The organism is Heyndrickxia acidicola (genome assembly GCF_001636425.1).
Classification (GTDB): domain Bacteria; phylum Bacillota; class Bacilli; order Bacillales; family Bacillaceae_C; genus Bacillus_AE; species Bacillus_AE acidicola.
In genome coordinates this window covers 3,002,477-3,056,791 of record NZ_KV440953.1, presented here as the reverse complement: position 1 = coordinate 3,056,791, position 54,315 = coordinate 3,002,477, and the positions used below count along the sequence as shown (strand labels likewise).

Below are 54,315 nucleotides of genomic sequence, written 5' to 3'. Positions count from 1 at the left end.
ATCTTCCTTACCCGGGAGGTCCACATATTGACCGTTTGGCACAAGAAGGTAAGCCTGTAATTGATTTGCCGCGTGCATGGCTAGAAGAAGATTCATATGACTTCAGTTTCAGCGGGTTGAAATCAGCAGTTATAAATACGCTGCACAATGCTTCTCAAAAGGGTTTGACTATTGAACCCAAGGATCTTGCAGCGAGCTTCCAGGAAAGCGTAATAGAAGTTCTTGTAGGCAAAACCGTTAAGGCTGCCAAGGCTTATGGAGTTAAGCAGGTGCTGCTGGCCGGAGGAGTGGCTGCGAACAAAGGCTTGCGCACAGCACTGGAGGAGGCATTCAAGGGTATTCCACAGATCGAACTTGTAATACCACCGCTTTATTTGTGCACCGACAATGCAGCGATGATTGGGGCAGCGGGAAGTATTCTTTATGAAATGGGTAAGAGAAGTGAGTTAACTTTAAATGCTTATCCGGGTTTGGATATTGAAAATTTTTAATATGAAAACGGGAAAAAAGCCAAGCTCTTGAAGAAGGCTTTTTTTTTGACTCTGTTAAAGATAAGAACCGTTATTTATTGATTGGTGCAGCTGGCTTGAGGGCCCCTGCTTAGAAAAGAGGTCTAGGAGAGACCCCGCAGGAGCATGTGGACACAGTTGCTCCCCTGCCATCCGCAGAAAGCGAGTGCCTGCCGCGGTAATCAACAGACAAAATGGGCATGGTCTAAAAATAAAAAAAGGTTATCCACATTTTTTTAAAATATTCAGAGGTTTAAGTAAAAAACATTGAACGAACACCTGTTGTTGTGCACAGTCTGTGCATAAGTTGTGAATAAGTGGTTTTAAACTGTGTAAAAAGCCTCATATTCATTGAAAAAGAGTTGTGGATAATGTGTATAAGATTGTTGATATCTGTGTGAACTGTGGAAAACTTGTAAAGAAAGCGAAGATATAACGCTGCTATTGTGGATAATATTGTGGAAAATTAATTTTTCGATTAAAAAAAGAACAAGGTCTGCTTAGGATATTGGCAAACCTTGTTCCTTTCTTTCCTGTAACCTTTCAGCTGTGCTGAAAGGCGTGTGAAACAACCGTTTCACACGAATGGGCTAAAAAAAAGGTCCTCTAACAAAGCCTTGTGAATAGCCTAATTTATTTCTTCCAAAGCTGACCACTCGTCCATTAAATCCTCAATCTGTTTTTTTGCGGCTTCAATATTATTATTGATAACCAGGACCTTTTCATGGTTTTGGTAAACCTCTGAATCATATAGAAGACCTTCGTTTTCTGCTTTTATTTCTTCAAGCCTTTCAATTTCCGCTTCTATTTCCTCAAGGCGCCTCTTTCGCTGTCTTTCCAGTTTTTTTGCTTCTTTATCTAACTGATAGGATTGCTTAGCCTGGGACTGGGAAGGCTTTTGTTCTTGTGTATTGTTTTCAAGCTTCTCCAGTTCAATCATTTCAAGCTTTTTATTCACATAATAATCATAGTCGCCCAGAAACTCCTGTGTACCATCTCCTGAAAGTTCAATCACCTTGGTTGCAAGTCTATTAATAAAATACCGGTCATGAGAAACAAACAAAATAGTACCAGGGTAATCGATTAGTGCATTCTCGAGCACTTCTTTACTGTCTAAATCTAAGTGGTTAGTCGGTTCATCCAAAATAAGAAAATTTGCCTTTTGCATCATTAATTTTGATAGGGCAAGGCGTGCCTTTTCTCCACCGCTCAAGGAGGAAACAATCTTCAAAACATCATCCCCGGAAAAAAGAAAATTGCCAAGTACTGTCCTGACTTCTTTTTCATCCTTTAAAGGATAGTCATCCCATAATTCCTGAAGTACTGTTTTATTGGAGGAAAGCTTGGCCTGTTCCTGGTCGTAATACCCTATAGATACATTTGAACCATACTGGATGGATCCGTGAAGAAGTGGCAGTGATTTAATAATCGTTTTTAACAAAGTGGATTTCCCAATTCCATTTGGACCTACAAGTGCAATACTGTCCCCTTTTTTAACGGAGATATCGATTTGTGTTGAGACAGGGTTATGATCGTAGCCAACTGCCCCATCGACTATACTAAGAACATCATTCCCGCTTTGTTTTTCAATACTAAACATAAAATTCGCGGACTTCTCATCACCAAGAGGGCGATCCATCAACTGCATACGCTCCAGCTGCTTTCTCCGGCTTTGAGCTCTTTTGGTAGTGGAAGCTCTAGCAAGATTCTTTTGGATGAAATCCTGCAGCTTTGCGACTTCCTCCTGCTGCTTTTCATAAAGCTTAAAATCCCGTTCATATTGTTCCGCTTTTTGATCCAGGTATTGGCTGTAATTTCCCTTGAATTTTTGAATGGAATGCCTGGAAAGCTCATAAACTTGATTGACAACCTTGTCCAAAAAGTAGCGGTCATGTGAAACGATTAAGATGGCGCCTTGATATCCTTGCAAATATTGTTCAAGCCATGATAACGTATCAATATCCAAATGGTTGGTAGGCTCATCCAGGATTAATATATCTGGCTTCGTTAAAAGCAGTTTGGCAAGTGCAAGCCTTGTTTTCTGGCCACCGCTTAGGGTGGAAATGAATGTGCTGTAATCATATTGGTGAAAGCGGAGCCCATGTAGGACCGAACGGATATCTGCTTCATACTGATAACCACCAAGATCCTTGAACGTAACCTGCAAATGGTCATATTCTTTTAAAAGCCTTTCATAACGCTCATTATTTTCATATATATTGGGATCAGCCATTTGCTGTTCAAGAAGGCGCAGCTCTGCCTCCATTTTTCGGAGATCTTCAAAAACAGTAAGCATTTCTTCCCATATAGATAAACTGGATTCCAATCCAGTGTTTTGCGCCAGGTAGCCCATTGTTACTTCTTTCGGCTTCATTATATCGCCGCTGTCATAGGACATCTGTCCAGAGATCATTTTAAGAAGTGTTGATTTTCCTGCACCATTTCGACCTACAAGCGCAATTCTGTCTCTATGTTGAACTTCAAGTTTTATATTCGATAAAATAAGTTCAGCTCCAAAATATTTAGAGAGCTGTTGAACCTGCAATAGTATCATAATTTTCACCTCTGTCATTACTGCTAGTTTACCTTATTTAAAGGCCTATCGGCAATAAGGGCGCATCAGGCAGGAAATAGGTTTGATCCTTCTTTAGAGCGGTGACAGGCAAAATAAAAAAGTGTATGATTGAACGAAAGAGGTGGTTGGTAATGACGAATTTAACTCACTTTAATGAGCAGGGAAGAGCTAAAATGGTCGATGTAAGCCGAAAGCCTGACACAGTGCGCACGGCAATGGCAGAGTCGAGTATTGAAGTGAATCAAGAGATTTATGAGCATATCATTGAAAATAAAATAAAAAAGGGAGATGTGCTGGCTGTTGCCCAGGTAGCAGGTATAATGGCAGCAAAAAAAACATGGGAGATCATCCCGATGTGTCATCCTATCCCTTTAAATGGCATAGATATAGAGTTCACCTGGAAATCACTTGAAGATAATCGCTTTGTTTTAAAGATCATTACCAAGGTGAAAACAAAAGGGGCTACTGGTGTTGAAATGGAGGCATTAACAGCGGCTTCCACAACAGCTCTAACGGTATATGATATGTGTAAAGCTGTGGATAAGGGGATGGTTATTGGACCAACCTTTTTAGTTGAAAAAACAGGCGGTGTCTCTAGTCCTGATTATAAGAAAGCATAGAAAAGGATTAGTAAAAGAGACCCAACTGGGAGGAAAACAAATGAATGAAGAGACGATGAAAATACCTCAAGCAACAGCCAAAAGATTGCCTCTATATTATCGTTTCCTTAAGAATCTTTCAGTTTCAGGAAAGCAGAGGGTATCGTCAGCTGAATTAAGCGAAGCGGTAAAAGTGGATTCTGCAACCATACGGAGAGATTTTTCCTATTTTGGTGCTTTAGGAAAAAAAGGATACGGATATAATGTGAATTATTTACTATCGTTTTTCCGAAAAACGCTTGATCAGGATGAAACGACAAAAGTGGCACTCATTGGTGTGGGAAACTTAGGAACAGCATTTCTGAACTATAATTTTTCTAAAAACAACAATACGAAAATAGAATTGGCCTTCGATGTGGATCCTGATAAAATCGGCACCAATATTTGTGAAGTTCCTATTTTCCATATGAGTGAGCTTCAGGAACGTTTAAAGAAAGAAAAAATTTCGATTGTTATTATGACGGTACCAGCAGACTCTGCCCAAAAGGTAACGGATCAGTTAACTGAAACAGACATCAGAGGTATATTAAATTTTACTCCTGCAAGACTGAATGTACCGGGGAAGATAAGGGTCCATCATATTGACCTTTCAGTGGAACTGCAATCGTTTGTCTACTTCTTAAAGCATTATCCTAATGATTTTGAAGTAACACAGGAAAGTTGAAGATAAAATAGCCAAAATTCTCATAATTCGATATTATGGAGATGGGGGGTGGGGCAATGAGACCAGCAAATATGGTAGCATTGTATTCATTGTGATAATGCCTGTTTTTATTTATGGTGCAGGAAGGCTATTTAAGAAAGGGAGAGCTTTTGAAAAAGATTTAAGCGTATTCAAAAGTGAGCTAATGGAATCTTTAAAGGCATATCAAAAAGATCATTTCATTCAAGGCAATGTCAAGAAACGATAGGGTGAATCAGTTATGAACCAGAAAAACATGACATTCATTGAACATATGGAAGAGTTTCGTAAAAGGCTTTTCGTTATTGTTATTTTTTTCTTGATTGCTTTAGTAGGAAGCTTGTTTATCGCACAGCCTCTTATAAGAATCCTGCAGCATACCCAGGATGCAAGATCGCTTACCCTGAATGCCTTTCGGCTGACCGATCCATTTATGATATATATGGAAATGGCTTTTCTAGTCGCATTGATTATCATTATTCCCATTATTCTCTATCAGTTATGGGCGTTTGTCAGCCCTGGCCTCTTGGAAAAAGAACGAAAAGCAACGCTCGCCTATATTCCAGCTGCTATCTTTTTATTTTTAGCGGGACTGGCTTTTTCCTATTTTGTGCTGTTTCCACTTGTTTTGCGATTTATGTTGAAGCTGTCCCGCCAAATGGGCATTCATGCTGTCATTGGAATCAATGAATATTTCCAATTCCTATTCCATATTACACTGCCCTTCGGCTTTTTATTTCAAATGCCTGTGGTTATGCTGTTTTTGACAAGATTGGGAATTGTTACACCAATGCTGCTATCAAAGATTAGGAAGTATGCTTATTTTGCATTGATTGTCATTGCAGCTTTCATTACGCCGCCTGATCTATTGTCACACATGATGGTATCTGTACCATTGCTCCTCCTGTATGAACTGAGCTTATTTATTTCTAGAATTGGCTATAAAAAGGCGATGGCAGCAGAAGCAAGGTACACTTTGGAGCAAACTGAAATATAAATGATCAGGCCTGCAGAAGAAGCTCCTGCCTGTGCTTCCAGCTAAAGAAACTGCCAGAACACATATCTTATTGATAGCTTGGTGTTCTGGCAGTTTTCGTTGTTTAAATAGGATGAAAATATAAAAGTACTGAAACATTTTCTTTTTCAGCATCAGGTCGTTATTTTCGTTGATTTCTTATTAAAATATAATAAGCAATGATTTTAATACCGGCACCCAAATCCAGAGTGGCAAGAAAAATAATTAAAAAGGGAAATAGACCCCAGCCGCTTGACTGAACCTGCTGGGTGGCAAAATAGGTAAACAGTATGCCAAGCAGGCAATAAAAAACACCTGAGAATAAAGGCCTCATGAGAAAAATCCTCCAATAATACCTTGAACACTTTTAATTTGGTCATGCATCTGCCCTGTTAGAGACAACTGAATCAGGACAACAACTGTATTCATCACTACATGGGCTATGGTGGATACAATAATTCGTCCTGTCTTTCTATATAGGTAGGCAAAGGTAAAGCCCATTAATGTATAAACAATCAGATGGGTAATGTCCTGGTGAGCCAATGCAAAAAGCAATGAACTGATCGTAGCGGATATATTAAAAGAGAATTTCTTATAAAGGGATCCAAAAATGATTTTCCTAAACACAATTTCCTCTAATATAGGACCAACAATGGAACTGACAATAACGACTAATGGCAGGCTTTCAATTAATGCCAGGATCCTATCTGTATTTTCAGAAGCTGCATTTACACCAATTAAATGCTCAATAATGGCTCCTGCATATTGGGCGGCAAATGCCATGAATATCCCGCCAACCGCCCATAATAATGACTGGCCAATGGGCATAGGGCTGATTCTCTCCTCCTGATTGCGTATCGACTTTTTGTAAAGAGGAAGAATAATAATCAATGCGGCAATAAAACTAATGACAATCCAGCTGGGAAGGGCGATATGTGCCATTTGTGCTTTTGATTCATGAAAAACATAGATTCCTAAAGCGGCAACAACCGGTATTCCGATAATGCCTGAAAGCTGCATAACAATATATGTGATTAAAATATAAATGTACTCTTTTTTCACGTCATGTATCCTTTCCTGTAGCTTGTAATGTATATGGAAAAGAGTTCATTCGGATCTCATGTAAAAACCAGAACACTGTCCATTCTACTATTGTACAGCAATCTATTCAAATGAGAAGGCTGGCGCAAAACTCCGTTATATTTTATGAGAAATGTATTGCTGATATGTATAAGGATAAAAAGGATACATAAACTTTGATGGTGCCTGTGTTTTCGTAAGGTTCTTTTCGTAAACTATGTTACTATTTGACACAAAAATGATTGAAAATCCAAATTCAGTATTAATGCTTTTGAATAACCTTCGAAAAGATGCCGCGAAGATAGTCCGCATACGGAAAGTTTCTTTGTACATAAAGCACCAATCTATGCGAAAACAGTCTTTTGTAAAATTATTAAAAAATTTAGGTTTACAGACTTGCAAAATGTGAGTGAATTAATTATTATAATAATTGTGTTAGCACTCAGAGATGTCGAGTGCTAATAAAGAAAATTTACATACTATTTTTGAGGAGGTTGTTTCACTTGTTAAAACCACTAGGTGATCGCGTCGTAATTGAATTAGTAGAATCAGAAGAAAAAACTGCTAGCGGTATTGTTCTGCCTGACTCTGCAAAAGAAAAACCACAAGAAGGCAAAGTAGTGGCTGTAGGTACTGGACGTGTTTTAGATAGCGGTGAGCGTGTTGCGCTGGAGGTATCTGAAGGCGATCGAATCATCTTCTCTAAATATGCTGGTACAGAAGTGAAATACCAAGGCACAGAATACTTAATCCTTCGTGAAAGTGACATTTTAGCTGTACTAGGCTAATCTGGTTTGTTTATAAAGCATAACTAAATCATTAGAATTACGAGGAGGTAAAGTTAAAATGGCAAAAGAAATTAAATTCAGCGAAGAAGCTCGTCGTGCGATGCTTCGCGGTGTAGATAAATTGGCAGATGCAGTAAAAGTAACATTAGGACCTAAAGGACGTAACGTCGTTCTTGAGAAAAAATTCGGTTCTCCGCTTATCACAAATGATGGTGTAACGATTGCTAAAGAAATCGAATTAGAAGATGCATTTGAAAACATGGGTGCTAAATTAGTATCTGAAGTAGCAAGCAAAACAAATGATGTTGCCGGTGACGGAACAACAACTGCAACTGTTCTTGCCCAAGCAATGATTCGTGAAGGCTTGAAAAACGTAACAGCTGGCGCAAACCCTGTCGGCATCCGTAAAGGGATTGAAAAAGCTGTAACAACTGCTGTTGAAGAGCTTAAAGCAATCTCTAAGCCAATCGAAAACAAAGAATCAATTGCACAGGTTGCTGCAATCTCAGCTGCTGATGAAGAAGTTGGCCAACTGATTGCAGAAGCGATGGAACGTGTTGGCAACGACGGCGTTATTACAATTGAAGAATCAAAAGGCTTCTCTACAGAACTTGATGTAGTAGAAGGTATGCAATTTGACCGCGGCTATGCTTCTCCATACATGGTGACAGATTCTGATAAGATGGAAGCGGTTCTTGATAACCCTTATATCTTAATTACAGACAAAAAGATCTCAAGCATTCAAGAAATCCTGCCTGTACTTGAGCAAGTCGTTCAACAAGGCAAGCCATTGCTTTTGATTGCAGAAGATGTTGAAGGTGAAGCACTTGCAACTCTAGTTGTGAACAAGCTTCGCGGAACATTCAATGCTGTAGCAGTTAAAGCTCCTGGATTCGGTGACCGCCGTAAAGCTATGCTTGAAGACATCGCTGTTCTAACTGGCGGTGAAGTAATTACTGAAGAATTAGGACTTGATCTTAAATCCGCTACAATCGATTCTTTAGGCCGTGCAGCTAAAGTAGTTGTTACGAAAGAAAACACAACGATTGTTGAAGGTGCTGGAGATTCTGCAAACATTTCAGCCCGCGTAAACCAAATCCGTGTTCAATTAGAAGAAACTACTTCTGAATTTGACCGTGAAAAATTACAAGAGCGTCTTGCTAAGCTTGCAGGCGGCGTTGCAGTGATAAAAGTAGGTGCTGCAACTGAAACAGAATTAAAAGAGCGCAAGCTTCGCATTGAAGATGCTTTAAACTCAACACGTGCAGCTGTTGAAGAAGGTATCGTTTCCGGCGGAGGAACTGCTTTTGTTAACGTTTATAACAAAGTTGCTTCCATTGCTGCAGAGGGCGATGTGCAAACTGGTATTAACATCGTACTTCGTTCATTAGAAGAGCCTGTGCGCCAAATTGCACACAACGCTGGTCTTGAAGGATCTGTTATCGTAGATCGTCTTAAGAAAGAAGAAGCAGGCGTTGGTTTCAATGCAGCTAACGGCGAGTGGGTAAACATGATCGAAGCTGGTATCGTGGATCCTACTAAGGTTTCTCGTTCTGCACTTCAAAATGCAGCCTCAGTAGCAGCGATGCTATTAACAACTGAAGCAGTTGTAGCTGACAAACCTGAAGAAAACGGCGGCATGCCTGATATGAGCGGCATGGGCGGAATGGGCGGCATGGGTGGAATGATGTAATTCTTCCCTGAGGCCTACAGGTTTTAGGTGAAAATAAAAGCAGGTATGTTCGTAGAGGCCTATCATTTTTATGAATGATAGGCCTCTTTTTTGATGATAAAAGAAGAATGTATATTAGAGCTTCGTTAAAGGACGCTGTTGTTCTTTACTGTAAAATGAGATGGAAAACGAGCAGTTATCAACATAAGAAGCTTTAAAAACCATATGAAAAATCCACGGTCTTATTCGTGCTATCAGGCGGCTTCCGTATAATAAAAAAGAACATCCAGTGCTCCCCGGAGAATATGGGAACGCTGGATGTTCTTTAGGTTCTCTATTTAGTTGACAAAAACCTTCAAATGGCTTTCTTCAAATATTTACCAGAACCATTCAATTGATTCTGTATCTTAAATCGTATAATTGATTTTTTATCGGTATAACTTCTCCAGAATGAAAACAGGAAAATCGATATTAGAGCAATTTGAGGAGAAAATAAAGGTTCATCAAAAATGCCAGTTAAAATACATACCGGTAATGCAAACATAAAATACTCATCTAATGGTTTTATTTTACGGATAAATAATAATAGGTATTTGTAAAAGTTTACGATTAAAAGAAGGAAAAATGGTACACCGCCTACAATTCCATATTCCGTTATAGCCCCCAAATACATATCGTGCGAATGCGGAATATCTGAGAGTGAGTGCGGAATCTTTTTATACGTAAGCTGCAATAGCTTCGTAAATTCTTGCTGGAATCCCAGTGGAGTCGTTCCGAAAACCGGGTGAAGCTTCCATAATTTAAAGCTGAATTCCCATATTTGTTTTCTGTTATTCATTGAGTGATCCACTAATGCACTTCTCGGCATCAAGTTAAACAGCCGCTTAAATTGGAGCAGTGATACAATCGCAATCATCATAAAAGCAGTTTTATTCAGCCTTATTAAAAAGAGCATATATAGAAGGCACATGACTGCAAATCCGGAACGTGATCCTGTATCGAAAATCCCGAAAGAAAGAATAAATAAAATGGGAAGATGCCAAATAATCGATAATGATTGTTTTTTTCGTATAGCAATCAACGTTTCCGCAAGTAAAAAAGCTAAAGAAAGTAACAGCAGATACATATTGAAATTCGGATTATAAAAACAACCGGTAAGTCGTGTATTGTCTTGTGTAGCTGTATCACCAAATAAAACAGTACCAGTCAGCATCCCTGCAAAATTAGAAAAATGTATCCATTTTGTAGCCCATCCAATAAAACAGCTGTACAGCCCGCCAAAGATGATTAGCCAGCGATATTGTTTGAAAGAAACCTTAGATTCTTTTGAAAGAGTTTTTACATAGAGGCCCCAATATCCGATAATCATGATACTTACGAGTATATATGATATATTCTTCAGCACAATCGAAGCACCGATAGAAGCAATAAACATACAAAGAAAAAAGAAAAAATCAATAGTAAAAAGCTTGTACGTCTTTTCCCTGGAATTTTTATAAAAAGATTTGATCCCTATCATAAATAATAGGAAAAGCCCTACAGGAGGTAATATAAAGCACAGAACCAAACTGCTTAGCAGCAATTCTCTTTTGAAAAAATGTATAATATATTTCATTTAGATAACCCTATACTAAATCGCGTTATAGTTTTGATTGATATTATAATGCTCATTGTTCTAACTCCTTTGTTTTACTGTGATAAAATCGTATCTTAAAAAAATTAGATTTAGATAAGAATGATTAAAAACAGATTAAAAAGAATAGGAATGGTATTCATAAAACATCCATTTTGTCTCTTTCGTTTATACCCGTTTGCTTCCTTGCAGTAACCCTCTTGCTAACAAGAACCTCATTTTATTTTTTGAATTCATTGAATGTATTCCTTCTTTTTTTTCAACAAAGCCATCATTTCATTTTGCCAACTTTTTGACGTAAAGTAAATGATAAAGAACATGAAAAACCCTAAATGGGGTGTCAACCATTGAGGGTTGTGAAATTTGAGCATCTTGCAGTAACCACACATCTATTAGTTTAACAGAAAAAATTAACTTTTACTTAAAATTATACAAATACAAGAGATTACCAAATACTTTCCTTCGATCATTTCTGCCGTTTTTCAATATAGAATGTTATCTGAAAAGCCCCTTGAATAGGGATGATTTTATATAAATCGTTGATGTTCGTCATGGAACTGTAAGGTAAAATCGCTAATTTTCGAGCCTTTTTTTCACAAAAATTTTTTCAAAAAAGATATAGTGCTATAGTCTGAAAAAATGAGTAATTTTGCAAGCTTTTGAATGGTTTCTATCGAAGGCTGTCAAAATGAGAATTAATTCAATGCAAGAAAACTTGAAGTTTCACGAACAAACTTTTATTTTTATTCCATATGTAATAATTTAATTTATAGTAACCCAAATAATCAAATTTAGGAATAAATTTAATACAGGGAATAGCTTAATTCAAAGGGGACTAGGCTATTTTATTTTTTAGCTCATTCGTGTGAAAGGGCTGTTTCACACGAATGAGCTAAAAAACGAGCAGCTATCAACATTGAAATTTAACACAGCTATTTTCAAAAACAAAAAGCACCGCAAATACGGTGAGAATCAATATACATTTACTTTGCATTTTTAGTTGTAAATTCACGTTTTATAATAGGAAACCAGTTAATCACATCCGATCCTATTTTGTTCAATTTAATGATATTTGTTTAAAAAACCAATGACCGTTTGAATGACTGTTTGAACTTCACAATCCTGGCAAATGTGGTGCTTTGAAAGAGGAAGATAATGTATCTCTTTTTCCGTTGATGACGCAACAGAATAAATCAATTCAGAACTTCTGGGATCGACAGTTTCATCCTTTTCACCATGAATGATACAAATCGGAATGGAAATATGATGAAATATCCTTTTTGCTTGACGAACGATTTTGTTGAATTGGAAAACATTGTAGATAGGAGTAGAACGAATGAAGGATTGATTATTGAGAGGCGACTGTTCAGACAACGAAAATGTCTTTCTGTTTTGTTGAAAAAATCTCTCTGCCTTCAGCTTTAATAATTTTGGAGTAAGTATGTATACCGCCGGCGAAAGCAATACCAGGGTGGATACTTGTTGCCGGTTTGCAATAATAGAAGCAATCATGGCCCCCATAGAAAACCCCATCAAATGAATCTTCTTATTTTCTGCCATTGCTTTTTTGACCACAATTTCAATCATTTGTATCCATTCTAAAGCAGTGACTTTCGACATCTTTTCTTTGTTCATACTGTGTCCTGGTAACAATGGGGTAATTACTTGGTAGCCCATTTGTTCTAAAGCGTTTGCTAATGGCTTTATCTCCCATGGGTTTCCTGAGAATCCATGAATAATGATACATACTTCTTGATTCACGAAAAAGTCTCCTCTGCCGTTTACTTGAATGACTAATTTGTTAAATGATATTGGCTGTTTTCGCATAAATTTGCTGCTTTTCGTATAATGGATAAATCCGTATTTTGTCCTTATTCGTGGCATCTTTTCGTAAGCAATTCAAAAGTACGTTTACTGAACCTATTGTTTTAATCAATGTTTACGAAAAGAGCCGTGATAATCAAGCTGATCATTTAAGCTATCTTACCTAACAACACAGATACATTTATGTTGGCACTCAAGTTGTTGAGTTAGTTGCAATCCAAAAAACCTGACTATTCTAGTCTGCCGGTGGATTGGTTGTAACATACATATTGATCGGATTTTCCTCTATATTGCTGACAAGTTTATAACTCTTCCGTATATAAACAAAAATTTTGGGAATGATATAAAAGCTTTTTTAGAAGAATTTATACATGTACTAACTGTTCATTCTTGTTAAAGGAAATATTTAGATATGTAACACTAGAAGAAACAAAAAAAGGTTTTATGTTAGATCGAGGCTGATCCTATTATTCTTATTAATACCATTTTTTGAAACTCTTTTTTAGCGAGGTGACCGAATATGCCCTTCATCATGGTAAACGGCTGCAAACTTTATTTTACAGTACAAGGACAAGGGATCCCCATCCTCTTTATCCATCCCCCGGTACTTACTCATCTCAATTTTGATTACCAAATAAAAGACTTATCAAAGGTTTATCAGGTGGTTGCCTTTGATATTCGAGGCCATGGTAGAAGTTCATGCTCTGAACAGCCTTTAACGTATTCTCTAATTGCCGACGATATGAAGCAATTATTAGACCATTTAAACATAAAAAAAGCTTTTATTTGTGGATATTCTACAGGAGGAACCATCGGACTTGATTTTTTACTGTCCTATCCAGAGAGGGCTTTGGGTGGGATTGTGATCAGCGGTATGTCTGAGGTGAGCGATTGGTTTTTAAAAAATAGAATTATGATTGCCATTACACTAGCCAAATTGAAAGCTCTCCCTGCATTAGCTCTATCCACATCCTGGACGAATACGAATACCAAATCATCCTTTTGGAGAATGTTAAAAGAGGAGAATAAAGGAAGCAGTCAAAATATTGAAGAGTATTATAAGAGCAGCTTGTCTTATAATTGTACGAATCAGTTAGAAAATATAAAAAATCCTGTCTTATTAATATATGGGCAAAAAGACAAAGGTTTTTATCGTTATGCTAAATTGCTGCATGAAAAACTACCTCGGAATGAATTGAAATGGATCCAGCAAGTCAAACATCAGCTGCCAACAAAAGCTGCCTCTGAATTAAATCATCTAATGAAGCAATTCATCAATACCCATAAGGAATGTTAAGTAAGTTTAAGTTTAAAAAGGTAAAAGATAGATTGAAACCTCCATTTACTGGAGGTTTCAATCTATCTTTTATTACTTCGTTAGCGGTAAGATAAAGCCTGCTTCCCTAGCGCATTCCATGACTGTATAAAAGTTTGCCTGTTTACCTTATTATCCTTTTTTACCGCTAAAGGATCATTGAGATAAATGAATTGAGGTTCAAATCCTACCAGTACAACGGCATGCAAATCCAAAGTCGCTTTAATTTGTTCATCTCCATGTTGCCAAGATTCCACTCTATTTGGAGCTTTGTAATCTCCAGTTGTCCACACTACCACGGGCTTTCCTTTTTTTATTTGGGACAGTACATCATCGAAAGGTTTTCCGGTTAAGTTTACTGTGCGGCCTGGAAGATAGTGTTCCATCAACTCCTGTAGCGGTTGTACGTATACAGCATAGCCCTTTTTTTTGCCTGTCATATCTCCTACAAACCCATCTTTAGGATTTCCCCAATGTTTTATGTCCCCACTTTTTCCGACCACCAGAGGATCATTGTCTTTTTTTATTTTGCTAGCCAGTTCTGTTTTACTTACTTTAATACCGGCATACTGTAAAACCATCGCTAAGCTCGTTACTTCACAGCCATATTTCAACTCCGGATTTTGCGAAATTAGCGGGACGTCCAAGATTACCTTTTTTGGGGGTGATGGTTCTGAAAGCTGCAAAGTATTAAGAGGTTTTTCTTCAGATTTGGTTGTCTCAGTTTGTTCACGGGCACCGCTCGCACCTTGATTTTCAGAAGGAATTTGTTTTGCCGAGCAGCCTGCCAGAATGAACATGAGTATACCTATTGCTAAAGTTTTTTTGATATCCTTCACCTTCCTTTATGTAGTTAAGCACATATGATAATATTCCATATACGATCATGATTTATTACCAAAGTGCTTTTCGTAAATTTTGTTTCTATTTGACTAAAAAATGATTAAAACAACAGGTTCTGTATTAAAGACGCCACGGAGACGGACAAAATACGGATTTATTCATTGTACAAAAAGCAACCATCTATGCGAAAATAGCCATTACCAAAAACGTGCTTTTACGGAATGTGTCTGAGTAAATAGGATATATAACAACAAAAAGGGATTCGGTGCAGCCTTATTGGTTTTAAAAAGACGAATGACTCTAATACAAAATGGTCATTAGACAATATTGGAACTGTTTGGTAAACATTTATGCGGCTGCAATGTATGACATCCTCTTCAATCCTTTTTGAAGCACTCACTCTCCCGCTTCCGGGGATTTATCACCTCTAAATTAGAAAGTAAAGCACCAGCAGTAATGATACTGCGAAAATGGACAAATTAGGAATATGCGAATACAGACTTAGCAAAAAACACACCGCTAATTTTTTATTATTCCTCCGGTTTGGTGTAAAATGGTGGTACTTCGTATAATTTTTATGTGCAGGATGTGATTGAATGAAGAAGGCACTTATCAATATTGATTATACATACGATTTTGTAGCGGATGATGGACATTTGACATGCGGCAGGCAGGGCCAGCAGATTGAGGATGAGCTTGTGAAGCTGACAAAGGAATTTCTCGATACTTCGGATTATGTGGTTTTTGCAATTGACTGCCATGAGGAGGGAGATATGTTCCATCCGGAATCAACGTTATTCCCGCCGCACAATATAAAGGGGACGCCCGGAAGAGCTTTGTTTGGATCTCTGCAGTCCTTATATGAGCAACATAAAAATGACAAAAATGTGCACTATATGGATAAAACCCGATACAGTGCCTTTGCCGGAACTGATTTGGAAATCAGGCTGCGGGAAAGGGGAATAGAAGAGCTGCATCTTTGTGGAGTATGCACGGATATATGCGTTCTTCATACAGCTGTTGATGCTTATAACAAAGGCTTCAAGCTAGTCATTCATAAAAAGGCAGTTGCCAGCTTTAATGATACTGGCCATGATTTTGCATTAGGTCATTTTCAAAATAGTCTTGGGGCGCAGGTTCTCTAGGAAGAAAGCATAGGAGTGGAATGAGATGGTAAAAAAATACCAGGATGATAGTTTAGCTCTGCATACAGATTTATATCAAATTAATATGGCGAAAACTTATTGGGATGATGGAATTCACGAACGCAAAGCAGTATTTGAGGTGTTTTTCCGAAAGATGCCATTTGATAATGGTTTTGCAGTGTTTGCAGGGCTTGAGCATATCATTGAATATTTACAGGAGTTTCGGTTTTCGGAAACGGATATTGAATATCTCCGCGATGAGCTGCAGTATGATCCAGAATTTTTGCAATACCTGAGTGGGTTGAAATTTACTGGAACTGTCCGTTCGATGGCAGAAGGGGAAATTGTATTCGGTAATGAGCCGCTGGTACAAGTAGAGGCTCCTTTAGCGCAGGCACAGCTTGTAGAAACAGCCCTTCTCAATATTGTGAATTACCAAACACTGATAGCCACAAAGGCTGCACGAATAAAGCATGTTGTGGGCAATGATGTCGTAATGGAATTTGGTTCCCGGAGAGCACACGAGCTCGATGCAGCGATTTGGGGAACGAGAGCAGCCTTTATTGGCGGCTTTGATGCAACCAGTAATGTAAGAGCAGGAAAAAGGTTCGGCATTCCGGTTTCCGGAACCCATGCCCATGCTATGATACAGGCATATCGGGATGATTATACTGCTTTTCATAAATATGCAGAAAGCCACAAAGACTGTGTTTTCCTTGTGGATACATATGACACCCTCCGTTCAGGCGTTCCTTCTGCTATAAAAGTGGCGAAGGAGCTGGGGGATAAAATTAATTTTGTTGGTATACGACTGGACAGCGGAGATATGTCCTTTTTATCAAAGGAAGCGAGAAAGATGCTGGATGCAGCCGGTTTTGAAAGAGCAAAAATAGTAGCATCAAGTGACTTGGACGAATATACCATTCTCCACTTGAAATCACAGGGTGCGAAAATTGATACCTGGGGGATTGGTACCAAGCTGATTACTTCTTATGATCAGCCGGCATTAGGAGCCGTTTATAAAATGGTTTCGATCGAGGATGAAAACGGCACAATGCAGGATACCATTAAGATTTCCAGCAATGCTGAAAAAGTGTCAACACCGGGATTAAAAAAGGTATACAGAATTATGAACAAGAGCACAGGAAAATCTGAAGGGGATTATATAACGCTTAAAGGAGAGAATCCAGAAAGCGAGGACAAATTAAAGATGTTTCATCCTGTCCATACCTTCATTAGTAAGTATGTTACAAATTTTGAGGCCAAGAATCTCCATCATGACATTTTTGTAGAGGGGAAATATGTATATACACTTCCTGAGCTGAATGAAATTAAACAGTATGCAGAGGAAGCCCTTGGGACACTGTGGGAAGAATATAAGCGCTCATTAAATCCTGAGGAATATCCTGTCGATCTCAGCCAAAAGTGCTGGGATAATAAAATGAAAAATATTGAACAGGTTCGGGAGAAGGTAGCTCACCTTAAGGATAAGTAAATTTATGGATCTGCTTGAGACGAGGTAGTGAAAAGAATAGTTTATTATGAAGTGTAATTCTAGGAGGTCATAATATTGGACAAATTACAAAAACAAATCGTTGAAGAGATGATGGTAAAGCCTAAAATTGATCCCAAAGAAGAAATTCGCAAAAGCGTTGACTTCTTAAAGGCCTACCTAAAAAAATATCCATTCTTTAAAGGATTTGTCCTTGGCATATCCGGAGGGCAGGACTCTACGCTAACAGGGAAGCTGGCTCAAACAGCTATTAATGAACTTAGGGAGGAGACGGGAAATAAGGACTATACATTCATAGCGGTCCGTCTTCCGTACGGCGTCCAAAAAGATATGGATGATGTTAATGATGCCATAGCATTTATGCAGGCGGATAAAGCCTTAACTGTTAATATTAAAGGGGCTGTTGATGCAAGTGAGGCAGCATTGAAAGAAGCGGGTATTGTCCTGTCCGATTTTGCGAAGGGAAACGAAAAAGCAAGAGAACGGATGAAAGCCCAATACAGCATTGCCGCGATGGAAAACTGTGTTGTTCTTGGAACCGACCATTCTGCTGAAGCGGTGACAGGATTTTATACAAAATTTGGAGACGGCGGTGCAGATTTAACGCCTATCTTCCGTCTAAACAAACGCCAAGGAAAACAGCTTCTTAAGGAACTTGGCTGCCCAGAACACTTATACACAAAAAAACCGACTGCTGATCTTGAGGATGAGCGTCCGCAAATTCCGGACGAAGCAGCACTGGGTGTAACCTACGATAACATAGATGACTATCTTGAAGGCAAAGAAATTCCAGAGGAAGCTGCTAAGAAAATCGAATCATTCTATTTGAAATCTCAGCATAAACGCCATCTTCCAATCACAATATTTGATGATTTTTGGAAATAATAGTTGATAGAGACTGCTGCCATTTTGGCGCAGTCTTTTTTTGATCAAGGTTTTGCGTAAAGCAACAATCTATGAGAAAACAGCCTTGATGAAAATCGCTGTCCGCTGCACTCTTTTAAAATTACACCTATTAAAGTTCCTCCTTTTTCTTTTCCAATTTTTATAGTATGGTAAATAATATAAAAGTAGTGGGAATTATCTAACATTTTAAGCCTGAGGGGGAAACGCGGATAATGGGAAAAGAAGTACTGCACCCAAAGCTGGAGCAAATTATTAACAATATTGAAAAAGTGATGATAGGGAAGACCCATATAGCTGAGTTAAGTCTAGTAGCTTTATTAGCAGATGGACATGTGCTGCTGGAAGATGTGCCCGGTGTTGGAAAAACGATGATGGTCCGCGCTCTTTCAAAATCAGTAAGTGCTGTCTTTAAGCGTATACAGTTCACACCGGATCTTTTGCCCTCTGATGTAATCGGAGTCTCGATTTATAACCCGAAAGATTTGGAATTTCAATTCAGGCCGGGTCCCATTATGGGAAATATTATTTTGGCAGATGAGATTAATCGCACCTCTCCTAAAACGCAGTCTGCTTTGCTTGAAGGGATGGAAGAAAGTAGTGTAACAGTGGACGGAAATACCCGAAAGATGGACAAGCCATTTTTTGTAATGGCTACGCAAAATCCAATCGATTATGAAGGCACCTATCCATTGCCAGAGGCCCAGCTGGATCGCTTCCTGATCAAACTGAAAATGGGCTATCCTAATTCTCTTGATGAAATAGAAATTTTAAGCAGGGCAGAAAAGAATCCTCCTATAGAAAGCCTTCAGTCTGTTATTACCCTGGAAGAGCTTAGAGAACTGCAGAAGCAGGTTCGCGAAGTATATGTAGATCACACCATTAAACAGTATATTGTAGACCTTTCAACCCGCACCCGAATCCATCCGAATGTTTATCTTGGTGTAAGTCCCCGTGCCTCCATCGCATTAATGAAGGCATCACAGGCCTATGCCCTTTTGAAAAACAGAGATTTTGTCATTCCAGATGATGTTCAATATCTTGCATCCTATGTATTTGCTCATCGCATCATTTTAAAATCTGAAGTCAAATACAGCGGCCAAACGCCTGAGGAAATTGTTGATAGCATTCTTACCAGTACTCGTGTACCTGTCCAAAAGGCAGTGAGGTAAAAAGAATGTTCAGGAAAATGAAAGCCGGCGCCAGAATATTTTTTGTTGTTCTTATGCTGTTTTCAGTCCTATTGTTTGCGTTATTTCAAGGGGGATATGTCAGCTGGTTTCTTTTTTATTCTTTTAGCCCCATTGCTTTATATGCCTTGCTTCTTCAGTTTTCTGCTAAGAAGCATTTTCGTGTAGAAACCAAACTTGAAAGCTTGCAATATAGCGCTGGAGACCAGCTTACCATGAATGTATCTATACAAAGAAGCAACCCCTTTCCTCTTTTTTATATATCCCTCCATCATGATTCCAGTCCTGAATTGGGAATGAGAAAGGTCATTGTTTTTCCAAGGTTTAAAAGAAGAATAGAGCTGGAGCTTGTGATTCCCAACCTGCAGCGGGGAGAATACAAAATGGGAGAGATAAAATTAAAAACAGGGGATCCGCTTGGGCTATTGGAAAAAGAAGTGCATGTTTCCTGCCCGTATACCATTCTGGTGTTCCCTCCCTATACAGATGTGATATACAGAACCATTGAAAGCCGTTATGAGCAGGGCTCAACAGCATCGCAGTATAAAGTTCAAAATGATACCACAATGGTAACTGGAGTAAGGCCGTATCAGCCGGGAGACCGTTTTACCTGGATTGACTGGAAGGCTACAGCCCGCCTCAATGACCTTCAAACAAAAGAATTTGAAGTATATCAATCACATGATGTTTTAATGATTATCGACCGTACTCCATCATCTGCTTTTGAGCTTTGTGTTACGTTTGCAGCCTCCCTTATCCGAAGCATTTTGCGTCACGGCGGACAGACAGGCCTTTATTCCGTGGGACAGGATCATTCGATTTTTCCCATAAGAGGCGGAGAGCAGCAACAATATCAACTATTCCATCATTTGGCTAAGGTGAAAGCGGACAGTCCATTTCCCTTTGCTTCTATTTTGAAAGGAAACTCTCTTTTCTATCATCCTTCCGCTGCCCTGATGATGATTACCTCGAAGCTAGAGGAAGAAATGATTCAAAGTCTATATCATCTTGCCAAAAGGAAAGGAGCAGCGGTTGTGTTTGTGATTAAAAACAGGGGAGAATCAATCACAAGCGAAGAACAGGAATTGCATCAGCGGGCTTACAATGAAAAAATTTATATTAAATTTCTATATGAAGATGGGTTCCGGACGGCGCTGGCAGGGGTGAAGAAGAATGAGTAGGCAAATGGAAAAGACACCGGCCTTTCTTACAGTCGTTCTATATGTATTAGGTTTTTCGCTTCTTATGGAGTGGATAAAGCCTCTGAGCCAGCTTACGGAGACCGGAAACTTCAATGTGTTTATCGTATTTATTGGTATGGCCTTTTTCCTGTACGCGGTCAAGGCTCCAAGATGGATAGGGATTATACTTAAAGGGGTATTTATTTTATTCTCCATCCATTCCCTTTACTTTGGTGAATCTTTTTTTCAACTCACCTGGGTGATAAAGCTATGCGAACATGTATGGCAAAATACGGGACTTTTATTTTCCGATAAGCTGGACTCTTTATCAAATGAATTCAGAAGCCTGTTGTTTTTTGTACTGCTCTGGCTTATTACTTACCTTTTGCGATATTGGATGCTTGTTAAAAGAAATATGCTGCTTTTTTTTATTATGACAGTGATTTATGTATGTATTCTTGATACGTTTACCCGATATGACGGAAGCAAGGCGATTGTGCATTCAATGGCAATCGGTCTCATTCTGCTGGGAATCCTTTTTTTTCAAAAAATAAAAGAAGAAGGTCCGTTCCTCAGCTTCCCTGCCCATTGGGTGAAGTGGCTGATTCCCTTCTCCATATTTGTCAGTGCTGTATTGGTGTTTGGATATGAAATGCCTAAATCCAAGGCCATCCTTCCTGACCCAGGCCCTTTTATTAATTCAATCCTGGCGAGTGACCGATTAAACGGACCCAGAGGCTTAGAAGGATTGGACATGGGGCTGCGTGAAAATGATACGAGGCTCGGCGGCCCTTTTATAGGAGACAATCAAGTAGTTTTTGAGGCAAAGGTGGATTCTGATCAATATTGGAAAGTAGAAACAAAGGATACGTATACAGGTAAGGGGTGGACTTCTGAAGATAGCAAGGGGAATTCATTCTACACAACGGGTGAAATGATCTGGAAACTCGAGGAGCAGGGGAAGGACACCTCTTATGGGGGACAGAAAAGTGCCTTTCTCATCTATCAACATCCCATGCCTTATCTGGCTTATCCATATGGCATCCAATCCATTTCTTCGGGACTGCCGAATAATTTTGTACTAAACGATCAAACGGAAAAAATTACACCGTATGAATCAGATACAACTCATCCCACGATCGTTCAATATGGGATCAACTACGTCGTTCCGGAATATCAAAAAAAGGAACTGGAATCGACAACGGCTGAGGGATCAAAAAATGAGGAGGATCCTAAGTACCTGGAGCTGCCAAAGTCTTTGCCTGCAAGGGTGAAAAAGCTCGCTGCCCAAATCACTAAAGGCGATAAGAATTGGTATGATAAGGCGGTTGATATAGAATCATACCTTCAATCCGGACAATTTACGTATGACAAAAAAAATGTAGCCATTCCCGGCAAAAATCAGGATTATGTAGATCAATTTTTATTTATAACAAAGCGGGGGTATTGTGATAACTTCTCGACATCAATGGTTGTGCTGTTAAGAGCAGCGGGTGTACCGGCAAGATGGGTAAAAGGTTATGCACCCGGAAATTATACAAATTCCACAAGCGATGGTACTAGGACTTATCAGATTACCAATAACGATGCCCATTCTTGGCCTGAAGTATGGTTTCCAAAGGATGGCTGGATTCCATTTGAACCGACAAAAGGTTTTTTTGGTCAAACAATCGTCCATGAAAATGTGCAGGGGTCTTTAGCTGAAAAAGAGCAAAAGCCATTGGCGCCGATTCAGCCCAAAAAGCCGCTTAAGCCTCAAAAAGACTTACTGGACAATGGTTCGAATGCAAAAATAAAAGCACCATCCCAAAGTAATATGCAGAAAATCAGTTCTTTTGTGAAAAACCATAAAACGTCAATGATTATAAGTGTTATATTTTTTGCCATCGTCTGCCTTTTCCTATTCTTGTATCGAAAAAAATGGATGCCATTCATACTGATTTGGCTTTACCGAAAAAAGAGCGGAACAGAAACCTTTGCCAAGGCATACCTCCTTCTCTTAAAGCAGCTGGATCAATATGGCATTAAACGAAAGGAAAATCAGACGCTGCGCGAATATGCCGTTTATGTAGATTCCTATTTTGAAACTGGGACTATGATGATGCTCACCAAACAATATGAGAAGTATTTATATAAGGGAGCTGAAGACCTTGGAGACTGGAAAGAATATAGCGAATTATGGGAAAATTTAATAAGAAAAACAGCGGGTTGACCCAACTGGTATTCAAGTATAAAATGGTGACAAACTTAATCCGCGGGATTAGTAGTTTCAGCTGATCCCAGTGCTCTTCATATAATCTCGGAAATAAGGTTCGAGAGTCTCTACCAGATCACCTTAAATGATTTGACTATGAAGGCAGACTTCTTTGTGTTTGTCCAGGCATCATCTTGCTATGGATTATTTTAGTGTACCGTTTCGTATGCTTATCAGACTAGAATTCTGCCTTCTAATTTATTAGAGGTGGAATTCTAGTTTTTTTTTAGGGAATTATAGGCAGGCGGGAAGAAAATATGTACGTCCCTGAACTGGCGCCTTAAGCTTTTTTCGTGTTACCAAAAAATTTATTAAACGGGGGAATCTGCATGTCTCAAAACGCATCTTTAGAAAATCAGGAAATTATTGTTGTATTGGACTTTGGCAGCCAGTATAACCAATTAATCACAAGAAGAATTCGAGAGTTTGGTGTTTATAGTGAATTGCATCCTCACACCATCTCCGTTGAGGAAATAAAAGCGATGAATCCGAAGGGAATTATTTTTTCCGGCGGACCTAACAGTGTTTATGATGAGAATTCTTTCCGTTGTGACGAAGCAATCTTTGAACTGGGTGTTCCGGTACTCGGAATTTGTTACGGTATGCAGCTGATGACAAAGCATTTTAATGGAAAGGTTGAGCCTGCCAAAAACCGTGAGTATGGGAAGGCGAGCATCACGGTAAGGAAGCAGTCCCGTTTATTTGATGAACTTCCTGAAGAGCAAGTTGTATGGATGAGTCATGGGGATTTGGTTACAGCTCCTCCTGAAGGGTTTGTGGTAAATGCGACAAGTGCCGATTGCCCAATTGCATCTATGAGTGATCCTGAGCGCCATCTATATGCAGTTCAATTTCACCCGGAGGTAAGGCACTCTGTGTATGGGAATGAGCTTCTAAAGAATTTTGTTTTTGGTGTTTGTGAATGCAAAGCTGAATGGTCCATGGAAAACTTTATTGAGATTGAGATGGAGAAAATCCGTCAAACGGTTGGGGACAAAAAGGTTCTTTGTGCATTAAGCGGCGGAGTGGATTCTTCCGTGGTAGCTGTTCTTATTCATAAAGCAATTGGAGACCAGCTGACATGTATGTTCGTGGATCACGGCCTCCTTCGCAAAGGTGAAGCAGAAAGTGTTATGAAGACCTTTTCTGACGGTTTCAACATGAATGTCATTAAAATTGATGCCCGTGACCGCTTCTTGTCTAAGCTTGAGGGAGTGTCTGACCCAGAGCAAAAGCGTAAAATCATTGGCAATGAATTTATCTATGTTTTCGATGATGAAGCAGCCAAGCTGGAGGGAATTGACTTCCTTGCTCAGGGAACGCTGTATACAGATATTATTGAAAGCGGTACGGCAACAGCTCAAACAATTAAGTCGCATCATAATGTGGGCGGTCTGCCAGAGGATATGAAATTCACTTTAATTGAACCATTAAATGCGCTTTTTAAGGATGAAGTACGTGCACTGGGCACTGAGCTGGGCATTCCTGATGAAATTGTATGGAGACAGCCATTCCCTGGACCAGGGCTTGGAATTCGTGTTCTTGGTGCTATTTCAGAAGACAAATTGGAGATTGTAAGGGAATCTGATTATATCTTGCGTGAAGAAATTAAGAAAGCTGGCCTTGATCGTGATATTTGGCAATACTTCACAGTTCTTCCTGATATCAGAAGTGTAGGGGTAATGGGTGATGCAAGGACTTACGACTACACAATAGGAATTCGTGCCGTTACTTCCATTGATGGAATGACCTCAGACTGGGCAAGAATACCATGGGATGTTCTCGAGAAAATTTCCGTAAGGATTGTCAATGAAGTGTCTCACATTAACCGAGTAGTGTATGACATTACCAGTAAGCCGCCTGCAACCATTGAGTGGGAGTAACTAAAACTTTTAGGTACATCCTTTTGTGGTGCTGCCGTTAAAGGATGTACATCACATTTGTAATACGGACTTTTTAGTGCAATCAGCAATACGATTCTTACTAGAATTTTTATATAAAAATACGAACGTATTTATAATTTGGTAAAAAAACGTTCGTATTTTTTTGTTGACGGACACATTTCGACATGATACAATTTTCCCATAAGAGAATACGTCACATCGTATAATTTCGGGGATATGGCCCGATAAGTTTCTACCAAGCTGCCGTAAAGAGCTTGACTACGAGGCGAGTGTTACATAAAGGGGAAGTTTTCTCTTTATTCGTACTTATGCCTATAGTCAAACGCTTCGGTGGAAACCGGAGCGTTTTTATTATGTAGATGAAAGACTATTTTAGGGGGTAAAGGAAATGCAAAAGTACTATCAGTTCAAAGAATTGGGCACGAGTTATCGCCAAGAATTCTTGGGCGGTTTAACGACTTTTTTGGCCATGGCCTATATTTTGGTCGTTAATCCACTGACATTGTCTCTTTCAAGTATTAAAGGTCTTCCGGATTCTATGAGAATGGATTATGGTTCAGTATTCGTTGCGACTGCCATTGCGGCTGCAATCGGATCAATCGTTATGGGGCTGCTGGCAAAGTATCCGCTGGCTTTGGCACCTGGTATGGGATTAAACGCATTTTTTGCTTATTCTGTTGTGCTGGGAAGCAAAATTCCTTGGCAGCATGCACTTGGTGCGGTTTTCATTTCGGGTGTCTTTTTCTTTCTTTTAACTCTTACAGGACTTCGTGAAAAAATTATAAACGCAATTCCAGTTCAATTGAAGCATGCGGTGGGTGCGGGTATCGGTTTATTTATTACCTTTATTGGTTTTCAAGACGCAGGAATTATTGTGAAAAATGATGCTACGCTAGTTGGGCTTGGCGACTTATCAAAAGGGCCTACATTGCTTGCAATCTTTGGAATTGTCATTACTGTTATCATGATGACAAGAAAAATTAAAGGCGCAGTCTTTTATGGTATGATTGTCACTGCTGTTGTGGGCATGATTTTTGGTTTAATTGCTGTACCTCACAAAGTGGTCAGCGGCGTACCAAGTCTGCATCCGACTTTTGGTGCGGTATTCTCTTCCTTTGGAGATCATTCTTTCTGGTCAACAAGTATGATCGGCATTATTCTTACGTTTTTATTCGTAGATTTCTTTGATAACGCAGGAACCATAGTAGCCGTTGCCAATCAGGCTGGATTAATGAAGGATAATAAACTTCCAAACGCTGGGAAGGCATTGGTATCAGACTCTATCGCAACAATGGTCGGAGCTGTATTAGGAACTTCAACAACGACTTCTTTTATTGAGTCTTCTGCAGGGGTAGCTGCTGGCGCAAAAACAGGGTTTGCATCATTAGTAACAGCTGGATTATTCATTCTGTCACTGTTCTTTTTCCCGCTGTTATCCGTTATTACAGCACCTGTGACAGCACCTGCACTTATTATTGTTGGAGCTTTAATGGTATCATCATTGAGGCATATCGAATGGGATCGATTTGAAATTGCAGTCCCTGCCTTTCTAACTATGATTACAATGCCATTATCGTACAGTATCGCAACAGGGATCGCCATTGGATTTATCTTCTATCCGATTACAATGATCGTAAAAGGAAAAATTAAAGAGCTTAATCCTGTAATGTATTTCTTCTTTGTGATTTTCTTACTTTATTTCATTTTCTTAAAATAATGACTTAAGAGCCGCGACTTTTGTAGCGGCTCTATTTTATTTGGAACCAATATATTCTTTTACAAACACTCCCTTTTTGAATATAATAATTAATTTTATGGAGGAAAATATAAAATTGATTATCATACAACTTTTCGCTACACTAGAGTATGCACGAAATTTGTCGTTTTGGGGAGAAATATCATGGAAGCATTTGAGGTTAAAAAAGTCCTTAATAACAATGTTTTGATTGCCTCTCATCCTGAGTATGAGGAAATGGTCCTGATTGGCAAGGGGATTGGCTTTAATCGTAAAAGGGGCGATGCCATTACTCGAGAATCAGCGGAGAAAATGTTTGTGATGAAGAGTGAGAAGGAACAGGAGCAATATAAGAAATTGCTGCCGACAATTGAAAATGATATGCTTGAAATCATCATTTCTTCAATTGAATTAATTCGCAAGAGATCCTCTTCTATTTTAAATGAACATATCCATGTGGCATTAACCGATCACTTACTTTTTGCGATTAACCGTACTATTGCAGGTATGGCAATCAAAAATCCTTTTATTTCTGAGACCAAGATCTTATATCCCCGTGAATATGAGATTGCTCGGGAAGTAATTGAATTTATTAATGAGGCTGCCAATATTGATCTTCCAGAAGGCGAGATTGGTTTCATTGCTTTGCATATACACAGTGCGATTACCAATAAGCAATTATCGGATTTAAATCAGCACTCTCAATTAATTGCCAAATTGATTGAAACGGTTGAAGGTCAATTTAATATACAGCTTAATCGCGATCACATTAATTATATGAGGCTTGTACGCCATTTAAGATACACAATTGACAGGGTATTAAACGGGGACAAAGTAGAAGAACCAGAAAAAATTGCACTGTTCTTGAAAACAGAATATCCTTTGTGCTATAATCTTGCCTGGAAGCTGATAAAAATAATGCAACAAACATTGAAAAAGCCCGTCTATGATGCAGAGGTTGTCTATTTAACAATGCATCTGCAGCGTATTCAACATAAAATTAAATAGCATATTGAAATTATTTATTTTACGTGTTACTGATACGATCAGGCATGAGAGAAAAAGATGATTATGCAATGAGTATGTTTGGGGAACGATACCCGTATACTTATTTTTCATCTCTTTCCTCATGCCTTTTTTTTGTTTTATTTTGCATAAAAAGCGTGCATCTCAATGTTGTTGGATTTAAATTTTAGAGGGGGGTAAGACCTTGTTTAAGAAAATCTTTGGTGTGTTACAAAAGGTTGGTAAAGCACTTATGCTGCCGGTTGCTATCCTGCCTGCAGCAGGTATTTTGCTTGCAGTGGGTACAGCATTAACAAACCCGACGCTCGTAAATGTTGCTCCATTCCTTGACGCTGGCTGGGTGAAACAAATTGCAGCTATTATGGCAGGAGCCGGTGGAGCTGTTTTTAGTAACCTTGCGCTGTTGTTTGCAGTTGGGGTTGCTGTTGGTTTGAGCGGCGGTGAAGGTGTTGCCGGACTTGCGGCCATTGTTGGTTATTTAATTATGAATACGACCATGGGGGTTGCATTAAACCTTCAAATGTCTCAAGTAACTGGTGCTCATGTCAACCCTGCCTATGCTTTAGTCCTTGGAGTACCAACCCTTCAAACAGGTGTGTTTGGCGGTATTATTATTGGTATTGTGGCAGCTGCAATGTACAATAAATTCTTTGAAATTGAACTTCCATCCTATTTAGGATTCTTTGCAGGAAAACGATTTGTACCAATTGTAACAGCGGTCTCAGCTGTTGTTTTAGGGTTAGTTTTACTTGTAATATGGCCGCCAATTCAAACGGGGCTTAATAACTTCTCGAACTTTATGCTGAATTCACAGCCGACTTTGGCAGCATTTGTTTTCGGGCTTGTTGAACGTTCGCTGGTGCCATTTGGTCTGCATCACATCTGGTATGCTCCTTTCTGGTTTGAATTTGGTTCTTACACATCTAAATCAGGCCAGGTAGTTCATGGTGACCAAGCCATTTTTATGGCTCAAATAAAAGATGGTGTTAAACACTTGACAGCTGGTACGTTTATGGCTGGTAAGTTTCCTTTCATGATGTTTGGTCTTCCAGCAGCTGCATTAGCTATCTATCATGAAGCCCGTCCAGAACGTAAAAAGTTTGTTGCGGGGATTATGGGTTCTGCAGCGTTAACTTCCTTCTTAACTGGTATCACTGAACCAATTGAATTTTCATTCTTGTTTGTAGCTCCAGTGTTATTCGCAATCCATGCGGTATTTGCAGGTCTTTCTTTCATGGTTATGCAATTGCTGGATGTTAAGATTGGTATGACTTTCTCTGGCGGTTTAATTGACTTTGTATTATTTGGTGTTTTAAATCCACAAACTCATTGGTGGTGGGTTATTCCTGTAGGTTTAGTGTTTGCGGTTATTTATTACTTCGGATTCCGATTCGCTATCCGCAAGTTTAATCTTAAAACACCAGGTCGTGAAGATGTGGAAGAAGATGAGGCAGCTGGTGCAGCAAACGGCCCAGTGAATGACCTTCCTTATGAAATTCTTGAAGCAATGGGCGGACAGCCAAATATCGCTAGCCTTGACGCATGTATAACAAGACTTCGTGTTCAAGTTAAAGATGTGAAGGATGTTGATAAAGAACGTCTTAAAAAGCTTGGTGCTGCCGGTGTGCTTGAAGTGGGAAATAATATTCAAGCGATCTTCGGACCTAGATCCGATACCTTAAAATCACAAATGAAAGATATTATAAGTGGAAAACGTCCTCGTCCTGCGAAAACAAATCCGGATGTGGAAATACAGCAGCAAATTGAAGACGTTCAGCCGGGTGTATTGCAAACAGATGTAAAAGACCAGAATATCCATGAAGAATATGTTTCACCATTAATGGGAGAACTAAAACCAATTACTGAGGTACCTGACCAAGTATTCTCTGGGAAAATGATGGGCGATGGTTTCGCTATTCTTCCTACAGAGGGCACGATTGTATCACCGGTAAAAGGTAAAATTGTAAATGTATTCCCAACAAAGCATGCTCTGGGCATTGAATCTGCTGGCGGCAGAGAAATTCTGATTCACGTAGGAATCGATACCGTAAACTTAAAAGGTGAAGGCTTCGAAACCCTCGTGAAAGAAGGGGACAGCGTTGAAGCTGGACAACCTCTGTTAAATGTTGACCTTGAATTCTTAAAGAGTAAAGTTCCTTCTATTATGACTCCGATTGTTTTCACCAACCTGAAAGAAGGAGAAAAAGTAGTATTAGAAAAGCCAGGAAAAGTTGATTTAGGGGAAAAAGCAATTATCTCTATTCAATAATGAAAGGAGCCGTTTCCTATTTAATAGGAAACGGCTCTTTCTTTGCGTTTTTAAGTACAAAGTTATGTGGAATTTATCAAAGCCTAGTACCAAAGAAATAAAAAGTATATAAAATGTTGATGTATCAAAGGAACTTTAGTACAGTAAAGGCTGAAAGGGGTCAGACCCCTTTAGTGGAGTACAGCGCTGCAGTCGCTTTTTTTCTGTGTTCGTTTAAGATTTAGTTATAAGTGACATAGTGATTAGTAGTAGTTTTTTTGTTGGAAAGAGGTGGTGAAAGTGTTGCATAATAGTGTTGTCATGGTCCTGATTATTTTTATCATTAATGTGGTGTATGTATCTTTCTTTACCATGAGGATGATCCTCACCCTGAAGGGGTACCGCTATATCGCTGCATTTGTCAGCATGATCGAGATTGTCATCTATATAGTAGGGCTTGGTCTGGTACTGGGTAATTTAAATCATATACAAAATATTATTGCTTATGCAGTTGGTTATGGTACGGGTGTCATCGCGGGAATGAAGATTGAGGAGAAGCTGGCTCTCGGTTACATTACCGTAAATGTTATTACGAAAGAATATGATAAAGATCTTCCAAAACAGCTGCGTGAGAAGGGATATGGTGTGACAAATTGGGCTGCTGAGGGGCTGGAAGGAGACCGTATGGCCCTGCAGATTCTTACTCCCAGAAAGTATGAGTTAAAGCTATATCAAAACATTAAAGAATTGGATCCTAAAGCGTTCATTATTGCTTATGAACCAAAAGCAATTCATGGCGGTTTTTGGGTGAAGCAGGTTAAGAAAGGGAAACTGCACATATGACAAAAAAGAAAAAGCAATTTGAAGTACAAGAAAATGAAACGATTTCCGATTGTTTAGACCGAATGAAAAAGGAAGGCTATATGCCGGTACGAAGAATGGAGAAGCCGATCTTTGAAGAAGTGAAGGAGGCGGGAGAAGTAAACTACCGGCCGATTGCTCAAAAGATTGTCTTTGAAGGATTATTAATGGAGTAAAACACGAACAAAAATAATAGATTTTATCGTTTTGTTCGATTTTTTCTTGTTGACGTACATAGAAGCACCTGTTAAGATGGAAGTGTCAAAGTGAATAGCACCCTCATATATAATGGGAATATGGCCCATACGTTTCTACCCAATTACCGTAAATAATTGGACTATGAGGGAAAGTAGAGATTTTGGGGACATGTCATGTAGAATGATGTCTATTTCGGTGTCCTGCCAGATGAATTGCTTTCTCTCATTGAAGAAGAAGGCCGTTTATCTGGTTTTTTTATTTAACGGCTTTTTGTTAAACTTTGCTGCTATATAAGATGCATCATTTTGTAAAGGTTCCTTTTTAAATGGAAGATAGGGACCATGGCGGCGGTTTTAGATTATGTAAAAAAATTCATATAAAAACACTTTTTATCTTAACTACAGAAGAAAAATGGAGGAATAAGATGAACGCCAAAATAGGTGTGATTATGGGCAGTGTCTCGGATTGGGAAACAATGAAGCATTCCTGTGAAATACTAGACGAATTAGGCATTCATTATGAGAAAAAAGTTGTTTCAGCGCATCGGACACCGGAGCTAATGTTTGAATATGCTGAGTCTGCGTTGGAACGGGGAATAAAAGTGATCATTGCCGGTGCAGGCGGTGCGGCACATTTGCCTGGCATGGTGGCTGCCAAAACAGTGCTTCCCGTTATTGGGGTTCCGGTGCAATCCAAAGCGCTCAACGGCCTCGATTCATTGCTATCTATTGTACAAATGCCTGGAGGTGTACCAGTTGCTACCGTTGCAATTGGCAAAGCCGGGGCAACAAATGCGGGGCTTTTGGCTGCCCAGATCCTTGCTGTAGAGGATTCTGAGCTTTCGAAAGCATTAATAAATCGAAGAGCAGAAATGAAAAATATGGCGTTGGAAAGCAGTGATCAGCTTGTCTAATCAATTTATTGCACCAGGACAAACCATTGGAATCATAGGCGGAGGACAGCTGGGCAGAATGATGGCATTAGCAGCCAAGGAAGCAGGATTTAGGGTCGTAGTTCTGGACCCGTCCCCGGATTCCCCATGCGGACAAGTGGCAGACCAGCAAATTATCGCTTCCTACCATGATGAATCTGCTTTGGAGGAACTTGCTGAAAAGTCGGACGTCATCACCTATGAGTTTGAAAATATCGATTACAAAGCGTTAAAGAAGATCTCTCAAAAGTCTTATATTCCTCAAGGGGCGGAATTGATCCGGATTACACAGGATCGGATTATTGAGAAAGCAGCCATTGAGGAAGCCGGCATCAAAGTGGCCCCATACAAAGTGATTGATTCACTTGAATCATTAAGGGAAGCGGCTCATCATCTTGGGTTTCCATGTGTATTAAAAACAGCCAGAGGCGGCTATGATGGGAAAGGGCAATATGTGATGCATACACCGGAGGAGATATCCGAGGCTTCCATTTTGCTTAGCCATGGCAGCTGTGTACTGGAAGCGTGGGTTCCTTTTGAAAAAGAAGTCTCCGTGATTGTGACAAGAAATCCGTCTGGGGAAATGAAATGCTTCCCAATGGGGGAAAATATACATGTCAATAACATTCTTCACCAGACTATTGTCCCGGCAAGAACAGAAGATACAATAAAGGAAAAAGCCTCAGACATTGCCATTGCACTTGCTGGCCACCTTCAGCTTGTAGGAACGCTGGCAGTCGAGATGTTTGTCACAAGGGATGGTTCCGTTTTTGTAAATGAACTGGCCCCAAGACCTCATAATTCAGGCCATTATACCATTGAAGCCTGCGAGATTTCACAATTTGCACAGCATATTAGAGCTATTTGCAGCTGGCCGTTAAAAAGTACTGAATTATTAAAGCCTGCTGTGATGGTTAATATATTGGGTCAGCATACAGAGGAACTGTATACGTGGATTTCCCGTCAGCCTGAATGGTCCATCCATTTGTATGGAAAAGAAAAAGCGAAGGCAAACCGCAAAATGGGTCATATTACTACCTTAACGAATGATATGGAAGCCACGTTAAAAGAACTGAATGAGCATGAGATTTGGAAGATTCCTGTTCGTTAAATACAGAGGAAACTGGAGGCATTGTAACATGATTGAACGTTATACACGCCCTGAAATGGGATCAATTTGGACAGAAGAAAACCGCTTTAACGCATGGCTGGAGGTAGAAATCCTTGCATGCGAAGCATGGGCTGAGCTAGGGGATATACCGAAGGAAGACGTTCAAAGAATTAGGGACAATGCTACCTTTAGTGTTGAGAGGATTAAAGAAATAGAAGAAGAAACACGACATGATGTTGTAGCTTTTACCCGGGCAGTTTCCGAAAGCCTTGGTGACGAAAAGAAATGGGTTCATTATGGATTAACGTCTACGGATGTTGTGGACACCGCCCTTTCATATGTATTAAAACAAGCAAACTCTATCCTTCTGAAAGATCTTGAGAAATTCATTGAAATCCTTCGCGTAAAAGCAATGGAGCATAAATATACCGTTATGATGGGGCGTACACATGGGGTACATGCAGAGCCGACCACATTTGGATTGAAAATCGCACTCTGGTACGAAGAGATGAAGCGCAACCTGGAACGTTTCAAGCAGGCAGCTGCCGATGTAGAATTCGGAAAAATTTCAGGAGCAGTCGGTACGTATGCCAATATCAATCCATTCGTTGAACAGTATGTTTGTGAAAAATTAGGGCTGCAGCCAGCCCCAATTTCAACCCAAACGCTTCAGCGCGACCGTCATGCTTATTACATGGCAAGCATCGCTCTTATTGCGACATCGATTGAAAAATTTGCGGTGGAAATCCGCGGGCTGCAAAAAAGCGAAATCCGTGAAGTAGAAGAATTTTTTGCAAAAGGCCAGAAAGGGTCTTCCGCTATGCCGCATAAGAGAAATCCCATTGGCTCAGAAAATATGACAGGGATGGCCAGAGTGATTCGCGGTTATATGACCACTGCCTATGAAAACGTAGCTTTATGGCATGAAAGAGATATTTCACATTCCTCTGCTGAACGGATTATTTTACCGGATGCCACCATTGCCCTTAACTATATGCTGAACCGATTTGGAAATATCGTTAAAAACTTGACGGTTTTCCCTGAGAATATGAAACGCAATATGGATAAAACACTTGGACTTATCTACTCTCAGCGTGTCCTCCTTGCTTTGATTGATGAAGGCATGTCGCGCGAGGCTGCATATGATACCGTTCAGCCAAAAGCGATGGAAGCGTGGGAAACTCAGGTTCCTTTCCGTCAGTTAATTGAAGAGGATCCGACTGTACAAGCTAAATTATCACCTGAACAAATAGCCGACTGCTTTGATTATCATTATCACCTGAAGCATGTTGATACCATTTTTGACCGCTTAAAATTAAACGAATAAGGTACCGGGTGATTCGGTGCCAGCTGCCGAATCACCTTATTCTTTGGCTTTGTTAAAGGAAACTGTTGTTTTTTAGCTCATTGGTGTGAAACTCCTGCTTTTACACGAATGAGCTAATAAACGAGAGTGATCAACATTGAAATTTAATTGGCCTATTCTTTAAAAAAGGGGAGCTGCACCATGGAGAAAAATAGGTTGTTGTACGAAGGAAAAGCGAAACGCATTTATTCTACTGATCAAGAATTGGTTGTGCGTGTGGAATACAAGGATTCCGCAACAGCATTTAATGGTGAGAAAAAATCCGAGATTGCCGGTAAGGGTGTCTTAAATAATGAGATTACAAGCCTTATTTTCGCACTATTAAAAAGTAAGGGAATTAACAGTCACTTTATTCAAAGGTTATCGGAAAAAGAGCAGCTGGTTCAAAAAGTTGACATTATTCCTTTAGAGGTAGTAGTAAGAAATGTGATAGCCGGGAGCCTTTCGAAACGGCTTGGCCTTGAAGAAGGAACGGGTTTAAAAGAGTCGATTGTAGAATTCTACTTTAAAAATGATGAGCTCGGTGACCCTCTTGTAAATGAGGATCATATTCTCACTCTTGAAATTGCAAGTTTGCCAGAATTAGATATTTTGAGGGCTCAGGCTTTAAAGATTAACGAAGAACTTAACAAGCTTTTCCAAAGCATTGGGGTGCGGTTAATTGACTTCAAGCTGGAATTTGGAAAGGATGCTGATGGTTTTATTATACTGGCTGATGAAATTTCGCCGGATACATGCCGTCTCTGGGATGCCGATACAAATACAAAGCTTGATAAAGATGTTTTTCGCAGGGATTTAGGAGATTTAACCAAAGGGTACCAGGAGATATTAAACCGCTTGAGAGGAGCAGCTTCCCATGTATAAAGTAAAAGTGTTTGTTACATTAAAAAACAGTGTGCTCGATCCGCAGGGGTCAGCCGTTATGAATGCACTACACAGTATGAATTATCAGGATGTTCAGGATGTACGTATTGGAAAATTTATGGAACTCTCTATTGAAGCTTCAGAACGCAATATAGATGAATTAATCAATGAAATGTGCCAGCGTTTGCTGTCGAACCCGGTCATTGAAGATTACCGCTATGAGATAGAGGAGAGTGTACCGAAGTGAATTTTGCTGTCATCGTGTTCCCGGGCTCAAATTGTGATATTGATATGTTTCATGCGATTCAGGATGAACTGGGTGAGGAAGTTGAATACGTCCGCCATGACGCAGAGGATTTAAGCGGCTTTGACGGTATCCTTCTTCCTGGAGGATTTTCCTATGGCGATTATCTCCGTTCAGGAGCCATTGCCCGTTTTTCAAATGTAATGAAAGAAGTGGTGAAGGCAGCTGAAGCAGGAAAGCCTGTCCTAGGGGTATGCAATGGGTTTCAAATTTTATTAGAATCAGGGCTTCTTCCAGGAGCGATGAGAAGGAACGAGCACCTGCAATTTGCCTGTGATACTGTTCAGCTAACGGTGGAAAATACAGATAACTTCTTCACTTCCCTTTATTCAAAAAATGAAGAAATCAACATTCCCATTGCCCATGGAGAGGGAAATTACTATTGTGATGAAGCGACACTTGCAGCACTTAAACAAAATGGACAGATCGTTTTTACGTATAAAAATAACCCAAATGGCAGCATAGCGAACATTGCGGGCATTACAAACGAACAGGGAAATGTGCTGGGAATGATGCCCCATCCTGAAAGAGCAGTGGATGCACTGCTCGGAAGCGCCGATGGTTTAAGGCTTTTTCAATCAATCGTGAAAAATTGGAGGGAATCACATGCCGTTAATGCTTGAACCGAATCCGTCAGACATCAAAGAACAAAAAATCTACCGTGAGATGGGATTAACCGACGAAGAGTTTGCGATGATTGAGTGTCTATTGGGCAGATCGCCAAATTATACCGAAACCGGCCTGTTCTCGGTAATGTGGTCAGAGCATTGCAGCTATAAGAATTCAAAGCCAGTACTCAAAAAATTTCCGATTACAGGAGAAAAGGTTCTGCAGGGGCCTGGAGAAGGAGCTGGCATTGTTGATATCGGCGACGGCCAGGCGGTTGTGTTCAAAATTGAGAGCCACAACCACCCTTCGGCGATTGAGCCTTATCAGGGAGCGGCAACAGGTGTAGGCGGGATTATCCGGGATGTGTTTTCCATGGGAGCCAGGCCGGTTGCCATGCTGAACTCTTTGAGGTTCGGGGAGCTTGAATCCCCCCGTGTCAAATACCTGTTCAAAGAAGTTGTAGCAGGAATTGCGGGGTATGGCAACTGTATTGGAATACCGACAGTCGGTGGGGAAATCCAGTTTGATCCCTCCTATGACGGAAATCCGCTTGTTAATGCAATGTGTGTCGGGTTGATTGACCATAAGGACATTCAGCAGGGAAAGGCGCATGGTGTTGGAAACACGGTTATGTATGTTGGGGCAAAAACAGGGAGAGACGGCATTCATGGTGCAACCTTTGCATCGGTTGAGCTAAGTGAAAAGTCAGAAGAAAGCCGTCCTGCTGTTCAAGTGGGGGATCCCTTTATGGAGAAGCTGCTGCTTGAAGCCTGTCTGGAGCTCGTCCAATATGAGTCTCTTGTCGGCATTCAGGATATGGGAGCTGCCGGACTAACGAGTTCCTCTGCAGAGATGGCGAGTAAAGCGGGTTCGGGAATTGAAATGAACCTGGACTTAATTCCACAGCGGGAAATCGGAATGACGGCTTATGAGATGATGCTTTCAGAATCCCAGGAAAGAATGCTGATTGTCGTTAAAAAAGGGCATGAGCAGGAAATTAAGGATTTGTTCTCACAATATGGGCTTGAAGCCGTAGCTGTAGGCAAGGTAACAGAAGCAAAAACGTTAAAGCTTACCCATAAGGGCAATGTGGTGGCGGATGTGCCTGTCGAAGCACTGGTGGATGAAGCTCCGGTTTACACAAAGCCATCAAAAGAGCCAGTTTATTATCGGGAATTTCAAGCAATGAAGGAAGAGATTCCTGCAGTAATAGATTACAAGGATACATTATTAAATCTATTAAAACAGCCTACCATTGCAAGCAAGGAGTGGGTTTACCGCCAGTATGATTATCAGGTCCGTACGAATACGGTGGTCGCTCCGGGCTCAGATGCAGCTGTCGTCCGCATCCGCGGAACGCGCAAAGCCTTAGCAATGACGACAGATTGTAACTCCCGTTACGTATACCTTGATCCGGAAACAGGCGGTGAGATAGCCGTAGCAGAAGCAGCTAGAAATATTGTCTGCTCCGGTGCAGAGCCGCTTGCCATTACGGACAATTTAAATTTTGGAAATCCTGAAAAACCTGAAGTGTTCTGGCAAATGGAGAAAGCGGCAGATGGAATCAGCCGTGCATGTGAAGCACTTCAAGCACCGGTTATCGGCGGAAATGTTTCACTTTACAATGAGACGACAAAAGAAGCTGCCGGGGGCAAGGGGGAAAGCAGCCAGGTAGCTATCTATCCAACACCGGTTATTGGTATGGTCGGATTGATTGAGGATTTGGACCATATTACGACTCAATTTTTTAAAGCAGCCGGGGATTATATTTACGTAATAGGTGAAACAAAAGCAGAGTTTGGCGGCAGTGAACTGCAAAAGCTGTTGTTTGGATCCATATCCGGGAAATCACCTTCTATTGATTTGGAAATAGAACAGAAACGCCAGAAGCAATTGCTTGCAGCGATCAGAAATGGACTTGTTTCATCAGCTCATGATATTTCAGAAGGCGGGGCAGCCGCTGCCATTGCTGAATGCTTATTTGGAACAGGCTTTGGGGCAGAGGTTACACTTGCTGGCAATCCAACAGCTGCTTTATTCAGTGAATCGCAATCAAGATTTATCATATCTGTTTCAGCGGACAAAAAAGCTCAATTTGAAGAGATGATGGAAGATGCCGTGAATATTGGGCAGGTTGTCCAAACGGGCATTCTTACGATTACAGGGGAGAACGGAGAAGTTTTAATTGAAGCAAACATCCAGGAATGCGAGGATGTCTGGAGAGGAGCTATTCCATGCTTGCTGAAATAAAGGGGTTAAACGAAGAGTGCGGTGTATTCGGGATTTGGGGACATTCCGACGCTCCGCGCATCACGTATTATGGGTTACACAGTTTGCAGCATCGTGGTCAAGAAGGTGCGGGAATCGTTGTTACGGATGGGGAGAGATTACAAGCCACTAAAGGGGAAGGGCTTGTCACGGAAGTTTTTACAGAAAATAAGATTCAGGGTTTAAGAGGGCGCTCAGCAATCGGTCATGTACGATATGCGACAGCAGGCGGCGGAGGAATCGAAAATGTCCAGCCGCTCCTCTTTCACTCTCAAAGCGGCAGCCTTGCTATGGCGCATAATGGCAACCTTGTGAATGCCAATGCCCTGAAGCATCAGCTGGAGATGCAGGGAAGTATTTTTCAAACGAGCTCGGATACAGAGGTTTTGGCGCACCTAATGAAGCGCAGCGGATTTACATCGATGAAGGATCGATTAAAAAATGCTCTTACTATGATTAAAGGAGCCTATGCTTTCTTAATCATGACGGAAACGGAGATGCTGGTGGCATTAGATCCCAACGGTCTGCGTCCGCTCTCCATTGGGAAAATTGGGGATGCATACTGTGTGGCATCGGAAACCTGTGCCTTTGATATCACGGGTGCCGAGTTTATCCGCGATGTAGAGCCAGGAGAATTGATTGTCATCAATAATGAGGGTATTTCCTCTGAGCCATTTACTTATTCAACAGACAGTGCCATCTGTACGATGGAATATGTTTATTTTTCAAGACCAGACAGCAATATTCACGGAATTAATGTGCATTCAGCGCGAAAAAGAATGGGGAAAAAGCTCGCGCTGGAGGCAGGAATTGAAGCCGATGTTGTAACGGGTGTTCCTGATTCAAGTATTTCTGCAGCCATCGGTTTTGCAGAGAGCGCCGGAATTCCCTATGAAATGGGACTGATCAAAAACCGATATGTCGGCCGGACCTTTATCCAGCCATCACAGTCTCTTCGTGAACAGGGTGTGAAGATGAAGCTTTCGCCAGTCCGCGGTGTAGTAGAAGGAAAGCGGGTTATTATGGTGGATGATTCGATTGTGCGCGGAACAACGAGCCGGAGAATTGTCACAATGCTAAGGGAAGCAGGCGCAAAAGAAGTCCATGTCTGCATCAGTTCACCGCCCATGAAAAATCCATGCTTCTATGGAATTGACACATCCACACATGAAGAACTCATCGCCTCAACCCATACAGTCGAGGAAATTTGCGAAATCATTGGTGCGGATTCACTCACCTTCTTAAGTGTAGAAGGAATGGTGGAAGCAGTTGGAAGAAAAGGTTTTGAAGACAGCAATTGCGGTCAGTGCTTAGCCTGCTTTACAGGCAAGTACCCTACGGAAATTTATCCGGACACAGTACTTCCACACGAAAAGGAGCTTGTCCGTTAAGAAGGGAACCACACCTTACGGGAAATGTGTAAAACGATACGGAGGGATATAGAGTGGCAAATGCTTACCGGCAAGCAGGTGTAGATATAGAAGCGGGCTATGAGTCAGTAGAGAGAATGAAAAAGCATACGGCAAGAACAGCCCGCGCTGGTGTATTGGGCCAGGTTGGCGGATTCGGCGGCATGTTTGATTTGTCTGCCCTGAATTTAAAGGAGCCTGTGCTCGTGTCAGGAACAGATGGGGTTGGAACAAAGCTGAAGCTTGCCTTTATGATGGATCAGCACGACACGATTGGAATCGATTGTGTGGCTATGTGTGTCAATGATATTGTCGTTCAGGGTGCAGAGCCGCTTTATTTTTTAGATTATATTGCATGCGGAAAAGCTGTACCTGAGAAGATTGAACAGATTGTAAAAGGAATAGCAGATGGCTGTGTACTGGCAAACTGTGCACTAATTGGCGGAGAAACAGCAGAAATGCCCGGCTTGTACGATCTGAATGAATATGATTTAGCCGGATTTTCGGCAGGCGCCGTAGAAAAACAGAATCTTATTACCGGCGAGCACATCACCGCTGGCGATGTGCTCATCGGTCTTGCTTCAAGCGGCATTCACAGCAATGGCTATTCGCTCGTTCGAAAAATTTGCTTTGAACAAAATGCTTTTTCTGTCAACGAAACATTTCCGGAGCTTGGATGCACATTGGGCGAGGAGCTTTTAAGGCCAACCAGAATTTATGTAAAGCCTGTTCTTGAAGCTATGAAAGAGTGGCCGATTAAAGGGATGGCCCATATTACAGGCGGCGGTTTTATCGAAAATATTCCAAGGATGCTTCCTGAACACCTTGGAGCGAGCATTGAGCTTGGATCCTGGCCAATACTTCCCGTTTTTGAATTCCTCGGACGTGAGGGAGGATTGGACAGGAAGGAATTGTTTAATATCTTTAACATGGGTATCGGCTTTGTGCTGGCCGTTAAGGAAGAACACGCGGAAAAGCTGATTTCCTTCTTTAATCAGCAGGGGGAGAAAGCGTATAAAATCGGCTCGATTGTGGAGCAGACAGGCGTACATTTTGCAGAAGGAAATGACAGGCAATGATGAAAATAGCCATTTTTGCATCGGGAAGCGGAAGTAATTTTCAAGCCATTCAGGATGAAATCAAGAAAGGCAGGCTGGATGCGTCGGTAGAGCTGCTGGTATGCGACCGCAAGGAAGCCTTTGTTATCGAGAGGGCCCTTCAGGCTCAGGTACCAGTGTTTTCTTTCAATCCAAAGGAGTATGGCTCCAAAGAGGAATTTGAAACAGAAATTGCGGAGGAACTAAGGAAAAGAGATGTAGAGCTTCTGGTTTTGGCCGGCTATATGAGATTAATAGGCCCTACCCTGCTAAGGGCCTACCCCGGCAGAATTGTGAATATCCATCCATCTCTTTTGCCTTCGTTTCCGGGCAAGGATGCCATCAGCCAGGCCATAAGCGCTGGCGTGAAAGTAACGGGGGTAACGGTGCACTTTGTGGATGAAGGAATGGATACAGGCCCTATTATTGCCCAAGAGGCTGTTTCTATTTTTCAAGGCGAGGGCGCAGAGGATGTGGCAGCGAAAATCCATGCAGTTGAGCATCGCCTTTACCCTGAGGTTTTGGGCAGATTTACAAAAGATGTAGAGTTCGATGCGACAGGCCGTTTCACCCGAATGAGTTAAAAACAACATGATCCTTTAAGAAAGCCATGTAAGGCGCTTTTCGTAAACCTTGTTGTGTAAAAAATTTAACCACAAGTCCTGTTTTGTGAATTGTCAATAGCTCACGAAAAGACATGATTAAAACACGAATCTATTAGTTCACGAAAACAACAATCAATGCGAAAAAATGCCAATAACAAACACCATCGTCATTTTACCAAGGAGGCGCAGGCAGTATGAAAAGAGCACTAATCAGTGTATCAGATAAAACAGGTGTAACGGAATTTGCCAATGAACTTGCAGCATTAGGCTTTGAGCTTGTTTCCACAGGAGGTACCAAAAAAGCATTGGAGGATGCAGGTCTTAAGGTAATTGGGATTGAGGAAGTAACGGGTTTTCCCGAAATGCTTGAGGGCAGAGTCAAAACCCTTCATCCGTTTGTACATGGAGGCCTTCTTGCAAAACGTATTCCTGAACATCAGGCACAGCTGGATGAACAAGGAATTTCCCTGATTGATCTTGTTTGTGTAAATTTATATCCTTTTCAGCAAACAATCGCAAAGCCAGAGGTTACAGTAGATGAAGCGATTGAGAACATTGATATTGGCGGTCCTTCCATGCTTAGATCGGCTGCGAAAAATCATGAGTATGTAACAGTGGTAGTGGATTCAAGTGATTATGCAGGTATTTTAAAAGAGCTGAGGGAGCAGGGCGGAGTTTCAAAGGAAACAAACCGGAAGCTTGCTGCAAAGGTCTTCCGCCATACAGCGGCTTATGATGCCATGATAGCTGATTATATGACAACCCTTTCCGGTGAAGAACAGCCTGAGCAGATTACGGTTTCCTATCAGTTGAAGCAGCCGCTTCGCTATGGAGAAAATCCTCATCAAAAAGCCGCCTTTTATGTCAATTCTTTAGGTTCCAAATTTTCCATTGCCCATGCCAAGCAGCTGCATGGCAAAGAGCTGTCCTTTAATAATATTCGCGATGCAGATGCTGCTCTGCAAATGGTAAAGGATTTTGCGGAGCCGGCAGCTGTAGCCGTTAAGCATATGAATCCATGCGGAATTGGAGTGGGGGCAACAGCGGAAGAAGCCTTCCAGCGTGCTTATGAAGCAGATTCAAAATCCATCTTTGGAGGAATTGTTGCCTTTAATATGCCTGTAGATAAAGGGACGGCATTAAAGCTTCATGAAATTTTCCTTGAAATCGTGATTGCCCCAGATTTTACAGAAGAAGCTCTGGAGGTTTTAACTGCCAAAAAGAATCTTCGCCTGCTTACTGTGCCGTTCAATGAAAAAACAAAACGGGAATCCATTTATACCTCAGTAGAGGGCGGATTGCTTGTGCAGGAACAGGATACCTATTCATATGAGGATGCAGACATTACCGTTCCTACCAAACGCCAGCCGACTGAGCAGGAATGGAAAGCCCTAAAGCTCGGCTGGAAAGTGGTAAAGCATGTGAAGTCCAATGCTATTGTGGTGGCAAACGATAAAATGACAGTAGGAATTGGTGCCGGCCAAATGAACCGTGTAGGTTCCGCTGAAATTGCCTTGACCCAAGCAGGAAGCCAAGCTAAAGGAGCGGCTCTGGCTTCAGATGCATTCTTTCCAATGGATGACACGGTTGAAGCTGCAGCAAAAGCTGGCATTACTGCCATCATACAGCCGGGAGGGTCCATCCGCGATGAGGACTCCATCAAAAAAGCGGATGAGTACGGCATCACAATGGTATTCACAGGCGTTCGCCACTTTAAGCATTAAGCTTTGTAAAAGAACTCTATTGTTTACTCGTGTGAAGCTGCGGTTTCACACGTTTTCAGTTCAGAAGAAAGTTCACTGAGTTAAACAATGAGCAGTGATCAACATGGAATATTAAAAGAGCAAAGCATCAAGATAAATACGTTTGCAATGAGTTCAGGAGAGGGGAAGTTAGGAAAATGAAGATACTTGTTATCGGAAGAGGCGGCCGTGAGCATGCCATTTGCAGAAAACTGAATGAAAGCAGCAGGGTAACCAAGGTTTTCTGTGCGCCAGGAAACGCAGGAATTGGAATGGATGCAGAGCTTATTTCCATTACAGAAAGTGACTTTCCGGCTATGATCTCTTTTGCAAAGGAAGAGCAAATCGATTTGACCATCGTAGGCCCCGAGGATCCTTTAACAGCAGGCATCGTGAACGCATTTGAAGAAGAGGGTCTTTGTATATTTGGCCCTACAAAAGAAGCGGCAATGATTGAAGGAAGCAAAGCCTTTGCAAAAGACCTCATGAAAGCCTACAACATCCCAACTGCTTCGTACCGTGTGTTTAATGATTTGTCTGCCGCAAAGGAGTATGTGGAGGCGTATGGCGTTCCCATTGTCATTAAAGCGGACGGCCTGGCAGCAGGCAAAGGCGTAACAGTCGCGTTTACTTTAGAAGAAGCGATAGCAGCTCTTGACGATATCATGGCCAGCGGAAAGTTTGGAGATGCGGCGGCAGAAGTCGTAATAGAAGAGTTTCTTGAGGGCGAAGAGTTTTCATTGATGGCTTTTGTAAAAGGAGAAAATGTATATCCAATGGTGATTGCACAGGATCATAAACGTGCCTTTGATGGAGATAAAGGCCCAAATACAGGCGGAATGGGTGCCTATTCTCCTGTGCCCCAGATTTCTGATGAAGCAGTCGCGTCTGCTGTAGATACAATCTTAAAGCCTGCAGCAAAAGCATTAAAGGAAGAAGGGAAAAGCTTTACAGGCATATTGTATGCAGGATTGATATTAACGAATGAGGGTCCTAAGGTTATAGAGTTCAATGCAAGATTTGGAGATCCAGAAACACAGGTGGTTCTTACAAGACTGGAATCTAATCTTGAAACCATCATCCTGGACATTCTTGAGGGAAGAGAGCCTGACATTAAATGGTCACCTGAGGCAGTTGTTGGCGTGGTAGTGGCATCAAAAGGATATCCAGGACAATATGATAAAGGCGTTCGTCTTTCCGGTATCGAATCTCTTGGTAATCACGTGGAAGTTTTTCACGCGGGTACTCAATTAAATGAGGAAAAGCAGCTTGTTTCAAACGGCGGCAGAGTCCTTGTGGCAGCAGCCAAAGGCAAAACGGTTGAGGAAGCAATCGCAAAGGTCTACACTCACCTGGATAATCAATCGCTTGACCACTTTTTCTACCGCCATGACATCGGTAAGAAGGCTTTAAAAGTATAGTGAAAAAGGTGCTGCAGAAAATTGAGCTTTCTGCAGCGTTTTTTTGTCTTTGATAGGGAGGATGAAGGACGTAAGGTTTAGGAGTTTATCGGGAAAAGTCCTTCATAGAGAGGATGAAGGACAAAATGGTGTGGAGTATGGCGAGAAAAGTCCTTCATAGAGGAGATGAAGGACAAAACAGGCTGGAAATTAACGAGAAAAGTCCTTCATAAGGTAGATGAAGGACAAAACAGGCAAGAGAACAACGGGAAAAGTCCTTCATAGAGCGAATGAAGGACAAAACAGCCTGGAAATTAACGGGAAAAGTCCTTCATAAATTGAATGAAGGACAAAACAGGCAAGAGAACAACGAGAAAAGTCCTTCATAAAGTGAATGAAGGACAAAACAGGCCAGAGATTAACGAGAAAAATATTGGAGACTATAGTGTAACAATTTGTGCTCTGTTATTAATGGCAGCAAAAGGTGTAAAAGTCCTATTTAGAAAAGTGGAATGAGTAAATCCCTGCACACCAATAGAACAAAAAGCTAAAAAACAAATGACTGGTGAGAAAACCCCTGCAATAATAACTGTGCATTTGTAAACATTGAAGAAGTTTTAGGGATAGGCCGCTAATTGATAAAAAGCCATTCAGTTTATTCCAGTTGAAAAAATTAAAAATCACTGAAATCGAGATTTTGCTTTTGTTCTTTAGTATGAGTATGGTTTTGTTGTTGATCAGGGCTAGCATGATCATTGTGAGTATTTCTATTGGTGTTGTGTCCGTTTTGGTAATCGGCTGACTGGATTAATGCTGTCAAAGGACAATAACGGACAATTCCTTCCGCTACCTTCATGGCCCCCATCATTGCCATCAGCAGATAGGAACTTCTCCATGGCCTTTTCACAAGTTTGGAAGTAGACCATGCAAGAACGGTTAGTCCGCATGTAATGCGAATCATCGCATTTATAATTCCAATATTTTGAGTTATTTTCATTAATCTCAAACTCCTTTACAAAGTTTTCACAATTATTCACAAAACTTTAGTGCTTTAAACAGCGAAATATGTTAAAGTAAAAGGTAAAAAATAGGTTGGCTCCCTAGGGAGGGATTTTATGTTAGACCAACGCTATCGATGGAAAAATAGGCAGCTGCGAGAGCATGTAGCCGTTTTAAATGGAAAAAAATCACCTACATTACTTTTAAAAAATGCCCGATTCCTGCACTCTGTGCTACGCCAATGGATTAAAGGGAACATTTGGATTTATGAAGACCGGATTGTATACGCAGGAGAAGCTGTACCGATGAATCTCTCGCAGTGTGAGGTTGTCGATTGTTCAGCCTATACCCTGGTACCTGGATACATAGAGCCCCATGTTCACCCGTTTCAATTATATAATCCCCAGACATTTGCCCGATATGCATCCCAAACCGGCACAACCACTATGATAAATGACAATCTTATGCTTGTTTTGCAATTAGGAAAAAAGAAAGCGTTTTCGTTGTTGAAAGAGCTGAGAAGGTCCCCTGTCACTATGTTTTGGTGGAGCCGATTTGATTCACAGACTGAGCTTGGAACAGAGGAAACGGTGTTTTCTCATGATGAAGTGAAAGCATGGCTGGAGCATGATGCAGTTCTCCAGGGAGGGGAATTGACCGGCTGGCCAAAGCTTTTAGATGGAGATGACCTAATGCTTCACTGGATACAGGAAGCAAAAAGGATGAGGAAAAAAATTGAAGGGCATTTTCCTGGAGCTTCTGAGAAAACGCTTGCAAAAATGATGGTGCTCGGAGCGGATTGTGATCATGAAGCCATGACTGGTGAAGAGGTATATAATCGATTAATTCAGGGCTATATGGTGTCGCTAAGGCATTCGTCCATCCGTCCGGATTTACCGGTCCTTCTTCAGGATATGAAAAAACTTGGGATAGATCAGTACAGCTCCATGTTTTTCACCACGGATGGCTCCACACCAGCCTATCATGAGCAGGGTGTTCTGGATATGATGATCAGGATTGCGCTTGACCATGGCGTTCCGTTGATAGATGCCTACCATATGGCTTCGTACAATGTAGCAAATTATTATCAAATTTCACATATTCACGGCATGATTGCGACTGGAAGGGTAGCCAATATCAATTTTTTAGAAGATGTACAAAATCCTACTCCTGTTTCTGTCCTGTCAAAGGGAAAATGGCTGAAAAGAGATGGGCAAGAAATAGATGGGCAAAGGAGTCTTGATTGGAAGGAACATGGATTCCCTCCTTTGAATTTACAGTGGGATATCAGTATGGATGACCTTCAATTTTCGATGCCATTTGGGATTGAGATGATTAATGATGTAATCACAAAGCCCTATTCAGTGACCTTTGACCTTTCCGTTGAAGAACTGCCGGAGAATCATGATGAATGTTTTCTTGTATTGATGGACCGGCAGGGTAAATGGCGAATTAATACGATGATTAAGGGATTTGCCCGCAACATTGGTGGACTTGTTTCATCTTTTTCCACAACTGGAGATATTCTGTTGATCGGAAAGAGAAAGGCAGATATTATAGCGGCCTTTAATAGAATGAAGGAAATTGGTGGAGGCATTGTATTAGCAAGCCGAGGAGAAATTCTGCATGAGCTGCCTTTAACATTAGCCGGCTTGTCGTCTGATAAAGAGATGGGAATTCTTATGGAAGAAGAAAAAGAAATTAAAAAGCTGCTTGGTGAAAGAGGCTATCAGCACAATGACCCTATCTACTCTCTTTTGTTTTTGTCTGCCACGCATCTACCATATGTAAGGATTACACAGCGGGGCATGTATGATGTGATGAATAAAACTGTACTCTTCCCGTCAATAATGCGTTAAAATAGTAACGTAATACAGTGCCAAAATGTTTGTGAATAAATAGATAGAGAAAACCAAAACCATTAAACCTCGCCGGGGGGATTGGGGAGAAAAATGCAAAATAGGTATTTTGTATGGATTTTTACCTTTCTGTTTATGTTGTCAGCTTGCAGCCACAAGGACCCAAATGCCGGGCAAACGAAACGAGCAAATCCCTCTGCAAAAACAGCTGAGAATCATCATGCAGAGAAGGATTTTCAATTTCCTTTGACGGGAGAAAAAACGGGTCAGGAGTCATCTAGCCGGGCTGTCGCCGTTATGATCAATAACCATACCAAAGCTCGCCCTCAATCTGGTATCGCTGAGGCTGATATTGTTTATGAGGTGCTGGCTGAAGGAAATATTACCCGGTTTTTGGCCATATTTCAAAGTGAAAAACCAAGGAATATTGGCCCGGTAAGAAGTGCAAGAGATTATTTTATCCGGCTTGCTAAAGGCTACGATAGTTTTTATGTGGCACACGGCTACAGCCCTGAGGCTAAAAAAATGCTCCAGCAGGGTTTCATTGATAACATCAATGGGATCCAATATGACGGGACTTTATTTAAACGCTGGAGTGCAAGGGTAGCCCCGCACAATTCGTACATTACTTTTCAAAACATTGAAAAGGGAGCAAAGCTAAAACATTATGAAATGAGCACACCGCCAGCCCCGCTGTCATTTGATTCCAATAAAGAGATAGGCGAATTGACAGGCACCGATATAACGAAAGTCAAGATTACCTATTCACAGGATCAGGACTATAACCCTGTGTTTCAATATGATGCCAGTTTAAAAAAGTTTAAACGGTATTCAGGAGGAGTGCAGACGGTTGATCTTGAAACGAAAAAGCCGGTGCTGATTGATAATCTGTTTATTCCGGTAATGGAGCACAAAAGAATTGACAGCTATGGAAGACTTTCCATTAATTTGACTTCTGGAGGAAAAGCCTATCTTGTCCAAAGAGGAAAGCTTCGTGAAGTAGAATGGCAAAACGATGGCGGAAGGATTCTTCCATATGAAAATGGAAGTCCCATTAAGCTGATTCCGGGAAAAACCTGGATCAGTATCATACCAGATGCCGGCAGGGTTACGTATACTAAGTAAAATAATATAGAGTACACAGCATATTCGTGTATTATGAGTAAAGGAGATTTTTGTATGCAAATCGATAAATTAAGAGGGAAATCATTGGATCAGTTATTTGAAGCCATTTTATCATTAAAGGATTCGGAGGAATGCTACCGATTTTTTGATGATTTATGTACAATTAACGAAATTCAGTCATTGGCACAGCGTTTAGAAGTAGCAAGCATGCTGCGCGAGAAAAAAACCTACCATGTCATTGAGACGGAGACTGGTGCCAGCACTGCTACTATTTCTCGTGTGAAGCGCTGTTTAAATTATGGAAATGATTCCTATGAAATGGTTCTTGATCGTTTGAAGGAACAACAAGAACAAAAAGTGAGTGAGTAACTTAATGCAGTTAAAGAAAGCGGCATCTCCTTAATAAGGCGATGCCGCTTTGTTATGTAATTGATGATTTAGCGAACTAAAGTAAAATCCTGTTCTCATATCCACTTTTTCCGATTATACTAACAGGTCCTCGAAATGTGCTTGAAAAGAATAAATTTTGGGAAATTTATTGACAAATAAAAATAAACTCACTACAATAAAACTCATATTAAAAATTTCATAAATATCATATTTCTTATCCAGAGAGGTGGAGGGACTGGCCCTATGATACCTCGGCAACGGATTTGCTGTTTTTTCGCAAACACCGTGCCAATTCCTGCAAATCAGTGAATCATTGATTTGGTAGATGAGAAGTCGCCGGTGTTTACATAAGCCCTTCTTCTTTATCGTGTATTGGATAAGAAGAGGGGCTTTTTTGAGCTTAAAACTAATTTAGTCTAGTAAACAGACTTACAAAAGACAAATACAGCAATAGAAAAGAAGAGAGGGAGAGGATTCAATTGGCAATTCAAAAGGAAAACAGCGAGACACTTATTGAACAATATAGAGAAACGATACTATCCAGCGTTGATGAATCAAAAGAACTTTATATTCAAACAAGCCATGCTATCCATGAAAGGCCGGAAATTGGTAATAAGGAATTTTTTGCATCAAAAGCATTAACGGAAATTCTGGAAAAGGAGGGTTTTGATGTAACCCGCAATGTTGCAGGGCATGAAACAGGATTTGTGGCGAGAAAGTCATCCGAAAAAGCCGGCCCATCTATCGCTTTCCTTGCAGAATATGACGCACTTCCCGGGATTGGCCATGCATGCGGGCATAACATTATCGGCACGACCAGTACAGCAGCGGGCATTGCCTTATCAAAAGTCATTGAAGAAACGGGTGGAGAAGTGGTTGTTTTGGGAACGCCTGCTGAAGAAGGCGGACCTAACGGCAGTGCCAAGGGCAGTTTTGTAAGAGAAGGGTATTTAAATGGAATTGATGCCGCCCTTATGCTTCATCCCAGCGGCCAAACCAGCTTAACAACCCCTTCACTTGCTGTTGATCCGCTTGACTTCCATTTTTACGGAAGAACAGCTCATGCTGCCAGCTCTCCAGAAGAAGGAATTAATGCCTTAGATGCGGTGATTCAGTTGTTTAATGGCATTAATGCGCTAAGGCAGCAGCTGGCATCGGATGTCCGGGTCCATGGAATCATCACACATGGCGGTGAAGCCCCTAATATCATTCCTGATTATGCTTCAGCGCGCTTCTTTATTAGGGCAAGTACTTGGAATTCAACCGAAGAGGTATCGGCCAAGGTTCGGAGGATTGCTGAAGGAGCTGCCCTTGCCACAGGCTGCACTGTGAAGATAGAAAGGTTTCAAAATGAAGTTCATAACTTGATTCTCAATGCTTCACTTGATGCTGCTGTTGGTCAAGAGCTTTCGCTGCTGGGAGAAACCATTGCAGAAAAGGGCAATGGGATTGGAAGTACAGATGCAGGGAATGTGAGTCAGGTGGTGCCCACATCCCATTGTTATATAAAAATTGGACCGGATGATCTTATCGGACATACAAAGGAATTTCGTGAAGCAGCCTGCTCTGAAATTGGAGAACATGCTCTCATTGCAGGGGCAAAAGCATTGGCTTTAACCGGTCTTCGGCTACTGACGGAAGAAGCGCTTTTAAACAAAGTCAAATCAGACTTTGTTCATGCAAAGCAGAAATAAACAAATCAGTCTGCTTCGGGGAGATATACTCCGAAGCAGACTGGAATAAAAGTTGAATTAAAGCCTTTTTTTAGCGTAATAGAATCCTTGTTGTGTATATCAAAAAACAAGAAGAATGTAAGTACCCCTAGGAGGAAAGATGATGAAAAAGAACTTGCTAGCCCTTTTTTCTTTATTTATAGCGGCAATACTGGTACTTTCGGGATGCGGTACCAGTGCCAATGGAAACTCAAAAACAATTAGAATCGGAATTAACGGAAGTGACATGCAGCTGTGGAACATCGTTCAGAAGCAGGTCAAAAATAAGGGGATTACCCTAAAGGTTGTTTCTTTCAGTGATTATGTACAGCCAAATACGGCTTTGAATGATGGAAGCATTGATTTAAATGCATTCCAAACGATTACATATATGAATGAATTCAAAAGAGATCACCATTTAAATATATCAGCAATTGGTTCTACAGTTATTGCCCCAATGGGAATCTATTCAAAAAAATATAAGAAAGTAAGTGATATTCCTGCCGGATCCACCATTGCAATTCCGAATGATGTAACGAATGCAGGCAGAGCCCTTCAATTGCTGCAAACGGCAGGCTTAATTAAGCTGAAGAAAGATTTTGATCCAAAAGGGAGTATTGAGCAAATTGCCAGCAATCCGAAAAAATTAGCGATCAAGCCTGTCTCAGCAGGGCAAACAGCAAGGGCATTGGATGATGTGGCAGCTTCGCTTATCAATAATGGGTATGCGGTAGAAGCGGGATTAAGCCCGGCAAAAGACGCGATTTTTAAAGAAGACCCTAAGCAAAAAGCAGCTTTGCCTTATGTGAATATTATTGCTGCCAGAACAAAGGATAGCCATAATAAGAACTTTGCTGAAATTGTTAAATCCTACCACTCACAGGCTGTAAGGGAGTATCTCCTTAGGGAATATAAAGGAGCAACCGTTCCTGTAAATATTTCTATTAGTAAAATTAAAAACCTTTAAAAATAGGAAGAGGCCAGCAGCTATATTGCCGGCTTCTTTCTTTTTATTAATTCGGATTTGAAAAGTTTATCTTCTTGCAAGTTTCTTCCTGGTTTATCTTCACCCGCTTCTCACCGGTCGAACCAACATTTTCTCATTAATCACACCGGGCTTTAGCAGATCCTTCTATTAAAATACTAAAAAATTTATATGAATTAGGTTTAGAGTAAAGGAGATGAGGGTAAATAACAATGTTATTATTTTTGTTTGTTTTGAAACAGGAAAAAGTACCTGCATAAAAACGGTTAGATGCCATGAAGACGGATTTAATTTTTGTACGTGAAAGCAACAATCCATGCAAAAACAGCCTATATAAAAAATATCTCTGAATTTCATTTGAAACATAAAAGGGGCAGGAAGCAAAATGAGTTTTAAAAAGAAACAATTTATTGGATTTGGAGCCATAATGGCACTTATCTCTATTATGCTGATTATCATTTTGACCATGATCAACCACATGAAAGGGAGCATCGTGGAGATCGTAGAGGACAGGTTTCAAAAGGTGAGAACAATTGTGGACCTTCAGCAAAAATTTGCATCGACTGACCGGGAGCTTCTTTTTTTGGCCACGGATGGGCAAAAATCCGATGTACAGACAAGTATCCATCTAATCGAAGAGAACGATACAGCGATTAAAGAGGATGTGGATACTCTCCGAAAAACGATAAATTTAAAGAAAGCCAGTATTTTATTAAACGCTACAGAGTCCAAATACAATCAATACAAAGAGCTTGAAACCAGCATCATTCAAGCTGTCCAAACAAAAGTATCAAATTCGGAGCTGCAAATTTTGGTAAATCAGCAATCCAAGCAGCGAATCAGCCTGATTAATTCCATTAATCAATTTAAAAACTTACAAGAGTCACAGCTCGATAAGTCCTTTGCACAATCCAATTCTACCTATCAGCAAATGCTTGGCTTTATTTTTGCTACTATTATCCTTTGTATTCTAGCAGGTATTCTCATTGCAACATGGGTAATTAAAAGCACGGCAAAAAATTTAAAACAAATTACACATGTAATTGAAGCAGTTGATTTTGACAATATTGAAGCACTTCCGCATATCGAGGTAAGAACAGAAGACGAGATTGGAAATATTGCTTCGGCATTTAACCAAATGGCGGCATCCCTGAAGGAATTTAACCAAAAAGAAGAGGAATATAAAAAAGAAATTGAAGATAAGAACTGGATTCAAACCAGACTGGCAGAAGTGGCAACGATGTATCAGCGAATTGATCACATTGAAACACTTGCAGACCGTTTTATCTCGAAGATTGTATCTTTACTGGATGCTTCTCTTGGTTCTTTTTACATAAAAAGAGGGGAAGGGAAAACAGCGAATTTTGTACAATTAGCCTCCTTTGCCGGTCAATCAGGCCAGGCGGGAAGGAAGAAATTCAATATGGGCGAAGGATTAATGGGCCAAGCTGCAGCAGAAAAACAGATGTATATCATTGAAAATGTGCCGGAGGATTATACGGTGATCTCTACCGGACTTGGAGAAATGAAGCCGAAAAGCATTATGATCATTCCTGTCCTATTTGAAGATGAAGTAGCAGCTGTAATTGAGGTAGCCAGCCTGCAGCCATTTGACGCCCTGCATCGCAGCCTAATGAGCCATGTAGTAGATACACTTGGTATTACAATTAATAGTATCAATGGCCGCATGGAAATAGAACGGCTGCTGAAGGAATCACAAGCAATGACGGAAGAATTGCAAGTTCAGTCAGAAGAGCTTCAGACTCAATCGGAAGAGCTCCAAACCCAATCGGAAGAGCTTCAAATGATAAATGAACAGCTGGAAGAACGGACAAAGGATGCTGAGCATAAAACCTTTGAACTTGAAAAAGTCACAGAAAATCTTGAAGTGCAGGCAATGGAGCTTCAGCAAAGCTCGAAGTACAAATCAGAATTCCTTGCCAATATGTCTCATGAACTGCGGACACCGCTTAATAGCATTCTGATCCTGTCCGAAATGCTTGCTGAAAACTCAGACCGCCATCTGACAGAAGAGGATGAGGAGTTTGCAAGGGTTATCCATTCCTCCGGACAGGACCTTCTTTCCTTAATAAATGATATCCTCGACCTTTCAAAGGTTGAAGCAGGTAAGATGGAAATGCTGTATGGGGAAATGAACCTTAGTGAGCTGCCGGCCCATATTGAACGCAATTTTGCTCACGTAGCGAGTGATAAAGGGCTGGAGCTTTCGATCTTTAAAGGCAGGGATGTTCCAAATATTTTCTATACGGATGAAAAACGCTTCCGGCAGATTATTAAAAATCTTTTATCAAATGCCTGCAAATTTACCGAAGCAGGATCTGTCCATGTAGCGATTAGGAAGATAGATGAAAGTTCAGTTTCAAAATGGGTCAGCACGACAGGGGCAGAATACTGGCTTGAGGTTTCCGTGGCAGATACGGGAATTGGTATTTCCAGGGATAAACAAAAACTAATATTTGAAGCTTTTCAACAGGCTGACGGAGCAACTGTCCGGAAATACGGCGGAAGCGGTCTGGGGCTTTCAATCTGCCGGGAATTTGCCCGTTTGCTTGGCGGCTGGATAACGGTCGACAGCGAGGAAGGAAAGGGCAGCATCTTCACGCTATACATCCCCAGCCTTCCAAATGGCATGGAAAAGAGTGCAGTAAACGAAGAGCAGCTGACTCAATTGGAAGTAGCAGCTTCAGCGGAAGTATTACCAGAGCCTGTTGCTGAAATGGCGGATACACCTGAAATCTTTATAGAAACAGAAAATGTATTTAAAA

The 54,315-nt window shown here is 40.8% G+C and carries 44 protein-coding genes and 4 riboswitches (2 of these 48 only partly in view); of the genes, 37 read left to right on the top strand and 7 right to left on the bottom strand.

Annotation, left to right across the window (positions count from 1 at the left end; translation table 11 throughout):
- Positions 1-491, top strand: partial view of a tRNA (adenosine(37)-N6)-threonylcarbamoyltransferase complex transferase subunit TsaD gene (gene tsaD / locus A5N88_RS14235; protein ID WP_066270554.1) — the end only. It extends 529 nt beyond the left edge of the window; only the last 491 of its 1,020 coding nucleotides appear in the window; the start codon falls outside the window, past its left edge; its stop codon occupies positions 489-491.
- Between the two features lie 646 nt (positions 492-1,137).
- Here tsaD and A5N88_RS14230 read toward each other — a convergent pair.
- Positions 1,138-3,063 (bottom strand): ABC-F family ATP-binding cassette domain-containing protein, encoded by a 1,926-nt coding sequence (locus A5N88_RS14230; protein ID WP_066267235.1) that lies wholly within the window; start codon positions 3,061-3,063, stop codon positions 1,138-1,140.
- Between the two features lie 152 nt (positions 3,064-3,215).
- Between A5N88_RS14230 and moaC the strand changes: the two genes are divergently transcribed.
- The 3 genes from moaC (at position 3,216) to tatC (ending at position 5,422) form a co-directional block, all read left to right on the top strand.
- On the top strand, positions 3,216-3,704 hold the full coding sequence (moaC, locus tag A5N88_RS14225) for a cyclic pyranopterin monophosphate synthase MoaC (protein WP_066267233.1): 489 nt from the start codon (positions 3,216-3,218) through the stop codon (positions 3,702-3,704).
- Between the two features lie 40 nt (positions 3,705-3,744).
- Positions 3,745-4,407, top strand: coding sequence for a redox-sensing transcriptional repressor Rex (locus A5N88_RS14220; RefSeq protein ID WP_066267231.1), 663 nt, complete (start codon positions 3,745-3,747; stop codon positions 4,405-4,407).
- Positions 4,408-4,666: 259 nt separating this feature from the next.
- Positions 4,667-5,422, top strand: coding sequence for a twin-arginine translocase subunit TatC (gene tatC, locus A5N88_RS14215; protein ID WP_066267229.1), 756 nt, complete (start codon positions 4,667-4,669; stop codon positions 5,420-5,422).
- 160 nt (positions 5,423-5,582) lie between these two features.
- Here tatC and A5N88_RS14210 read toward each other — a convergent pair whose 3' ends face one another.
- Entirely contained in the window at positions 5,583-5,774 is a 192-nt protein-coding gene (locus A5N88_RS14210; protein WP_066267228.1) for a YdiK family protein, read from the bottom strand.
- Entirely contained in the window at positions 5,771-6,502 is a 732-nt protein-coding gene (locus A5N88_RS14205; protein WP_066267226.1) for a CPBP family intramembrane glutamic endopeptidase, read from the bottom strand. Before A5N88_RS14205 ends, A5N88_RS14210 begins: the two co-directional genes overlap by 4 nt.
- A 521-nt stretch (positions 6,503-7,023) precedes the next feature.
- On the opposite strand from A5N88_RS14205, the gene groES reads away from it, so the two are divergent.
- Entirely contained in the window at positions 7,024-7,308 is a 285-nt protein-coding gene (gene groES / locus A5N88_RS14200) for a co-chaperone GroES (RefSeq protein WP_066267223.1), read from the top strand.
- A gap of 58 nt (positions 7,309-7,366) precedes the next feature.
- Positions 7,367-9,001 (top strand): chaperonin GroEL, encoded by a 1,635-nt coding sequence (gene groL / locus A5N88_RS14195; RefSeq protein WP_066267221.1) that lies wholly within the window; start codon positions 7,367-7,369, stop codon positions 8,999-9,001.
- Between the two features lie 334 nt (positions 9,002-9,335).
- Here the strand turns inward: groL and A5N88_RS14190 are convergent, their stop codons facing one another.
- Both A5N88_RS14190 and A5N88_RS14185 read right to left on the bottom strand, forming a co-directional pair.
- Positions 9,336-10,385, bottom strand: coding sequence for an O-antigen ligase family protein (locus A5N88_RS14190; protein ID WP_198160281.1), 1,050 nt, complete (start codon positions 10,383-10,385; stop codon positions 9,336-9,338).
- A gap of 1,290 nt (positions 10,386-11,675) precedes the next feature.
- Positions 11,676-12,374: an alpha/beta hydrolase gene (locus A5N88_RS14185; protein ID WP_066267216.1), complete on the bottom strand. Its 699-nt coding sequence runs from the start codon at positions 12,372-12,374 to the stop codon at positions 11,676-11,678.
- 583 nt (positions 12,375-12,957) lie between these two features.
- Here A5N88_RS14185 and A5N88_RS14180 point away from each other — a divergent pair.
- Positions 12,958-13,734, top strand: a complete 777-nt coding sequence (locus A5N88_RS14180; RefSeq protein WP_066267214.1) for an alpha/beta fold hydrolase — start codon at positions 12,958-12,960, stop codon at positions 13,732-13,734.
- Positions 13,735-13,814: 80 nt separating this feature from the next.
- Here A5N88_RS14180 and A5N88_RS14175 read toward each other — a convergent pair whose 3' ends face one another.
- Positions 13,815-14,582 (bottom strand): C39 family peptidase, encoded by a 768-nt coding sequence (locus A5N88_RS14175; protein ID WP_066270553.1) that lies wholly within the window; start codon positions 14,580-14,582, stop codon positions 13,815-13,817.
- 609 nt (positions 14,583-15,191) lie between these two features.
- Here A5N88_RS14175 and A5N88_RS14170 point away from each other — a divergent pair.
- The 24 genes from A5N88_RS14170 (at position 15,192) to purD (ending at position 44,480) form a co-directional block, all read left to right on the top strand.
- A complete protein-coding gene (locus A5N88_RS14170) occupies positions 15,192-15,740 on the top strand; it encodes a cysteine hydrolase family protein (RefSeq protein ID WP_066267211.1) in 549 nt (182 codons plus the stop codon).
- Between the two features lie 25 nt (positions 15,741-15,765).
- Positions 15,766-17,235 carry a nicotinate phosphoribosyltransferase gene (locus A5N88_RS14165; protein WP_066267209.1) on the top strand — a complete coding sequence of 490 codons (1,470 nt, stop codon included), beginning with the start codon at positions 15,766-15,768 and terminating at the stop codon, positions 17,233-17,235.
- A gap of 75 nt (positions 17,236-17,310) precedes the next feature.
- A complete protein-coding gene (gene nadE, locus A5N88_RS14160; protein WP_066267207.1) occupies positions 17,311-18,138 on the top strand; it encodes an NAD(+) synthase in 828 nt (275 codons plus the stop codon).
- Between the two features lie 233 nt (positions 18,139-18,371).
- The gene (locus A5N88_RS14155; RefSeq protein ID WP_066267205.1) at positions 18,372-19,328 is read left to right on the top strand and encodes an AAA family ATPase; all 957 of its coding nucleotides are present in this window, start codon (positions 18,372-18,374) and stop codon (positions 19,326-19,328) included.
- Positions 19,329-19,333: 5 nt separating this feature from the next.
- The gene (locus A5N88_RS14150; RefSeq protein WP_066267203.1) at positions 19,334-20,527 is read left to right on the top strand and encodes a DUF58 domain-containing protein; all 1,194 of its coding nucleotides are present in this window, start codon (positions 19,334-19,336) and stop codon (positions 20,525-20,527) included.
- Positions 20,520-22,739 (top strand): transglutaminase TgpA family protein, encoded by a 2,220-nt coding sequence (locus A5N88_RS14145; RefSeq protein WP_066267200.1) that lies wholly within the window; start codon positions 20,520-20,522, stop codon positions 22,737-22,739. The genes A5N88_RS14150 and A5N88_RS14145 overlap by 8 nt, the downstream gene beginning before the upstream one ends.
- Before the next feature lie 57 nt (positions 22,740-22,796).
- Positions 22,797-22,898: riboswitch (purine riboswitch) on the top strand.
- Between the two features lie 212 nt (positions 22,899-23,110).
- A complete protein-coding gene (guaA, locus tag A5N88_RS14140; RefSeq protein ID WP_066267199.1) occupies positions 23,111-24,664 on the top strand; it encodes a glutamine-hydrolyzing GMP synthase in 1,554 nt (517 codons plus the stop codon).
- Positions 24,665-24,863: 199 nt separating this feature from the next.
- Positions 24,864-24,966, top strand: a riboswitch (purine riboswitch).
- Positions 24,967-25,073: 107 nt separating this feature from the next.
- The gene (locus tag A5N88_RS14135) at positions 25,074-26,402 is read left to right on the top strand and encodes an NCS2 family permease (RefSeq protein ID WP_066267197.1); all 1,329 of its coding nucleotides are present in this window, start codon (positions 25,074-25,076) and stop codon (positions 26,400-26,402) included.
- Between the two features lie 183 nt (positions 26,403-26,585).
- Entirely contained in the window at positions 26,586-27,428 is an 843-nt protein-coding gene (gene glcT, locus A5N88_RS14130) for a glucose PTS transporter transcription antiterminator GlcT (protein ID WP_066267196.1), read from the top strand.
- Between the two features lie 202 nt (positions 27,429-27,630).
- Positions 27,631-29,715: a glucose-specific PTS transporter subunit IIBC gene (gene ptsG, locus A5N88_RS14125; protein ID WP_066267194.1), complete on the top strand. Its 2,085-nt coding sequence runs from the start codon at positions 27,631-27,633 to the stop codon at positions 29,713-29,715.
- 279 nt (positions 29,716-29,994) lie between these two features.
- Positions 29,995-30,537, top strand: a complete 543-nt coding sequence (locus A5N88_RS14120) for a DUF2179 domain-containing protein (protein WP_066267192.1) — start codon at positions 29,995-29,997, stop codon at positions 30,535-30,537.
- The gene (locus A5N88_RS14115) at positions 30,534-30,731 is read left to right on the top strand and encodes an NETI motif-containing protein (RefSeq protein WP_066267189.1); all 198 of its coding nucleotides are present in this window, start codon (positions 30,534-30,536) and stop codon (positions 30,729-30,731) included. The genes A5N88_RS14120 and A5N88_RS14115 overlap by 4 nt, the downstream gene beginning before the upstream one ends.
- Positions 30,732-30,814: 83 nt before the next feature.
- Positions 30,815-30,915: riboswitch (purine riboswitch) on the top strand.
- A gap of 262 nt (positions 30,916-31,177) precedes the next feature.
- Positions 31,178-31,666 (top strand): 5-(carboxyamino)imidazole ribonucleotide mutase, encoded by a 489-nt coding sequence (gene purE, locus A5N88_RS14110; RefSeq protein WP_066267186.1) that lies wholly within the window; start codon positions 31,178-31,180, stop codon positions 31,664-31,666.
- The gene (gene purK, locus A5N88_RS14105; RefSeq protein WP_066267184.1) at positions 31,659-32,795 is read left to right on the top strand and encodes a 5-(carboxyamino)imidazole ribonucleotide synthase; all 1,137 of its coding nucleotides are present in this window, start codon (positions 31,659-31,661) and stop codon (positions 32,793-32,795) included. Before purE ends, purK begins: the two co-directional genes overlap by 8 nt.
- Positions 32,796-32,823: 28 nt before the next feature.
- Positions 32,824-34,122, top strand: a complete 1,299-nt coding sequence (gene purB, locus A5N88_RS14100) for an adenylosuccinate lyase (RefSeq protein ID WP_066267181.1) — start codon at positions 32,824-32,826, stop codon at positions 34,120-34,122.
- 180 nt (positions 34,123-34,302) lie between these two features.
- Positions 34,303-35,025 (top strand): phosphoribosylaminoimidazolesuccinocarboxamide synthase, encoded by a 723-nt coding sequence (purC, locus tag A5N88_RS14095; protein ID WP_066267179.1) that lies wholly within the window; start codon positions 34,303-34,305, stop codon positions 35,023-35,025.
- Positions 35,018-35,272 (top strand): phosphoribosylformylglycinamidine synthase subunit PurS, encoded by a 255-nt coding sequence (gene purS / locus A5N88_RS14090; protein WP_066267177.1) that lies wholly within the window; start codon positions 35,018-35,020, stop codon positions 35,270-35,272. Before purC ends, purS begins: the two co-directional genes overlap by 8 nt.
- Positions 35,269-35,952: a phosphoribosylformylglycinamidine synthase subunit PurQ gene (gene purQ / locus A5N88_RS14085; RefSeq protein ID WP_066267175.1), complete on the top strand. Its 684-nt coding sequence runs from the start codon at positions 35,269-35,271 to the stop codon at positions 35,950-35,952. The genes purS and purQ overlap by 4 nt, the downstream gene beginning before the upstream one ends.
- A complete protein-coding gene (gene purL / locus A5N88_RS14080) occupies positions 35,936-38,188 on the top strand; it encodes a phosphoribosylformylglycinamidine synthase subunit PurL (RefSeq protein ID WP_066267173.1) in 2,253 nt (750 codons plus the stop codon). Before purQ ends, purL begins: the two co-directional genes overlap by 17 nt.
- Positions 38,173-39,597: an amidophosphoribosyltransferase gene (gene purF / locus A5N88_RS14075; RefSeq protein WP_066267170.1), complete on the top strand. Its 1,425-nt coding sequence runs from the start codon at positions 38,173-38,175 to the stop codon at positions 39,595-39,597. The genes purL and purF overlap by 16 nt, the downstream gene beginning before the upstream one ends.
- A gap of 53 nt (positions 39,598-39,650) precedes the next feature.
- Positions 39,651-40,694, top strand: a complete 1,044-nt coding sequence (purM, locus tag A5N88_RS14070) for a phosphoribosylformylglycinamidine cyclo-ligase (protein WP_066267167.1) — start codon at positions 39,651-39,653, stop codon at positions 40,692-40,694.
- Positions 40,691-41,296, top strand: a complete 606-nt coding sequence (gene purN, locus A5N88_RS14065; RefSeq protein WP_066267165.1) for a phosphoribosylglycinamide formyltransferase — start codon at positions 40,691-40,693, stop codon at positions 41,294-41,296. The genes purM and purN overlap by 4 nt, the downstream gene beginning before the upstream one ends.
- A 215-nt stretch (positions 41,297-41,511) precedes the next feature.
- Positions 41,512-43,041 (top strand): bifunctional phosphoribosylaminoimidazolecarboxamide formyltransferase/IMP cyclohydrolase, encoded by a 1,530-nt coding sequence (purH, locus tag A5N88_RS14060; RefSeq protein WP_066267155.1) that lies wholly within the window; start codon positions 41,512-41,514, stop codon positions 43,039-43,041.
- Positions 43,042-43,217: 176 nt separating this feature from the next.
- Positions 43,218-44,480 carry a phosphoribosylamine--glycine ligase gene (purD, locus tag A5N88_RS14055; RefSeq protein WP_066267152.1) on the top strand — a complete coding sequence of 421 codons (1,263 nt, stop codon included), beginning with the start codon at positions 43,218-43,220 and terminating at the stop codon, positions 44,478-44,480.
- Between the two features lie 652 nt (positions 44,481-45,132).
- Here the strand turns inward: purD and A5N88_RS14050 are convergent.
- A complete protein-coding gene (locus A5N88_RS14050; protein WP_066267150.1) occupies positions 45,133-45,456 on the bottom strand; it encodes a YgaP family membrane protein in 324 nt (107 codons plus the stop codon).
- 118 nt (positions 45,457-45,574) lie between these two features.
- Here A5N88_RS14050 and A5N88_RS14045 point away from each other — a divergent pair, with 118 nt between their 5' ends.
- The 6 genes from A5N88_RS14045 to A5N88_RS14020 form a co-directional block, all read left to right on the top strand.
- Entirely contained in the window at positions 45,575-47,317 is a 1,743-nt protein-coding gene (locus tag A5N88_RS14045) for an adenine deaminase C-terminal domain-containing protein (RefSeq protein WP_066267144.1), read from the top strand.
- 93 nt (positions 47,318-47,410) lie between these two features.
- A complete protein-coding gene (locus A5N88_RS14040; RefSeq protein ID WP_066267140.1) occupies positions 47,411-48,442 on the top strand; it encodes a DUF3048 domain-containing protein in 1,032 nt (343 codons plus the stop codon).
- 54 nt (positions 48,443-48,496) lie between these two features.
- Positions 48,497-48,811: a YerC/YecD family TrpR-related protein gene (locus tag A5N88_RS14035; protein WP_066267139.1), complete on the top strand. Its 315-nt coding sequence runs from the start codon at positions 48,497-48,499 to the stop codon at positions 48,809-48,811.
- 232 nt (positions 48,812-49,043) lie between these two features.
- Positions 49,044-49,164, top strand: a riboswitch (SAM riboswitch).
- A 180-nt stretch (positions 49,165-49,344) separates the two neighbouring features.
- The gene (locus A5N88_RS14030) at positions 49,345-50,526 is read left to right on the top strand and encodes a M20 family metallopeptidase (protein WP_157090789.1); all 1,182 of its coding nucleotides are present in this window, start codon (positions 49,345-49,347) and stop codon (positions 50,524-50,526) included.
- Positions 50,527-50,668: 142 nt separating this feature from the next.
- On the top strand, positions 50,669-51,511 hold the full coding sequence (locus A5N88_RS14025) for a MetQ/NlpA family ABC transporter substrate-binding protein (RefSeq protein ID WP_066267137.1): 843 nt from the start codon (positions 50,669-50,671) through the stop codon (positions 51,509-51,511).
- 403 nt (positions 51,512-51,914) lie between these two features.
- Positions 51,915-54,315 carry the 5' portion of a response regulator gene (locus A5N88_RS14020; protein ID WP_066267135.1) on the top strand. It continues 368 nt past the right edge of the window, so 2,401 of the gene's 2,769 nt are visible here — the first part of the coding sequence; it begins with the start codon at positions 51,915-51,917; its stop codon lies beyond the right edge, outside the window.

Excerpts from the sequence above, each read along its gene's own strand:
- A5N88_RS14170 (WP_066267211.1), top strand. The coding sequence starts at position 15,192 with ATGAAGAAGGCACTTATCAATATTGATTATACATACGATTTTGTAGCG.
- A5N88_RS14045 (WP_066267144.1), top strand. The coding sequence starts at position 45,575 with ATGTTAGACCAACGCTATCGATGGAAAAATAGGCAGCTGCGAGAGCAT.
- purC (WP_066267179.1), top strand. The coding sequence starts at position 34,303 with ATGGAGAAAAATAGGTTGTTGTACGAAGGAAAAGCGAAACGCATTTAT.
- glcT (WP_066267196.1), top strand. The coding sequence starts at position 26,586 with ATGGAAGCATTTGAGGTTAAAAAAGTCCTTAATAACAATGTTTTGATT.
- purH (WP_066267155.1), top strand. The coding sequence starts at position 41,512 with ATGAAAAGAGCACTAATCAGTGTATCAGATAAAACAGGTGTAACGGAA.
- A5N88_RS14210 (WP_066267228.1), bottom strand. The coding sequence starts at position 5,774 with ATGAGGCCTTTATTCTCAGGTGTTTTTTATTGCCTGCTTGGCATACTG.
- purF (WP_066267170.1), top strand. The coding sequence starts at position 38,173 with ATGCTTGCTGAAATAAAGGGGTTAAACGAAGAGTGCGGTGTATTCGGG.
- A5N88_RS14150 (WP_066267203.1), top strand. The coding sequence starts at position 19,334 with ATGTTCAGGAAAATGAAAGCCGGCGCCAGAATATTTTTTGTTGTTCTT.
- purN (WP_066267165.1), top strand. The coding sequence starts at position 40,691 with ATGATGAAAATAGCCATTTTTGCATCGGGAAGCGGAAGTAATTTTCAA.
- tatC (WP_066267229.1), top strand. The coding sequence starts at position 4,667 with ATGAACCAGAAAAACATGACATTCATTGAACATATGGAAGAGTTTCGT.
- A5N88_RS14035 (WP_066267139.1), top strand. The coding sequence starts at position 48,497 with ATGCAAATCGATAAATTAAGAGGGAAATCATTGGATCAGTTATTTGAA.
- purE (WP_066267186.1), top strand. The coding sequence starts at position 31,178 with ATGAACGCCAAAATAGGTGTGATTATGGGCAGTGTCTCGGATTGGGAA.
- purL (WP_066267173.1), top strand. The coding sequence starts at position 35,936 with ATGCCGTTAATGCTTGAACCGAATCCGTCAGACATCAAAGAACAAAAA.
- purS (WP_066267177.1), top strand. The coding sequence starts at position 35,018 with ATGTATAAAGTAAAAGTGTTTGTTACATTAAAAAACAGTGTGCTCGAT.
- A5N88_RS14220 (WP_066267231.1), top strand. The coding sequence starts at position 3,745 with ATGAATGAAGAGACGATGAAAATACCTCAAGCAACAGCCAAAAGATTG.
- A5N88_RS14135 (WP_066267197.1), top strand. The coding sequence starts at position 25,074 with ATGCAAAAGTACTATCAGTTCAAAGAATTGGGCACGAGTTATCGCCAA.
- A5N88_RS14165 (WP_066267209.1), top strand. The coding sequence starts at position 15,766 with ATGGTAAAAAAATACCAGGATGATAGTTTAGCTCTGCATACAGATTTA.
- moaC (WP_066267233.1), top strand. The coding sequence starts at position 3,216 with ATGACGAATTTAACTCACTTTAATGAGCAGGGAAGAGCTAAAATGGTC.
- A5N88_RS14115 (WP_066267189.1), top strand. The coding sequence starts at position 30,534 with ATGACAAAAAAGAAAAAGCAATTTGAAGTACAAGAAAATGAAACGATT.
- groL (WP_066267221.1), top strand. The coding sequence starts at position 7,367 with ATGGCAAAAGAAATTAAATTCAGCGAAGAAGCTCGTCGTGCGATGCTT.
- A5N88_RS14230 (WP_066267235.1), bottom strand. The coding sequence starts at position 3,063 with ATGATACTATTGCAGGTTCAACAGCTCTCTAAATATTTTGGAGCTGAA.
- purB (WP_066267181.1), top strand. The coding sequence starts at position 32,824 with ATGATTGAACGTTATACACGCCCTGAAATGGGATCAATTTGGACAGAA.
- A5N88_RS14040 (WP_066267140.1), top strand. The coding sequence starts at position 47,411 with ATGCAAAATAGGTATTTTGTATGGATTTTTACCTTTCTGTTTATGTTG.
- A5N88_RS14180 (WP_066267214.1), top strand. The coding sequence starts at position 12,958 with ATGCCCTTCATCATGGTAAACGGCTGCAAACTTTATTTTACAGTACAA.
- A5N88_RS14025 (WP_066267137.1), top strand. The coding sequence starts at position 50,669 with ATGAAAAAGAACTTGCTAGCCCTTTTTTCTTTATTTATAGCGGCAATA.
- A5N88_RS14155 (WP_066267205.1), top strand. The coding sequence starts at position 18,372 with ATGGGAAAAGAAGTACTGCACCCAAAGCTGGAGCAAATTATTAACAAT.
- A5N88_RS14050 (WP_066267150.1), bottom strand. The coding sequence starts at position 45,456 with ATGAAAATAACTCAAAATATTGGAATTATAAATGCGATGATTCGCATT.
- guaA (WP_066267199.1), top strand. The coding sequence starts at position 23,111 with ATGTCTCAAAACGCATCTTTAGAAAATCAGGAAATTATTGTTGTATTG.
- purD (WP_066267152.1), top strand. The coding sequence starts at position 43,218 with ATGAAGATACTTGTTATCGGAAGAGGCGGCCGTGAGCATGCCATTTGC.
- A5N88_RS14145 (WP_066267200.1), top strand. The coding sequence starts at position 20,520 with ATGAGTAGGCAAATGGAAAAGACACCGGCCTTTCTTACAGTCGTTCTA.